This is a genomic window from Streptomyces ardesiacus (assembly GCF_003112575.1).
Lineage (GTDB): Bacteria > Actinomycetota > Actinomycetes > Streptomycetales > Streptomycetaceae > Streptomyces > Streptomyces ardesiacus.
The window spans coordinates 801,446-856,524 of sequence record NZ_BEWC01000001.1 but is presented as its reverse complement, the minus strand read 5'-3'; the positions used below and the strand labels follow the sequence as shown (position 1 = coordinate 856,524).

Sequence of the window (55,079 nt, the reverse complement as noted above, 5' to 3'; positions counted from 1 at the left end):
CCTCGCTGAACGGACTGTTCCAGCAGGACCTGAACACCCACGGCTCGCAACTCACCTGGATCACCGCCGCGTTCATGATCGCGGTGGTGTGTTTCGAGTTCACCTTCGGTGTCCTCGGCGACCTGTTCGGACGCCGCAGGCTCGTCGTCGCGGGCACCGCTCTGGTGGCCGCCGGCAGTACCGTCGCCGCGCTCGCCCCGACCGTCCAGGTGCTCTGGCTCGGCGCCGCCCTGAATGGACTGGGCGCCGGGGCCATGTTCCCCGGTTCGCTCACCGCACTCACCGCGGTCACCCGCGACGTACGGCAGCGGGCGCACGCCGTAGCCGTCTGGAGCGGCTTCCTGTCCGCCGGCGCCGCCGTGTCCCCCCTGCTCGGGGGCATGTTCGCCAGAATCGGGACGTGGCGTGGCTCCTTCTGGGTGCTCGTCGGACTCGCCTTGATCAGCATGGTGCTCACCATGGCGCTGGCGACGGAGTCGAAAGCACCCGAGGGTCGCAAGTTCGACGTAGCCGGTCAGGTCACCTTCGCGCCCGGTCTCATCCTGGTGTTGTACGGCGCCGTCGAGGGCCCCGAGTCAGGCTGGACGACCCTGCCCGTCATTCTCTCGCTCGCCCTTGGCGCGATGTTCCTCGCGGCATTCGTCGTCGTGGAGCTGGGGGCGGAATCCCCCATCTTCGACCTGCGACTGTTCCGCAATCGAGCCTTCACCGTGTCGTCCGCCGCCGCCGTCATCGGCATGCTCGCCTTCCTCGGCGCCTGCTTCGCGACGAGCATGTGGTTGGGTCCGGTGCAGCACCAGGACCCGATCCGGGTGGCGCTTCCCTTCCTGCTCCTGCAGGGGCCGGCCTTCCTGCTCATCCCCGTCGTCTCATGGCTGCTGCACCGAGTCTCCCCGTCCCGGCTACTGACCTCGGGGTTCGTCCTGATGGCGGTCGGCTGCCTGCTGTGCGCCCGGCTGGACGTCACCGACCCGCGGCTCGGCGCGTTCGTGGCGCCCGCCCTGCTGATCGGCGTCGGATTCGCCCTGACCGTCAGCTCCGTCACGGCCGTGGCACTGGGCAGCGTGCCCCCGCACCTGGCAGGCATGGCCAGCGCCACCACCAACATGCTGCGCGACCTGGGGTTCGCCCTCGGTCCGGTCGTCGTCGGCGCGGTCGCCCTCAGCGGGGCGGGCTCGGCGTTCGCGACGAATCTCTCCGGCACCGTCCTGCCGGCCGCCGAGACCGCGGCAGCACGGGAGATCGCCGCGGCAGGCGGCCCCATCGCCGTGAACGGCCTGCCCCCGGGCGCTCCGGGATCCGCGGCCCACAGCCTGGCCTTGGACGCCCTGGGCAGCGGCTTCAGCACCGCGTTCCTGGTGTGCGCCGCGGCAGCCGCCGTCGCCGCGGCACTCACCGCCTTCGGCATGTGCGCATCCGCGGCCGCTCCCGCAGACGCATCTCCATCGCCGCGCTGACCTGCTACAAGCCCGGCCAGAGATCGCGACTGATCTACCGGCCCCGCCGCGACGACGGCAACCGCCACGGACGCAAGAGCTTCTCCTGGCGCGACTACCGCGACCTGCTTATCGCCGCCCACACCCAGCTCGGCGGACCGGCCGTCCTCGTCCGGGACAACCTCAACGTCCACAAGGCAGCAGGACTGCGGGAGTTCGCCGCGACCCGGGACTGGCTGACCATCTACTACCTGCCGCCCTACGCACCCGACCCAATTCGTTGCTCCGTGGCGAACCTCTCACCGGCGCAAGGGGCAGTGGCGTTACTCCGGCGCGTACTGGTCGTCCTGCAAAGTGTGGGATGCGCCGCCGCCCGCAGAACTGGAGAACATTCGCTTCCTGGCTGGACACCGACGCCCGTGGCTGTTCGAGGCCGGTCCGGAGGTATCCGGCCATGGGCCTGGAGCCTTCCCACCGGCGACATGGCCCACCCGCCCCGCGCCGGCGCCAGTCTCTTCGGGTCACCGGTCCTGGAACGTGTCCAGGGCCACGGCCTGGGCGACGGCCAGGCGGGGGTCCGGCCCGGGGATGAGGATGTCGACCACGTAACGGTCCCGCAGCCCCCACTTCCTGTCCACCTTCAGCACCTGCTTGCCCCCCGTCTCGAAGTCGAAGTGGTACGGCCACAGGAACGGCACCAGGTCCAGCGGCAGGAAGTCCCAGACGCGGCGGAGCACAGCCACGAACCGGTTACGCTCCCGGCCGACGGCGGCCGGGAATCCGGGCTGGTCCAGCACCCAGGTCGAACGCACCAGAGAGGCGACGTCCTTCTCCTCGAAACCGCCGACAAGGCCGCCCTCCGCGTCCCACACGTCGTAGCCATCACCGGCGCCGCGAAGGGCGCGCTCCTCGATGGTGAACAGCACGCGGGTCCCGGACGGGCCGGCGTGGAAGGTGATCTTCTCCTTGAGCGAGAATCGCTTCACCTCGGCGCAGGCCAGGACCTCGCCCTCCGAGCCGTCCGGCATCAGCTCGCTCACGGTGTAACGGCCGGCCTTGAGACGGTTCTCCTGCCGGACGGTGAAACGTCTGCCGGTCCACTGTCCCGCACTGTCCACTGTTCCGCTCCCGAAGCCGTCGTTCCCTGTGCCGCCGCTGAGTGCGTCCGGCGGAGCCATCGTCACCGGACCGCCCGTCCTGCGGCAGTCTCCATAAGTCGTCACCCGTAACGACCAAAGAGGGCAGGAATCCCAGGAACCGAGGCCCCCCGACCCCCCTTCGTCGCGCGCGACCGCACCGAAGGAAGGATGCGGGCGTCAGAGGGCAGCCGTCTATCGTCTGCACGTGGATGCTGCAGAAACTCCCCGTACCGGACCGTCGTTCCGCTTCCGTCTCGCCGCCGCCTCCCCCTGGCCCCGGCGGCGGATCGTCGGCGAGGCCGCGCTCACGCCAGTGCTCTCCGGGATCGCAGGCATCCTTCGCACGGCGGAGACCGGCTCCCTGGTACAGGGCGGGGCACTGGCCCTGGTCGTCGCCGTACTGTCCCTGGCGCGTCGTGCCCTGCCCGCGTCGGTACTGCTGGCCGCGTCAGCCCTGGCCGGCACCTTTCCCGGTGCGTTCGTCCTGCTGGTCTGCGCCGGCTGGTCCGCCGGCAGCCGCATCGAGCGCCCGGCGCGGGCACTGGCCGCGTTCACGGCCGGTTTCGTGCTCCACCTTGTCGCCGGCGTGGCCACCGCACCGGATGAAGACCTCGGACTGTCGGTGCTGGTGACCGTCGCACTTACCGGGGGTCCGTTCCTGGTGCTGGCGGTGGTGCCCGGGTTCGCCGCCCGGTACCGTGCCCAGCGGCACGCCCTGCTGGACGCCCTGCGGCGGCACAACGCCCAACTGGTGCGCGAACGGGCGATGGTGGCGCGCCAGGCCCGGCTGCTGGAGCGGCAGCACATCGCCCAGGACATGCACGACAGCCTTGGCCACCAACTTGCCCTGATAGCCGTGCACACCGGGGCACTGGAGGTGGACCCGGAGCTCAACGGCCGCCAGCGGGAAGGTGTGGGCGTCCTCCGGGAGGCCTCCAGATCGGCGATGCGGGAGCTGCGCGAAGCCGTGGGCATCCTGCGCAATGACGCGGAGATGTCCGGGCCCGGTCCGCAGGGAGCCGGGCCCTCCTCGGACCGTGCCGCGGTTTCCGTCGAAGGGCTGGTCGCGTCGTCGCGGGCGGCGGGCGCGACAGTGGAACTGCACCGCTCCGGCACCGAGCGACCTCTCACCCCCGCTGTCGACCGGGCGGCGTACCGCATCGCTCAGGAGGGACTGACCAATGCACACAAGCACGCGCCAGGCGCCCCGATCACGGTCGCGCTGCGTTACGAACCGGACAGCCTCGTAGTCGAGGTGGCGAACGGCCCAGTACCGGCCGGGGTTCCGGCCGCACTCCCCGCGATCAGCGGTCAACAGGGGCTGACGGGCCTGCGGGAGCGGGCCCGGCTGGTCGGCGGCATGGTGCACACCGGCCCCACCCCCGACGGGGGCTTCCGCCTCGCCGGTGTGCTGCCGTACGCCGGTGGCGAGCGGCAGTCCCCTCCGGGCGACGCGACTTCGGTGGCTGCGGACGACGACTTCCGAGGGCAGATCGGCGGGGCCTCGGCGGGACATGGTGGTGGCGTCCTCGAACGCTCCGTACAGCAAAAGGAGTTCGCCACCATCATGAGCAGCAAGAAGAACGCCGCCCTGGGATGCGCTGCCACCGCCGTGGTCCTCGTCGTGGGCGTCGGCGCCCTTCTGGTGTGGGGGGTGTCGAAAGGGATCGACGAGTTGGAGAAGGGGGCCATACCGGCGAGCGTGTACGAGTCGGCACGAGTCGGCGAGGCCGAGGCGGACCTGCGCGGGAAGTTGCCGGAAGGCGGCTCGTTGCTCACCGACGGCGTGGAGAAGCAGGGGCCTGCGCTGCCCGATGACGCGGCCTGCGAACACTTCGTGGACGACGAGAAGGACATCGTCTACCGGTTCTGCTTCCGCGACGGGAAGCTCGCCTCCAAAGTGTCCTACGCATGGAGCCCCTGACCCGAGGTCTGTGACCGCGCTCCCGGCCGGATCGGGCATGATGAGCCGGCCTGTTGTCCGCCTGTCACACCGATCCCGCGCAGGAGACCGCATGATCCGGGTTCTCGTCGCCGACGACGAGCCGCTCATCAGAGCAGGCATCAGAATGATCCTCAACTCCGCCGGGGACATCGAGGAGCACCCGCGCTCCAGGGGTGGGCCACTCCCGCGCCGGCCGCCGCCGAACAGTTCAACCGCCCCACTTGCGAAGCACTCGCCGGAAGCACCTTCGGTCAAAGTCCAGTGACAATCGATCAAAATCGTTTGTCAGAGGTGCACGCTGACCCCCGACAAAGGATCTTGGCCGTTTGCCAGGCGATCTTGACGACGGGTAGTTCTCTGCCACCTGATCTTGACCAACGAGGTCTCCTATCCCCGCTGCTCGCTGGTAACGTCTCAACACATGCGTGAGCTGATCTACTTATCCGAGCGCAAGCTCGCCCAGTTCCGTGAAGACGAAAGCCCTCGCCGCCGCCGATGGGGGCGACGCATCAGCGGACTAGGCGCTACGGCTCCCCTTGGGCTCGGGGAACTGCAGTTCGCGCTGGCCGATGCCCCACAGGGGCATCCGAACCTGGAACGAGTGCTTCGGCACCTTGAATCCTTGTCCCCGAAGCCTGCCGATTATCACGTGGCATCACCTGATGCCGGCCAGTGGGTGAAGTTCAAGACGCGCATGAACTATCAGCTTGTACGGCCTACGACCGACGATTGGGGCGACAACGGCGAACCCGTCGAGCATCCGACTGGACCGGCGGCTGTGGTGTTCTGGGAGCCTCACTCGCGGTATGAACCCTGGTCCGGTGCCAAGCCGCGACTCGTACTTCATGGTTCCCCTGAGCATCTTCTGGGCCTAGCGGCCTCGCCTCCCGAACCCACGGACCTGTCTGTGTCCCGCAGCTATCCCCCCGGCTTCGTGGATCTGCTGTACGGCAATAGGCCCCGCAACGGTGAAGATCCGGGTGGGGCGCTCGGCGTCCTGCTGCACCAGCTTGATCATGAACGTCTCCCACCTCATGCTGCTGGTCTTTTCGCCGGCTACGCGAGAGTGACATTTGGGCTGCAAGTGCCATTCTCCGTAGGTGGGCGTTCGGCAATGGTGCGGGCTTTGGTGGCCAGCCCTCTTTACGTTGAACATGTAGCCGCCTGATCTGAGGGTGACGACAGAGACAGAGGTATCGGGGCGCTCAGATGGGACCTTTTATGCCCCCCATCTTTTACGTGTTCCGGGTCAGCCAAGCCTCGGGCAATGTGACCGTGGCAGGAACAGGAGTACCGACGGAGGCGAGAAGCCCTTCAGGAGCCTGACCCGTCGTGTCGTCGAAGGACACCCTGCTGCCGGAGAACGTCGCGCCGCCGAAGTCCATAGGGCCTTCGATGATGACGCCGGTGAGGTCGAGGTCGCAGCCCTGCCAGGAGCGGCGGGTTCCCTGGGGGCGGCGGTGGTGGTCGCCGATGAGGCGCAGGATCGTGTGCCTGACCTTGCGCAGGGCGAGGTAGCGGTGGTGCTCCTCCTCGTAGGCGGGGGCGTCGCCTGGGTCGGGGGTGAAGGGGAGCTGGTGGTAGGCGCACAGGACGTCGATGCAGGTCTGGCGCAGGTCTTGCGTGGGAGCGTCGTCGGCCGGGGCGTGGACGCCGCCGAGCCGGACGGCCGGGGAGTCCGAGCCGAGTTGCTCGCCGGCCTGGGAGAAGCGTTCGGTGTGCAGCCGGGTGGCCTCGCGGTGGCGCCGGCCTCGTCGACGCGCCGGCGGCGGTAGGCGACGACCAGGGCGACGAGCGTGCCGGCCCCGGCGACCACGCCGAAGGAGAGTTTCACCAGGTCGAAGAGTGTCTTGGCGTCGAGCTTCGCGGTGGTGTCGATCTCCTGGAAGTCCAGCAGGTACGCCAGGCCGTAGAAGATGCCGCCGGCCACCAGGCCCGCAGTGGCGAAGGTGACGGCCAGGCCGTGTTTGGGAAGTAGCTCGTCGTATGCGGAGCGCGCCGTCGCCCTCATCGTGCGATGGACTCCTGAAGAGAGGATCATGGATGGGTTCTGAGTAGCTCGATCAAGCGAGGAGCCATCCCATGGCACATCCCACCCAGTCCCTTTCGCGAGCTCTCGTACTCGGCGGGGGAGGTGTGACAGGCATCGCCTGGGAAGTCGGCGTCCTTGCAGGACTCAGCTCCCGGGGCATCGACTGGAGCAGAGCCGCCTCGGTGATCGGAACCTCGGCGGGTTCGTTCGTTGGAACCGCCATCGCCAGCGGCTACGACCTGGAGCGCCTCTTCGCCTCCCAGCTGGTCCCGGACGAGAACGAGGTGGACGTCAAGGCGTCAGAGGCCACGATGGCCGCCTGGTGGGCGGCCCTCGCCGAGGGCGGCGACGACCCGCGCAAGGTCGGCGCGGCGATGGGACGCATCTCCAAGGCGAACCCCGAGCCCGTGTCCTCAGCCACCAGACGGCAAGTCGTCACCTCACGTCTGGTCACCACCAACTGGCCCGCCAGCTTGAAGGTCACCGCGATCGACGCCGACACCGGCGAGCTGCATCTGTTCGACGAACACGCGGGCGTCTCGCTGACCGACGCTGTCTCCGCCAGCGGTGCGGTCCCCGGCGTCTGGCCTCTCGAACACTTCTTGGGCCGTGCCTGGGTGGACGGCGGTATGGTCTCCACCACTAACGCACGCCTGGCCGCCGGCCACGACAAGATCGTCATCTTGGCGCCGATGCCGGACGGCTACGGACAGATTCCCGGTGCTGCCGCGGATGCCGAAGCCTTGGCCAAGCAGGCCGAGGTATGTCTCGTCGCGCCGGACGAACAGAGCGTCGAAGCCATCGGCCCCAACCCCTACGATCCCCAGCGCCGCAAGGCCGCAGCACAAGCCGGCCGAGCCCAGGCCGAGTCCCTGGCCGACAGGGTCGCGCTGCTGTGGTGAGAAGCCGCGCCACCCGCAGAGGGAACGGCGCGGCCGTGAGCTGGGCGCGGTCGTCGACGCGGAGCACGCCGATGGCACCCGCGTGTGAGGCAGGCTTCAGTACCACGGGGTAGCCGATCCGGTCGGCGCCGGCTTCGGCCTCCTGGTGGGTACGCACGTTCACCGATGCGGCCGAGGGCACGCCGTGGCGGGCGAACAGCGAGCGAGCGGTGGCCTTGTTGCGGCACCCCTGCATCACTTCGGGTGCGGTGGTGGGCAAGCCGAGCTGGCGGGCGAGGCGGGCGGTCGGGACCACGCTCCACTCGTCCCAGGTCATGGCACCGGCGAGGTCGTGGCGTCCGGCCAGGGCCCGGTCCGCTGCCAGCAGGGCGGCAGGATCGCTCAGGTCCACGACGGCGTGATTCGGTGATGTGCGGCTTCTCCCACGAGGGTTCGGTGCCGGTGAGCAACACGACGTCGTAGGCGTCGGCGACCTGCTCGAGGCAGTAGCCGCGGTAGTTCGCATCTCCGGGAGCAGCGACAAGTACAACGGCCCCATAGCGGGCACCGGCCTGGCCCTCGACATCCCTACAAGCCCCTGACCAGCCAGAGTCGCATAATGCTGTGCAGTCCGCCGGATGACAGGAGATGCTGATGCAGTGAACCAGGTTCAGGAGATCGTGAGGCTGGTCGACGGTGTGCTCGGCCACGATGTCATCGGCATCTACCTCCACGGCTCCTCCGTGCTCGGCGGGCTTAGGCCGGCCAGCGACGTGGACGTGCTGGTCGTCTCCCGGCGGCGAATGAACGAGCAGGATCGACGGACACTCCTCAGGGGGCTGCTCCAGATCTCAGGCTCCGGAAACAAGGTCCGCCCGGTCGAGCTCACCGTGGTCGTCCAATCCGAGATCCGGCCGTGGCGGTACCCACCGACCGGCGACTTCCTCTACGGCGAGTGGCTGCGTCCCGAGTACGAGGCCGGGGAGATCCCCCCGCCGGAGCCGATGCCCGATCTGGCCCTGCTGATCACTATGGCGCTGATCGGCGACCACCCCCTCACCGGCCCGCGCCCGGCGCAGATCCTCGACCCAGTCCCGCAGACCGACCTGGTCCGGGCGAGCGTGGCGGGTATCCCCGGCCTGCTCGACGACCTGGACAGCGACACCCGCAATGTCCTGCTGACCTTCGCCCGCATCTGGACCACACTCGCCACGGGCGAGATCAAGTCGAAAGACACCGCCGCCGACTGGGCCCTCGCTCAACTCCCGCCCGAGCACCGCCCCGCCCTCGAGCACGCCAGGCAGCTCTATCTCAACTGCCCCTACTCCGAGGAGAGATGGAGTAATGCATTGCAGGCGCAGGTGCGTCCGCATGTGGACCGCGTGCTCGCTGAGATCGATCGGCTGCTCACCCGAACCCCGCGGGTGTAAGTGCCGCTGTCTGAAGACCAGGTGTCAAACCTGACGTGGTGGTCTACATGCGTCCTGCCACGCACTCGCAGGGAGTGATCAGCTCGGCGGCAGTGAGGCCGCACACCGCACGCGCCCAGGATGGTCCAGTAACCATCGCAAGGCACACCTCGACCGGGCAGAGGGGATTGAACGCCGCGCCGGCGGCGTCTCCCTGTGCCCACCATTGTCACCCTGAAGTGCCAAACTCAGTAAGGGGCCCGTGCAGTGAACTGCTCGCCGTACAGACCCCATCCGGGCGTGATCCGTCATGCTGGTGCCGGTACCGATCTCGGGAGGTGGAGGGGTGGAGCGGGGCGCTCTCATCGCGGACAGGTACGAACTGACGCGGCTGCTCGGCCGGGGCGGCATGGGCGAGGTGTGGGCCGCACGTGACCGGCGCCTGCACCGCGGTGTCGCCGTCAAGCTCCTGCGTCACGACGACCTCGCATCGCGCGAGCTGGTCCGGCGCTTTGCACGCGAGGCCGTTGCCGCGGCCCAGATCAACCACCCGAACGTCGTGGCCCTCCACGACAGCGGGGTCCATGAGGACGTGCACTTCCTGGTCATGGAGCACATCGAAGGCACCAGCCTCGCCGAGCATCTGCACCGGCAGGGCCCTCTGCCCCTCGCGCGCGCCCTGGCGATCGCCGAGGAGATCTGCGCCGCCCTCGTGGCCGCGCACGCCGTCAACGTCGTGCACTACGACATCAAGCCGTCCAATGTCATGCTCACCGCCGGCGGCTCCATCAAGGTAGTGGACTTCGGTATCGCAGGCTTCACCCACGCCCACACGTTCACGGTCGCGCCGACCAGCGTGCTCTCGCCGGTAGGCACCGCCCAATACGGGGCGCCGGAGCAGTTCCTGGACCAGCGCGGTGACGAACGTTCCGATCTCTACGCCCTCGGCAGCGTCCTGTTCGCCCTGCTCACCGGGGAGCCGCCGTTCGGCGACGGCTCCCCGCTGGCGGTGGTCCGCCGCAAACTCGACGAAGAGCCCCGGCCGGTGACCGCGCTGCGGGCCGACGTCCCGGCGTCGCTGGCCCGGTTGCTGACGGACCTCCTCCAGCGCGATCCGGACGACCGTCCCCGCACGGCGGCGACGGTGGGCGAGCGCCTCGCCCGGCTGCGCGCGGACACCGACCAGACCGCGCCGCTCCCGCCGGCCACGCCTACGCGCGCCCTTTCCAGCGGCGGAGACGACAAGGAGGACGCCGAGCCGCTCAAAGCCGCGGTGCCTGACCGGCCTTGGCGCGGCCGCAGAGGCGTCGCGTCCCTGACGGCCCTCTCGGCGGTCCTCCTCGTGGCGGCCGCCGTGACCTACTACGTCACATCCGCGCACCGCGACGACCGCGCCGACGGCACCGACGGCACCGGATCGGCCATGAGCCCAAGCCCGACGGCGACGGCCCAGTTCCGGCGGATGCCAGACGTGTGCGGCTACCTGGACCGCAACGAGCTCCGCGGCTTCAGCCAATTGGCGGGCTGGGAGCTTCCCCAGACCGACAACGACAGCAAGAACGCGAACTGCGGATGGAAGGCGAACGGCAACTTCCCCTTCAAACTGACCATCGAGGCACGGCTCCTCGACAGCGAAGCGGACGCGCACAAGGAGATGGCGTCGTTCACGCCGGGCCCCAACCCCTTCGACCGCACCATCAACACCAGCAAGGTGCCGGAGTCCGACCTGCCGGCCGAAGAGGCGCTTCAGTCCGTGCAGGACGAGTCGAGCGACAAGTCCGGCAAGAAGGACGGGACCTCCGTTCACTTCCGGCAGGACAACCTCTTCATCACGGTGTCGTACAGGGAGTCCGAGATCCCGGCGGACGAGACGGGCCGACAGGAGTTCTGCACGAGCAGAGCGGTCCAGATCGCACGCATCCTCGACGGGTTCCTGACCGACGAGCCGGAGAACCGCGAGAAACCCGTCTGGAACTGACCGGCGCCCGCCTCCGCGGCTACTGCAAGTCACACGGAGAAGGCCTCGCACCTCGGCCCAGGCGAGACCGTACCCAGTCCCAAAGTCAGCATCAGGTCAGCAAACGTCCTGCCGAAGCCGCCCGCAGACAGCCACACCGTGGAATCGTTCGCCACCCGAAAACCACTCCCGGCACCCGCATTGCCGCACGCCCTCCAGCGATCCAGAGAGGGAAACAGAGCCCGACCGTCTCCCGCTCGCCAACCGCGCGGCTTCAGGCATTCCCGCAGGTCAGCGCCTCCTTCCCCGCGGTTTCAACGGCACCGGCGGCAGCTCCGGCGCGGGCAGCGGAGCCCCGTCGTACCCCTTGACCTCCCCGAAACGTGTCCCTTCCATCCAGTCCCGGCGCGCCTGTTCGATCTCCTCCTGCGACCGTCCGATCCAGTTCCAGAACATGATCAGCTCCTCCTCGAACGGCTCGCCGCCCAGGAGCATCAGGCCCGCGTCCGAGTCGGCCCGCAGGGGCAGTTCGTCGCGGCCGCAGCCGAGGTAGAGCATCGAGCCCGGCACCAGGGGGATGCCGTCGACGTGGGCCTCGCCGCTCATGGCCAGGACGGCGTACTCGAAGTCCCGTTCCAGGGGCAGGCGTACGTCCGTGCCGGCGGCCAGGGTCAGATCGGCGCCGACCAGAGGGGTGTACGTCGTGCCCGGTGAGGTGGCCGTGTCGAGGGTGCCCAGGAGGACGGTGGCCGTCAGGCCCGGGGCGGTGACCCGGGGCAGTTCGGCGTGGAACTCGAAGCGCGGGTCGGTGTGGCGGTGGGCGTCCGGGAGGGCCACCCAGAGCTGGGCGCCGTGCAGGAGGCGGGCGTGTTCGCGCGGGCTCTCCTCCGAGTGGCTGATCGCCCGGCCGGAGGTCATCAGGCCGAGCTGACGCGGGCGGATGGTCTGCAGGCTGCCGGTGGAGTCGCGGTGCAGGACCTCGCCCTCGTGCAGCCAGCTCACGGTCTGCAGGCCCATGTGCGGGTGCGGCGGCACCTGCATGCCGGGTTCGTCGGCGATGTCGTCGGGGCCGTAGTGGTCGACGAAGCACCAGGCTCCCACCATGCGCCGGCCCAGGTTGGGCAGCAGGCGGCGGACCTCGGTGGACTCACCGAGCTTGACGTTGCGGGGGCTGAGGAGTTCGCGCACGGGCTCCGTCACCACGAAGCCTCGGCCGCCGCACAGGCTGGGAACCGCATCCCGGTCAAGGTTGCTCATGGCGCCCAACGTAGCCCCCGGCGGGCCCGCCGCGCAGGGCGGTCAGGGTGGCGTCACCGTGGCGGGCGACGGCAGGCATCAGTAGTGGAATGTTCAACCGTACGGTGTGGTTGCAGTGGACCGAAGGAGGTCTCTGGTGGACACGACGTACTACGACCACGGAACGCCGGCGGAGCGCTGGGAGCGCGCACGGCTGTTCTTCGACGCCAAGGACTACGCCGCCGCGGCGCGCGTCCTGGACGGGCTGGTCGCCGAGGTGCCCGAGCAGACCGGCCCGCGGCTGCTGCTGGCCCGTTCCTACTACCACTCGGCCCAGTTGCGGCGGGCGGAGGCCGAGCTGCGGATCGTCGTCGAGCGCGATCCGGTCGAGCACTACGCCCGGCTGATGCTGGGCCGCACCCTCGAACGGCAGGGGCGGCAGGAGGAGGCGGACGCCCAGTTGCGGATCGCCTCCGCCCTCGCCGGCGACTTCGCCGACCTCTGACCGCCGTCGGGCCGTAGGACTGCGCCCTCGGGCCGCAGGACTGCGGACACGGGCGTAGGACTGCGGCCATGGACCGGCGGGCCCGCGCGTACTGAGGCGGCGGGCCCGCCGGTCCGTGGCATGCTGGCGCGATGGGAACTCCGAGTGATCGTGCGCCGCTTGCCGAACGGGTGGAGGAACTGCTCGCCGCCGGCGGCCCGTTGCCGATCGTCGCGGCCGGGGACCCGGTGCTGCGGCGCGTGGCCGAGCCGTACGACGGGCAGTTGGCGCCCGCGCTCCTGGCGCGGTTCGTCGAGGCGCTGCGGCTGACCATGCACGCGGCGCCAGGGGTGGGCCTGGCGGCGCCGCAGGTCGGGGTGGGGCTGCGGATCGCGGTGATCGAGGATCCGGCGCCGGTGCCGGAGGAGGTGCGGGTGGCGCGGGGGCGGGTGCCGCAGCCGTTCCGGGTGCTGGTCAATCCGTCGTACGAGCCGGCCGGCGCCGGACGGGCCGCGTTCTTCGAGGGTTGTCTGAGCGTGCCGGGCTGGCAGGCGGTGGTGACCCGCCACGCCGAGGTGCGGCTGCGGGGGCTGGACGAGCGCGGACGGGCGGTGGACGAGGTGGTCGCGGGCTGGCCGGCCCGGATCGTCCAGCACGAGACGGACCATCTCGACGGCACCCTGTATCTCGACAGGGCCGAGGTGCGTTCACTGGCCTCGAACGCGGCGATGGCGGACCTGTGGTCCCAGCCGACGCCGGAGCGGGCGGCGTCGGCCCTGGGGTTCGAGCTGCCGTGAGCCGGGCCGTCCCGCCGGGTGCCGGGCTCACGCGGAGGACGCGCCCCGTCAGTTGTCCCGGTACGCCTCCAGCAGCCTCAGCCACACCTCGCTGATCGTCGGGTACGACGGGACCGCGTGCCACAGGCGGCTGACCGGGACGCGGCCGGCGACGGCGACGGTCGCGGAGTGGATCAGCTCGCCGACGCCGGGGCCGACGAAGGTGACGCCGCGCACGATCTCGTCCTCCAGGTCGACCACCATGCGGGCGCGGCCCTTGTAGCCGTCGCCGTACAGGCTGGAGCCCGCCACCGCGATGGGGACGTCGACGGCGCGGACTCGGTGCCCCGCCCGTTCCGCCTCGGCCAGGGTCGGGCCGACGGACGCGGCCTCGGGGTCGGTGAACACCACCTGGGGCACGGCGTCGTGGTCGGCCGTGGCGGCGTGCGCGCCCCATGGGTCGGACTCCAGGATCGGCACGCCGGAGGCGCGGGCGGCGATGGCGGCGCCCGCGATGCGTGCCTGGTACTTGCCCTGGTGGGTGAGGAGGGCGCGGTGGTTGACGTCGCCGACGGCGTAGAGCCAGTCGTGGCCCGTCACGCGGAGGCTGTCGTCGACCTCCAGCCAGGAGCCGGGCTCCAGTCCCACGGTCTCCAGGCCGATGTCGGCGGTGCGGGGCTCGCGGCCGGTGGCGAAGAGGATCTCGTCGGCCTCCAGGCGGTCCCCGGCGTCGGTGACGGCGACGACGGTGCCGTTCTCGCGGGTGACGGACTCGACGGAGACGCCGGTGCGGATGTCCACGCCGGCCTCGGTGAGCGCCTCGGCGACCAGTTCCCCGGCGAAGGGCTCCATGCGGGCGAGCAGGCCGCCGTCGCCGCGCACCAGCATCGTCACCCGGGAACCGAGGGCCTGCCAGGCGGTGGCCATCTCGACGGCGACGACTCCGCCGCCGACGACGAGGAGGCGGCCCGGCGCGCTCTTGGCGCTGGTGGCCTCGCGGCTGGTCCAGGGGCGCGCCTCGGCGAGTCCGGGCAGCGGGGGCAGGGCGGCGGCGCTGCCGGTGCAGACGGCGACGGCGTGCCGGGCGGTCAGGGTGCGGCGGGTGCCGTCGGGGCCGGTCACTTCGACGGTGCGCGCTCCGGCGAGCCGCCCCTGTCCGCGGTACAGGTCGGCGCCGATGCCCTCGACCCACTGGACCTGGCCGTCGTCCTTCCAGTGCGAGGTGAACTCGTCGCGGCGGGAGAGGACGGACGCGGCGTCGAGCGGTTCCTGGACCGATCGGGCGAGGCCGGGGAGGCGGCGGGCGTCCGCGCGGGCGATCACCGGGCGCAGGAGGGCCTTGCTGGGCATGCAGGCCCAGTAGGAGCACTCGCCGCCGACCAGTTCGCTCTCGACGATCGCGGTGGACAGTCCGGCCGCGCGGGTGCGGTCGGCGACGTTCTCCCCGACGGGGCCCGCGCCGATCACGACGACGTCGTACGTGAGGGAATCCGATTGCGTCATGGGGTCAGTCTGGTGGGTGGTGTGCGACGGGGCCACATGGGTACGTGCGCGGAATACCCACCTTGTCGGCAGTGTTGTGCCGACGGCTACTCCCCCGAAACCAGGAAGAGGGAATACCTCATGACCAGCACCGTGGAACTCACCAAGGAGAACTTCGACCAGACGGTCACGGACAACGAGTTCGTGCTGATCGACTTCTGGGCGTCGTGGTGCGGTCCGTGCCGTCAGTTCGCGCCTGTGTACGAGAAGGCCGCGGAGGCCAACCCGGACCTGGTGTTCGGCAAGGTGGACACCGAGGCGCAGCCCGAGCTGGCGCAGGCCTTCGGCATCAGTTCCATCCCGACGCTGATGATCGTGCGGGACCAGGTGGCCGTGTTCGCCCAGCCGGGCGCGCTGCCGGAGGCGGCGCTGACCGACGTGATCGGCCAGGCCCGGAAGCTGGACATGGACGAGGTGCGCAAGGCGGTCGCCGAGCAGCAGGCCCAGGCCGGGCAGAACGGCGAGGGCGGCCAGTAGCGGGCCCAGCGGCCGCCGGTCAGCTCGACTCCCGGTGCACCACCGTCGCGCCCAGCACCTTGTGGCGCTCGGGCGGGGCTCCGGGATCGTGCACCACGCGGTCGACGAGTGCGGCCAGGTCGCGGCCGGCCGGCAGTTCCAGGTGGACGGTGCTGAGCCGGGGCCGCAGCAGTCGGCCGAGCATCAGGTCGTCGGCGCCGATGACGGCCGCGTCGGCGGGGACGGCGAGGCCCTCGTCCTGGAGGGCCCGCATCAGCAGCATCGCGTACTCGTCGTTGTAGGTGAACACCGCGTCGAGTCCGAGGGGGCGCCAGCGTGCCGCGAGGCGGGCGGCGTCCCGTTCGTCGTGGGCGAGGGGGAGTGCGGTGACGGTGGCGCCGGTGCCGGCCACCGCCTCGCGGGCGCCCGCGAGGCGCGGTGCCGAGAAGACGTCGAGACCCGGTTCCGCGGGCACGACGACGCCGATCCGGCGGCGTCCGCGGTCGTAGAGGTGGCGGGCCGCGCTGCGGCCGACGCCCTCCTGGTCGGTGAGCAGGGCGTGTGCCCCGTCGACGGCCTCGGGCCCGAGGGTGAGGACCGCCCGGGCGCCGGAGCGTTTGAGGATCTCCACTCCCCGCGGACCGAGGTCGGAGCCGGGTGCGAGGACGGCGACCGGGCGCAGTTCGGCCCAGGCGCGGGCGGCCTCCTCGCCGTGCACGCCGACGGTGCCGTACTGGACGACGGTGTAGTCCAGGCGGCCCAGGGCGCCCTGGAGTTCGCTGAGGAAGCGGCTGTAGAGCGGGCCTGCGGGGAAGGACGGCGCGGGCATCAGGACCATGCGGCTGTGGCCGGCGCGCAGGGAGCGGGCCGCGGCGTGCGGCACGTAGCCGAGTTCACGGGCGGCCTCGCGGACGCGGCGGCGGGTGGGTTCGCTGATCCGTACGGCGTCGGCGTTGTTGAGGACGTAGGAGACGGTCGCGCGCGAGACGCCGGCCAGGCGGGCCACATCGGCGCTCGTGGGGGCGGAGCGCGGTGCGGAGGGCTCGGGGCCGGGCTGATTCGGTATCTGCACCATGACGTACGGCATCCTGGCAGAAGCCGGACGCGGGGCGGCGGGCGGGGCAACGCCGTTCACCGCGGGCCGAGTTCAGCCCGCGGCCGGTCCCGCGCCCGGGGACTCGGTCCCGGGTGCCGGGGGTTCGGTGCGGGTGACCCGTGCGACCAGGTCCAGCCAGCCCGCCCGCACCCGGTCGGCGGGCAGTCCCCGCTGCTGGGTGAGGTGGTGGATCAGGGCGGCGTCGAGGTAGGCCATGAGGGTGTGCGCAAGCAGCTCGCTGTCGCCGTCCGGCACGGCCTCGCGCAGCAGCAGCGCCACGTGCTGGTGCAGGAAGCGGCGCGGGGGGAAGGTGTGACGCCGCTCGGCGCTGGGCTCACCGGCCAGGAGCAGGTCGAGTTTGTCGACGGAGCGGCCCAGCAGCGCGCAGCCGAAGGCCCGCAGCCGCTCGACGGGGGGTGCGCCGGGACCCAGCGGGGGCGGGCCGCTCAGCAGCGCGGCCTGGAACTTGCGCTCGGAGTGGTCGAGGAGTGCCGCGAGCAGCCCGGTGCGGTCGCCGAAACGGCGGAAGACCGTGCCCTTGCCCACGCAGGCCGCGGTGGCCACCGCCTCCATCGTGAGGGCGCCCGCGCCGTGCTCGGCGACCAGGCGCTCGGCGGCCTCCAGGAGCCGGGCACGGTTGCGCGCGGCGTCGGCGCGCAGGCAGGGCTCGTCCTCGTCGATCCCGATGCCCAGGTGCAGCAGCTCGGGTGGACCGGCGTTCTCCTGAGGTCGGGGGAAGGGCGGCAGGGCGGCGGACATGAAGCCAGCGTAAAGCATCGGGAAGAAAACTGGACCGCGGTCCGTTTGGGATGTTAGAAATTAAACGGACCCCGGTCCGGATCGTAAACGCCGTGTTTCGGCCCGCCCGTCAGTATCTGTTCCAGCAGTGGGAGTACTCATGTCAGTCCGCATCCTTGCGCTCGTCGGCAGCCTTCGCGCCGGTTCGCACAACCGTCAGCTCGCCGAGGCCGCCGTCAAGTTCGCGCCCGAGGGCGCCGAGGTGCACCTGTTCGAAGGGCTCGCCGAGATCCCCTTCTACAACGAGGACATCGACGTCGAGGGCAGCGTCCCGGCCGCCGCCGCGAAGCTGCGCGAGGCCGCCCAGGGTGCGCAGGCCTTCCTGCTCTTCTCGCCCGAGTACAACGGCACCATCCCGGCCGTGCTGAAGAACGCGATCGACTGGCTCTCCCGCCCGTTCGGCGCCGGCGCCTTCACCGGCAAGCCGGTCGCCGTGGTCGGCACCGCCTTCGGCCAGTACGGCGGCGTGTGGGCGCAGGACGAGGCCCGCAAGGCCGTCGGCATCGCCGGCGGCAAGGTGATCGAGGACATCAAGCTGGCCATCCCCGGCTCGGTGACCCGCTTCGCCGAGACCCACCCGGCGGACGACGCCGAGGTCGCCGCGCAGCTCACCGAGGTCGTCGCCCGGCTGCACGGCCACGCGGACGAGACCCTCGCCGCCTGACCGGCGCACACGCACACGGCGGGACCGGAGCTCGGCCGAGCTCCGGTCCCGCCGTGTGTCAGGCGACCGCCTCGGCGGCCAGAACGCGCAGTTCCTCCAGCGCGGCCGCGACCGCCGCCCGGCGGTGGCCGCCGCTGCGCGTGCAGGTCAGCAACGTGCGGTGGGGCCGGCCGGCGCAGGGCACCCGCACGACCGGCAGATCGGGGGTCAGCCGGGCGAGCCTGGGCACCAGGGCGACGCCGAGTCCGTGGGCGACCAGGTGGGCGGTGACGTTCCAGTCCACCGCGTGATGGACCACGTCGGGGGTGAACCCGGCGGCACCGCACGCCGACATGATGTGCGTCCGGCAGGGACTCTGCGGCAACGGCGCGATCCACGCCTCGTGCGCCACGTCGCCGAGGTCCGCCCCGTCCCGTCCGGCCAGCGGATGGTCCGCGGGGACGACCAGGTCGAACGGCTCCTCCAGGAGCGGCCGCTGCTCGAAGCGCGCGTCCGCCGGCGGCGGGCCGGCCGGCGTCGCCTCCACCACCGCCAGATCGCTCTCCCCCTCGAAGAGCAGGTCGAAGCTCTCCACCACCTCGACCTCCCGGATCCGCACCGACAGCCGGGGGTGCCGCCGCCTCAGCCGCGCCGCCATCGGGGCCAGCAGGACGGCGACGGCCACGGGGAAACCGGTGACCCGCAGCGGCCCGGCGGGCGCCCCCTCCCCCGCCCGCAGGTCCTGTTCGGCCTCGTCCCAACGGGCCTCGATCGCGTCCGCGTGGTGGAGGAGGCTCTCGGCGGCCGGGGTGAGCCGTACCCCGCGCCCCTGCGGCTCCAGCAGGACGACGTCCAGCTCCCGGGCGAGCTGCCGGATCTGCTGCGAGGCGGCCGAGGGGGTGAAGTGCAGGGCACGCGCCGCCGCGGTGACGGTGCCGTAGTGGGCGACGGCCCTCAGCACGTGCAGCCTGCGCAGATCAATCATGAAGCGCACGCTTCACGGTGGCGTCCGTAAAGTCAACCTGGACGTGAACGGATCCGGGGCCGCACCCTGGTCGGTGACGCCACGGTGGGACCGGACGCCCCACCGGCCTTCCGACGCACCACTGACGCACGAGGAGTCGCCATGCCCAGCTCGACCGGTGTCGCCTGCCCGCACTGCGGGTGGCCCGACGGTGCCGAGCCCTTCCAGGTGCTGTCCGCCCACTCCACCGCGGCCGGCGGCACCCTGTGGACCCGCTGCGCCTGCGGTTCCCTCCAGGCCCGCGTCGTCGACGGGCACGGCACCCGGGTGGTCTCCCGCGGCAGGCCCACCCCGGCGGGCTGCTGACGTACGGGGCCCGGCGCCCTCGGCCACCGGGCGTCAGGCCCGCTCCTGCCGCCCGGTGGCCCACAGGCTCGTCGCCGTGGTGACCGCGAGGACCAGCACGATGAACCCCAGCGAGAAGGCGATGCCGATCTCGGGCACGGGCACCCCGGACTCGTGCAGGGCGTGCAGCAGCAGCTTGACGCCGATGAAGCCGAGGATGACCGACAGGCCGTAGGAGAGGTGGACGAGCCTCTTCAGCAGACCGCCGATGAGGAAGTAGAGCTGGCGCAGGCCCATCAGGGCGAAGGCGTTGGCCGTGAACACGATGTACGGGTCCTGGGTCAGCCCGTAGATCGCGGGGATGGAGTCCAGGGCGAACAGGATGTCGGTGAACCCGATGGCGAGCATCACGACCAGCATCGGGGTCATGACCCGCCTGCCGTTCTCCTCGACCCACAGTCGGGTGCCGTGGTACCGGTCGGCGACGCCGAAGCGGCGCTCGACCGACTTCAGCAGCCTGTTCTCCTGGTACTCCTCCTGCTCGTGCCCGCCCTTGCGGGCGTCCTGGACCAGTTTCCAGGCGGTCCAGATCAGGAAGGCGCCGAAGAGGTAGAAGACCCAGGAGAAGGCGGAGATGATCGCCGCGCCGGCCGCGATGAACGCGGCGCGCAGCACCAGGGCCACCAGGACGCCGATCATCAGCACCCGCTGCTGGTACCGCGGGGGCACCGCGAACTTCGCCATGATCAGGACGAAGACGAAGAGGTTGTCGACGCTGAGCGACTTCTCGGTGAGGTAGCCGGCGAAGAACTCGCCGCCCGGCCCGCCGCCGCCCCACACGGTCAGCCCCGCCCCGAACAGACAGGCCAGCGCCACCCACACGCCCGTCCAGATCCCGGCCTCCCGCAGGGACACCTCGTGCGGCTTGCGGCCGATGAAGAAGTCGGCGGCGACGAGGACGCACAGGCCCGCGACGGTCAGCAGCCAGACGCTGGTGGAGACGTTCACCGGTGTTCCTCCCGCGGAACGGCGGTCACGGCCGGTCCTTCGTGATCAGGGTGTTTCCGCGAGGCCCGGCAGGCAACCCGGCACCCTGCGCGGCACACCGTGCGCCGGGACCGGCGCGCGCCGGCCGACCTCGACGTGACGGGAGTTCCGGATGACTCTTCCGCCCTCGCATCCGTCCCCCGCCCGCCGGGGCCCGCGCATCGGCGTGCTCGGCTCCTACGGCGGCTTCAACACCGGTGACGAGGCGATCCTCACCTGCGTCCTGAGCTGTCTGCGCGCCCTGCGCCCCGGCGCGCACCTCGTCGTCCTGAGCCGCGACGCGGAGCACACCCGCGCGCACCACCCCGGCGCCGACGAGGTGGTGCCCTGGGAGGGGGTCAGCCGCAACCACGTCCTGGACGTGCTGCCCGGCCTCGACCTCCTCGTGCTGGGCGGCGGCGGGATCCTCTACGACGGTGAGGCGCGGCGCTACCTGCGGCTGGTGCGCGCCGCGCAGACCCGGGGCGTGCCCACGTTCGCCTACGCCGTCGGCGCCGGGCCGCTCACGGACGCCGAGGACCGGGACGCGGTGCGCACGGTGCTGGCGGAGATGGACGACGTCGTGGTGCGGGACGAGGAGTCGCGGCTGGTGCTCGAGGAGGTCGGCCTGGAGCGCGAGGTCACGGTCACCGCCGACCCGGCGCTGCTGCTGGCCCCGGAGCCGTTCACCGGGGCGATGATGCGCGAAGAGGGCATCCCGTCCGGCACACGGCTGGTGGGGATGTCGGTGCGCGAGCCGGGGCGGGCCGCCGAGAAGCTCGACGAGGGCGACTACCACGCCCTGCTCGCCGACGTGGCGGACTTCCTGGTCCACCGGCTGGACGCGCGCGTGGTGTTCCTGCCGATGGAACGCCACGACGTGCGGCACGCGCACGCCGTGCTGTCCCACATGACCGCCCCGGACCAGGGCCGCATCCTGCACGGCGACTACAGCCCCGGCCAGGTCCTCGGCTTCATGCGCCACCTCGACGTGGCCGTCGGCATGCGGCTGCACTTCGTGATCTTCGCCGCGCTCACCGGTGTGCCGGTGCTGCCGCTGCCGTACTCCGGCAAGGTCTTCGACTTCGCGCGCCGGCTGGGCGCCCCGGCGCTGGTGGGGGTGGCGCGGGAGCAGGCCGGGCTGCTGCTGGCGGAGGTGGACCGGCTCTGGGACGAGTATCCGCAGCGCCGGGACGACCTCGGGGCGCGGATGGCGGAGCTGTCCGCGTCGGCCCGGGAGACCTGTGAGCGGTGCGGGTCCGTGCTCGACGCGATCGGCGCCGCGCAGGGCTCGGACGGCGCCCCGGCGGCGGATGCCGGGCCGGTGGCCGGGGGGCCGCCGGGTGAGGAGCCGGCCGCCGACGGGGCGCGGGACGGCAGGCCGACCGGGACGGAACCGATGGCATGCGAGCCGCCCGGAACGGAACCGATGGCATGCGAGCCGCCCGGGACGGAACAGGCGGACAACGAGCCGGCCGGGACAGGCCCCCTCGGCAGCGAGCCGACCGGGACGGCACCCGCAGGCACCAAGCCCACCGGGACGGGGCCCGTGGGCAGCGAGTCGGCCGGGGGCGGGTCCTGCCATGCCGAGCCGCGGCCGCTGTCCGCCTGACCGCCTGACCGGAGGTGAGCGATGCCGATCCTGGAAGAGCCCGCCGAGCCCCGCACCGTCACGCTGCCGCCCCGGCCCGCGCGGCACGGCGGCCGCTGCGACGTCCTGGTCGTGGGCGGCGGCCCCGCCGGGTTCGCGGCCGCGGTCGGCGCGGCCGACGCCGGGGCCGACACCGTACTGGTGGAGCGGTACGGGTTCCTCGGCGGCAACGCCACCGTGGCGCTGGTGATGCCGCTGATGTCGTTCCACAACGAGCACAAGCAGGCCGCGTTCACCGAGGCCGGGGACACCTCGCGGCTGCTGCCCACCGACCACGGCGAGGGCGAGCCGGTGGTCGCGGGCGTCCTGTGGCAGTTGCTCGACCGGCTCATGGGCCGCGGCGGCTGCCTGCCGCCCTCCCCGAAGACCGGGTACACGGTCCCCTTCGACCCGGAGCTGTTCAAGTTCTCCCTGCTGGAGATGATGGACGAGTCCGGGGTGCGGATGCTGTTCCACTCCTTCGCCTCCGGCGCGCTGCCGCTGGAGGACGGCTCGGGCTGGCGGGTGGTGTTCGAGACCAAGTCGGGACCGGTGGTGATCGACGCCGGGGTGGTCGTGGACGGCACGGGCGACGGCGACGTGGCGACGGCCTGCGGCGCGCCGTACGAGATCGGGCGGCCCGAGGACGGGCTGGTGCAGCCCATGACGCTGATGTTCCGCGTGGCCGACTTCGCCCGGCCGGACTTCGCCGCCTACGCGCGCGAGCACCCGGACCAGTGGCGGGGCGTGCACGGGCTGTGGGACCTGATCGAGGAGGCCCGGGCGGCCGGCGAACTGCGGCTGCCGCGCGAGGACATCCTGTTCTTCGCGACCCCGCACCCGCACGAGGTCGCCGTCAACAGCACCCGCGTGACCCGGGTCCTCGGCAGCAGTGTCTGGGACCTCACCCGCGCCGAGTACACGGCCCGTCGCCAACTGGCCGAGATCGACCGCTTCCTGCGCACCCGCGTGCCCGGCTTCGAGGAGTCGTACGTGGTGCAGAGCGGCACGCACGTCGGGGTGCGGGAGAGCCGGCGGGTGCTCGGCGACTACCAGCTCACCGGTCACGACATCCTGACCGCGCGCACCTTCCCGGACGTGATCGCGCACGGCGCCTATCCGGTCGACATCCACAACCCGCGCGGCTCCGGCACCGTCCTCAAGCGGGTGCCGCGGGGCAGTTTCTACGACATCCCGCTGCGCTGCCTGCTGCCCCGGGGCACCGAGCGCCTGCTGGTCGCGGGGCGCTGCATCTCCGGGACGCACGTGGCGCACTCGTCGTACCGGGTGATGCCCATCGCCATGGCGACCGGTCACGCGGCCGGGGTGTGCGCGGCGCTGACCGTCCGGCACGGGCGCGGGCCACGCGGGTTGCCCTACCGGCTGGTCCAGCGCGAACTGCTGCGCCAGGGGGCCCGGTTGCGGACCGAGCCGACCGGCTGACCCCCGGGCCCGCCCACGCCCCGGGGCCGGTCAGCTCGCCCAGTCGAGGAGGCGTTCGCGCTGCTCGGGGGCGCGCAGGTGGGCGAGGGAGGCCTTCTCCAGCTGGCGGACGCGTTCGCGGGTGAGGCCCACGTGCCGGGCGACCTGCTGCAGGGTGCGGGGGCGGCCGTCGTGCAGTCCGTAGCGCAGGCTGAGGATCAGCGACTCGCGGGGGGCGAGGGTGCCGACGGCCTCCCGCAGTTCGGCCGCGAGCGCCTGGAACTCGGCGACCTCGGGGGCCCGCAGCACCTCGGTGTCGGGGATGAGGTCGCCGACGACGGTGTCGCCGGTCTCGTCCACGGGGGTGTCGAGGCTGACCGCGTCCCGACCGACCCGGCGCAGCCGGCCGACCCGGTCCGCGTCGATGCCGCTCTCGGCGGCGACCTCCTCGGTGGTCGGCTCGCGGTCGAGGCCGGCGCGGAGCTTGCGTTCGACCTTGGCGAGCTTCTGCAACTGCTCGACGACGTGGACCGGGAGCCGGACGGTGCGGGCGTGGGTGGCCAGGCCCCGTTCGATGGCCTGCCGGATCCACCAGGTGGCGTACGTGGAGAACTTGAAGCCCTTGGTGTGGTCGAACTTCTCCACGGCGCGGATCAGTCCGAGGTTGCCCTCCTGGATGACGTCGAGGAGGGGCAGTCCGCGGTGGGCGTGGCGCTTGGCCATCGACACCACGAGGCGCAGGTTGGCCCGCACCATGTGGTCCTTGGCCTCCCGGCCGTCGTGGACCGTCTCCTCCAGCTCCCGGCGCCGTCCGGGCGCGGGGGCGGGCCCGGAGGTGCCGGCCGCCTCCAGTTCCGCCCCGGCCCGCACGCCGGCCTCGATGCGGGTGGCGAGCCGGACCTCCTCCTCGGCGGTCAGCAGGGGTGTGGCCCCGATCTGGGCCAGGTACTGGCCGAGCAGGTCGGGTTCCTCGTCGGGTTCGGGGATCCGGCTGCGCAGCCGCGCGGTGCGGGCGGTGGCACGGCGGTCGTCCCGGGTGCGTGCCGTGGGGGCCATGGCGTTTCCTCCGTCTCCCTCCCCCGCTCGGGTCCTGTGGGGGTCAGCGCGGTGCGGGGGTGCCGCGTTCGGCGCGCAGCCGGCGGACCACCACCAGCAGGTCCGCCGCGGCGAGGAGGGCGAACGCCGCGCAGACCACGGCGACGACCACGAGCATGCCGCGGCCCGGGCTGTCGCCGGGGCCGGTGCCGGCGGCCCACTGGCCGAAGTAGGCGGCCCCCGCGAGGAACAGCGGCAGGAAGAGCGCCGACAGCAGCAGTCTCAGTCGCAGCGCGCTGTGTGCGTGGAGCGGTTCGCTCATGCCGTTCCTCCCCGCCGGTGGGGGTGTCAGTGGCCGGGTGCGGCCCGGCTGATGTCCGCGAGCGCGGAGTCCGGGTCGTCGGTGGCGGCGAGGTCGCCGAGGGTGACCACGCCGACGGGGACACCGCCGTGCTCGACGACCGGGAGCCGGCGCACGGCGTGGCGGCGCATCAGCTCGGCGGCGCGGTCGGTGGTGTCGTCGGGTCCGAGGGTGACCACCGGCGGGGGTGTGCACACCGCGCCGACGGTCGTGGCCTCCGGGTCCCGGCCGTCGGCGACGCCGCGCAGCACGATGTCGCGGTCGGTGAGCACGCCGAACAGATCGCAGTCGTAGGTCACCAGGACGTCGCCGACGTCCTCCTCGCGCATCAGCCGGGCCGCCCGCGCCACCGTCGTCATGGGCTCGACGGCCACCGTCGCCGGTGACATCACGTCTCGGATGCGCCGTGTCATCACGCGCCTCCCGGGGTCTCGGTACGGGGTTGGCCTGCGGGCCGCGTAGCCCGCACCCGGGCCGGTAAACCGCCCCGCGGCGCCCGGTTCAGCCCAGGTCGATCAGGGCCAGGCCGAGGTGGGGACGGTGGGTCTTGGCCAGTTCGGCCGGGCTGTCCCGCACCACGACCTCCAGCGTCGGCCAGACCCGGCCGGACAGCAGGTGGCCGCCGCGGGTGGAGCCGTCGGACAGGCCCAGTACGGCGTGCAGGTGCGGGGCCGGTCCGTCGTCGGCGACGGCGATGTCCCCGATGAGGGACAGCACCTCGCACTGCTCCTCCACCGGGAGGGGCCGGTAGTCCTTGGCCTGCCGGTCGAACCACCCGACGACCGCCTCGGAGAAGGCGCCCACGGCGCTCACCTGGGAGGCCCCGAGCGAGCGGTCGCGGGCGAAGGCGGTGAGTTCGGCGACCGCGTCCTCGCCGGGGTCGAGCACCACCACGTACACCGCGGACGGGCCCTCCTGCACCTGCTGCCACTTCATGGCCCGACGGGTACCCGCGGCGGCCCCGGACAACCCCGGTCGGCGCCCTGGCGCGGGGCGGCCCGGGCCGGGCCCCGCGGCGAGGTCCGCCTCCAGTGCCCGTGCGGCCGCTTCGAGCGTCGCGACCAGGGAGTCACCGGCCCGCTGCCCGGGCTGACCGCCTGCCTCACCGGCCGGACGCGCCCCCTCACCACGCGCCGCGGCGCACCCGTGCGTCTGCCGGACCGGGCTGGGACGCCGTGCTCACCGCGTACGAAGCGGTCCCGTCGGGCACTGCCGCCGGTGCATTCCACCGGCCTTCGCCCGGGGCGAGCTGTGGCACCTGGACGGCGACCAGCGGCTGCGGCGCAACGCGGTCGTGCGGGAGCGGGACGCCCACGACTACGGCTTCACCGACTGGATGTGCGGCCCGACCGCGCTGAGCCCGACGAGGAACCCGCGAGGTTCACGCCGGTCCCGCCGGCCTCGGCGCGCCTGTGACGAGGCCGGGCCGCGAGGCCGTCACGCCTCCAGTGCCCGGCGGATCGCCGCGAGCCATCCGTCGACCGGTCCGAAGGTGAGCAGTCCGCTGCCCGCGCCCGCGATCTCGCCGGCCGCGGGCAGCAGTCGGTCGTACGTGCGCCGCAGGGCCGGGCGGTCGCCGAGCGCGAGGGCGAGGGCGGCCTCGGCGCAGCACAGGGCCTCGTAGAGCAGGTCGGGCGGCGGTTCGGGCAGGGCCCGCAGGGCGCCGCGGGCCTCGGTGTCGCGGCCCTCGGCCAGCAGGGCGAACGGCTCGGCCCAGGGCCGGTAGGGTCCCCAGTCCGCCTCCGGGTCCACCTGTGCGGGCCGGCCGTGGGCCAGGCGCAGACCGAGCAGGGCCAGGGGCAGGAGCCCTTGTTCGAGGCCCGGCATCCCGGCGCCGTCGAGCCGTGCGGCGGCCGACCGGTAGGCGGCCTCGGCACGGTCGGGGGAGCCGGCGGACGAGCCGGCGCGGACCGCCTCGCGCAGGGCCAGGTACCAGGCGGTGAACACGCCCACGAGGGGCCGTTCGTGCCGTTCGGCGAGGCGGTCCACGGCTCTCGCGTGTGCGTCGGCGGCGGTGAGGTCGGCGAGGGCCGCGCGGGCCTGGAGCCGGATCAGGTGGCCGAGCACCTCGTGGTTGACCAGGCCGTGCCGGACACCCAGGGCGACGAGTTCGGCGCCGATCGCGTCGCGGCGCGGCGCCAGTCCGGCGCGGGTGCAGGACTGCATGAAGACGCCGTTGAGGGCGAAGGCGAGGAGCGCGGGGTCGTCCAGACGTCGGGCGAGCTCCTCGGCCTCGGCGGCCGCCAGCGGCCCGCGCGGGGACCGCACGCCCCGCGACTCCAGGGCGACGGTGGCCAGCAGGCGGCAGCGTGCCGCGTCGGCGGCGGCGTCCCCGGGCAGGGCGGCGAGGGTGCGCTCGGCCGCCGCGACGATCCGCCGGGCCAGTTCGGGGTCGTCGCTGCGGGTCCAGTTGGCGGGGACGTCGTAGGCGCCGATCACCCGGGCCGTCAGCTCCGCGTCGCCCGTCTCCTCGGCCGCCTGGATCGCCGCCGTCCGGTGCTCCCGGGCGGCTTCCAGGCCACCGCCGCCGGTGACCGCGAGGCTGCGCAGCAGGCCGACGGTGGATTCCAGCCGGGCCCGGGCACCGGCGGCGACGGTGCGGTCGTAGGCCTCGGTGGCGCGGGCCCACAGCCGGGCCGCCGGGTCCGGGGGTTCGCCGGGCGGGTCCAGGTCCGGGTCCTGGGCGAGGATGCCGGCCTCCAGGCGGCGCAGCCGGGGGCCGGGGTCGAGGCCGAGCCGTCCCGCGAGCAGGGCGCGGGCCCGGCGCAGCACGGCGAGGGCGTCGGCCTGCCGTCCGGTCCGGTACAGGGCGAGCGCGAGCAGGCGCCAGGACTCCTCGCGCCAGGGGTGCTCGGTGAGGTGGGCGTCGAGGTCGGGGACCGCCTCGGCGGCGCGGCCGAGTTCCACCAGCAGCTCCGCGCGGCGTTCGACGGCACGCAGCCGCAGTTCGGTGAGCCGGGAGCGTTCGCCCCGGGCCCAGTCCTCCGTGCCGAACTCCGCGTAGGCGGGCCCCCGCCACTCCCCCAGGGCCGCCCGCAGCCGGTCGGGCGCCTGTGCGGCGGGCAGCAGGTCGGCCTCGGCGACGGCGGCCTCGAAACGCCAGGCGTCCACGGCGTCCGGCGCGGCGCGCAGGGCGTAGCCGGGGCCCTCGGTGACCAGCAGCGTCGCCGGGGCACGCGGCGGGCGGTCGGGTTCCAGGGCGCGGCGCAGGTCCGCGACGAAGGTGCGCACCGCTCCCACGGCCCGCGGCGGCGGCGTCTCCCACAGGTCCTCGACCAGGCGGGCGACCGGGACGACCCGTCGCCGCGCCAGGACCAGCCGGGCGAGCACGGCGCGGTGCCGGGGGCCCTTGAGGGCGACCGGGTGGGGGCCTCGCCGGGCGGTGACCGCGCCGAGCACACCGAACGTGACCGCGTCCATGTTCCGTGTTCCGTCCGCTCCGATCCGCCGGCCTGTGTGCGCCCACCACGGTACGCGTGCGGGGCGGTCCCCGGCCGGTCGCCGCCCGCCTGCTGATCGGTTGCTGATTCGCGCGCGGCAGGCTCGAGAGCGTCACCAGGACGGGTGACACGAGCAGGAAGAAAGAGGCACCGACCCCCATGGAACCGACCATCCCGGGCTTCACCCAAGACCGTGTGACCGTCACCGACGGCGTCACCCTGAACGTGGCCGTCGGCGGCACCGGCAGCCCCGTCGTGCTGCTGCACGGCTTTCCCCAGACCCACCTGATGTGGCGGCACGTCGCCGCCGACCTGGCGGCCGACCACACGGTGATCTGCCCCGACCTGCGCGGCTACGGCGCCAGCGACAAGCCCGCCGACCCGGACGGCACCGCGTACGCCAAACGGGCCATGGCCGCCGACGTGGTCGCCCTGGCCCGCGAGCTGGGGCACGAGCGGTTCGCGCTGGCCGGGCACGACCGGGGCGCGCTGGTCGCGGTGCGCGCCGGGCTCGACCACCCCGACGCTGTGACGCACCTGGCCGCGCTCGACGTACTGCCCACACTGGACATGTGGGACGTCCTGCACGGCACGACGGCGGCCGTGGGCTTCCACCTGTACCTGATGGCCCAGCCGCCCGGGCTGCCGGAGCAGTTGATCGGCGCCGCGCCGGACGCGTTCTTCGGCCACTTCCTGGACCTGTGGACCCGGGACCCGGACGCCCTGCCCGCCGACGTCCGCGCCTCCTACCTGAGGGCGTGCCGCGAGGCGGTGCCCTCCATCGTGGCCGACTACCGGGCCTCGGCCGGCATCGACGTGGAGCACGACCGGGCGGACCTGGAGCGGGGCAACCGGCTGCGGATGCCGGTGACCGTCCTCCAGCAGGACTGGGGCGCCGCTCTCGGTTACGACGCCGCCGCGCTGTGGGGGGCGTGGGCGCCGGACCTGCGGCACCGGACCGTGGGGTGCGGGCACTTCATGGCGGAGGAGGCGCCGGACGAGGTGACGGCGGCGCTGCGCGAGCTGCTGACCCGGTAGGCCCACCGACGGGGCTCGTGCCCAACGATCGGTTGTACCTGCCGCCCGGCCGGTTGTTTGATCCCGCCGCCCCCGGCTCGCTTGGATGTCGGGCGTGAGCAAGTCGGATGCGGTCGAGTCGGACGTGGTGGGCGGCGGGTCGTTGGGACGGGGGTTCGGGTGGCTGTGGGCCGCGTACGCGGTCAGCACGTTCGGCACACGGCTCGCGTTCGACGCCTTTCCGTTGATCGCGGTCGTGGTGCTGGACGCCGGTCCGGGGCGGGTGGCGGCGCTCGCGGCGGCGGGTCTGGCGGTGGGCGCGGTGGTGGCGGTGCCGCTGGGGCCGTGGGTGGAGTTCCGGCGCAAGCGGCCGGTGATGGTCGCGACGGACCTTCTCCGGTGCGCGGTGCTGCTGAGCGTGCCGCTCGCGTACGCCTTCGGGCGGCTCGGCTTCGCCCAGTTGCTGGTCGTGTCGGTCGTGGTCGCCGCGGCCGACATCACGTTCCGGGCCGCCGCCGGTTCCTGTCTCAAGGCGCTGGTGCCCCCGTCCGGCCTGCTCGCCGCGAACGGCCGGTTCGAGGCGACGACCTGGACCGCGACCATGCTCGGGCCGCCGGTGGGCGGGGCCGCGATCGGGCTGTTCGGCCCGGTGGTGACGGTCGCGGTCGACGCCGTGAGCTACCTCCTGTCGGCGCTGGGCATCCGTGCGATCGGCGGCGGGGAACCGCGCCCGCGGCGCCCGCGGGCGGACCGGCTGCGGGCCGGTGACCTGCTGGACGGCTGGCGGTACGTGCTCGACTCGCCGGTGCTGCGCCCGCTGTTCCTCAACACCGTCCTGGTCAACGGGCTGATCATGGCGACCGCTCCGCTGCTCGCCGTGCTCATGCTGGGCGAACTGGGCTTCGCCCCCTGGCAGTACGGTCTCGCCTTCGCGGTGCCGTGCGTCGGCGGGCTGGTCGGCTCGCGGCTGGCCCGTCCGCTCGTGGCGCGCTTCGGTGAGCACCGGGTGCTGGTCGTCAGCGGCGTGCTGCGCGTGTGCTGGCCCGTCGGGCTGGCCTTCGTCGGGCCGGGGACGGCGGGCCTGGTGCTGGTGATGGTCGTGGAGTTCGGGCTGATCACCTCGGTGGGCGTGTACAACCCGGTGTTCGCGACCCGTCGGCTGGAGCTGACGCCCGCGGACAGGGTGGCGCGGACCCTGTCCGCCTGGACGATCAGCGGGAAGCTGACGACCGCGGCCCTGACCGCGGTGTGGGGCCTGCTGGCGGGCCTGACCGGAACGCGTACGGCGGTCGCGCTCGCCGGCGCGGTGATGCTGGCGACGCCGCTGCTGCTGCCGCGGCGCGACCACGTGCCCGGGCCGGCCCCGCTGGAGCCCGCCGGCGACGGGTGAGGGCCCGTCACCGGCGGACGTCCGTCAGCGGGCCCCGGGCACGTCCTCGGTGACGCCGTTCAGCGGCGAGGCCGGGTCGCTGCCGTAGGGGCGGGTGAAGGCCTCCATGCCGTGCCCGGACGGGTCGGTGAAGTACACGCCCCGGCCGCCGTCGTTGCGGTTGATCCGGCGCGGGTGCCGGCCGTGCGGGTCGGCCTGGAGGGGCGTGCCGCCCTCGACGAGCCGGGCGAGGATGCCGTCGAAGTCGTCCTCGGAGACGAGGAACGCGTAGTGCTGCACGGGGATCTCGATGTCGACGGTGGCGAAATCGAGGGTGACGCCGTTGGCGGTCGTCACGGGCAGGAACATTCCGGCCGGTGCGCCGACCTCGAGACCGAGGATTCCGGCGAGGAAGCGGGCGGACTTCTCCCGGTCGCGGGAGAGAACGATGGTGTGGTTGAACTCGACTGACAAGGTCAATGCCTCCACGGGCATCTCCGCGGCGCCTCCATGCCTCACCCGGACGGTGACCGACACGCGATGCCGCGCGGCGATCATACGTCCGTGCCCGCCTCCTTGCCCGGGCGTTTCAGCCGGCCTGGTCGCTGTCCTTCATCGATCCCCAGCCGTGCCAGCGCTCCACCTCGACGAAGGCGCTGACCCGGGGACGCTCCCGGTTGGGGTACGGGTTGCCCGTGTAGAGCCGGGAGAGCCGGTCGATGCCGGAGAGGTCCTCGTCGTCGTGCATCTCGGCGACGCGGCCGATCAGGGTGACGTGCGTGTACCAGTCGTCGCCCGACAGGACGGTGAGGGTGACGCGCGGGTCGCGGCGCAGGTGTCCCAGGCGTACCCGGCCCGCGTCGAGGTTGATCAGCACGCGGCCGTCGTCGTCCCAGGCGTACCAGGTGGGCGTGGAGACGGGGGCGCCGTCCGAGCGGAGGGTGGCCATGACGCAGGGGTTGGGGCGGCGCAGCAGTTCGACGGCCTCGGGCGGCAGCGGCGGCTTGGACATGCGGTCTCCTCGGGATTCGACGCGGTCCGGCACCGGGTCCGGTGCCGGTGTGGGGTTGTCTCGTGCACCCGGTACCCCGGGCGGGTTCAGTCGGTCGCCTTCTCCTCGAAACTGGCGAAGTAGGCCGCCGCCATGTCCTCGTCCCCGTGCCCCTGGGCGGCGGCGCGGGCGAACCGGCGCGCACCGGCCGCGGCGAGGTCCAGCCGGACGCCGTTGGCCTCGCCGGCCTCGACGATCAGGCGGGCGTCCTTCTCGGCGGTGGCGACGGCGAACTGCGCCGGGGTCAGCGCGCCGTCGCGGATCAGGCCGGCCTTGGCGCGCAGGTAGCCCATGTCGAGCGGTCCGTCTGCGATCGCGTCGAAGAAGGCGTCCGCGTCCACGCCCAGGGCCTTGGCGAGGGCGAGGGTCTCGCCCCCGGCGTTGGTGACGGCGAGGACCCAGCTGTTGGCGACCAGTTTCAGCCGGGTCGCGCTGCCGGCCGCGCCGTCCTCGCCGGTCCACACGGTGCGGGAGCCGACGGCGTCGAACACGGGCGCCACCGTCTCCCGTGCCTCGGCGGGCCCCGCGGCCAGCACCAGCAGCCGGCCGCTCTCGGCGGGCTGCCGGGTGCCCAGGACGGGGGCGTCGAGGAAGACGAGGCCGTGCTGGTGGGCGAAGGCGGCCAGGTCGGCGACCGCGTCGACGCCGGCGGTGGTGGACTGCGCCCACACGGTGCCGGTGCGCAGGCCCGGCGCGGCCTGCCGCATGACGTCGAGGGCGGTGGGGCCGTCGTAGAGCATCGTGAGGACGACGTCGGCGCCGCTCACGGCCTCCTCCGGGCTGCCGGCGACGTGCGCGCCGGCGGCGGCCAGTGGCTCGGCCTTGTCCCGGGTGCGGTTCCAGACACGGACGGCGTGTCCGGCGCGGGCGAGGTTGCGGGCCATCGCGGCACCCATGATGCCGGTGCCCAGGACGCTGACGGTGAGCTGGTCGGTCATGACGTCGCCTTCTGCCTCGAATCTGACTCGTGCCGGTTCCTGCCGGCCCGTCCGGCTCGTGCGGCCGGCGGCCGGGCCCCTTGCGGAGCCGGGGCCCGGGGCCAGCCTGCCACTCGCCACGGGTCCCCGCGCGTCCGCACGGGCACGTCCCGTACGGTACGGCCGTGAGCGCCTTCACCAACGACATCGACAGCAACGGCGAGACCGTCCCCGGACGTTACGGTCCCACCGCCACCACCGAGGCCGACCCGCGGGAGGTGGGGCGGGTGCGGACCGAGTACTCCCCCGCGCACGACGGCGACCCCGATCCCGGCGAGATCGTCTGGACGTGGGTGCCCTTCGAGGAGGCCGACGGCCGGGGCAAGGACCGGCCCGTCCTCGTGGTCGCCCGGGAGGCGGCCGGGACCGTGCTGGCCGTGCAGCTCTCCAGCAAGCGGCACGACGGGGACCGGGAGTGGGTGCCGATCGGGAGCGGCCCCTGGGACCGCTCCGGGCGCGACTCCTGGGTCGACGTGGACCGCGTGCTGCGCCTGCACGACGCGGGGATGCGCCGCGAGGCGTGCGCCCTGGACCGGATGCGCTTCGACCTCGTGCGACAGCGGTTGCGCGAGCGCTACGGCTGGAGCTGACCGGCGCGGGCCGCGCCCTCGGGGAAGGCCCGGTCGAACGCGGCCCGGACGGTGGCACCCGGGGTGCGGTCCAGGATGCCGAACGCCACCCGTTCGAAGGCTCCGGTGAACCGCCCGCCGGGCCCGAGCAGCGTCCGGAACGCGCCCGCCACCTGGTCCGGGTCGTTGCGGAAGACCCCGCAGCCCCAGGCGCCCAGCACCAGCCGCCGGTACCCGTGGGCCACGGCGGTCTCCAGCACCCGTTCGGCGCGTACGGCGAGCGCGCCGGGTAGTTCCGCGGCGCGCTCCGGGGCCGTGCGCAGCACCACGCCGGCGTTGGGCGCGGCGGAGGTGAGGAATCCGGCCCGGTACGGCTCGTCCAGCAGGCGGCCGCGGTCGTCGCGGAAGACGGGCACGCCCGGCGAGTGGACGACGCGGTCGGTGTAGAACGGGTCGCGGTGGGCGCGGTGGTGGTCGTAGAACTCGCGCGCCCGCAGCAGGCAGGTGTACAGGGCGGAGGCCCGGCACAGGGCCTCCTCCTGGGCCTGGGCGCCGTTGAGGTAGCCGCCGCCCGGGTTGCGGGCCGAGGCGAAGTTGAGGACGGCGACCTCGCCGCCCAGGCGCCGGGCGGCCTCCAGGCTGCTCTCGCCGGTGACCTCGAGGACCGTGCGCACCGGGGCGGGCGGTTCGGCCGCCACGGGGCCCGGCCCGTGCACGCGCGTGCCCGCCCGGGCCGCCTCGGCCGCCTCGGCGACGGACACCTCGCGGCCGTCGGACGCGCGGTAGGACCCGGCCGCGACGATCTGCTCCGTCCGCTGTGCGATGCCCCGCAGGCGCGCGCTCACGGCGCCACCCCCGTGGACGCCGTGACCGCGTGCCGCGCGGTCTCCCCCGTCGTGCTCATGCGGGAATCCTGGGTGATGCTGGGGCGGAGGTGCAACGGAGTTTCCCGGCCCGGCCGACGACGGGTAAAGCCCCCGCAAACGGGCGGATCGCGGAGACTCCCGAGCGGGAACGTCCCGAAATGCATCCTTGTGCGGAGCCGCACGAGGGTCTTGGCTGGGACGGGTGTGCCGGCCCGGCCCACCACAGAAGGGCCGGCGGCACGGTGGACTCTCAGGAGGATCCCGACATGTCCGATCCGGTTGGTGGCTGTGTCCGGCCACGTACCGCCGTCAGTGAGGCGGAGGTCGAGGCACTGGTCCACGGCATCTGCTTCAAGACCGGTCCGCCCAGGCTCCTGGGCGTCGAGGTGGAGTGGCTCGTCCACGACCTGCGGGCGCCCCGGCTCCCGGTGTCACCCGAACGGCTCGACGCGCTGTACACCGCGCTGCGGGGCGTGCCCCTGAGGTCGGCGCTGACCGTCGAGCCCGGCGGCCAGCTGGAGCTGAGTTCGCTCCCCGCCGCCTCCCTGACGGAGTGCGTCCGCTCGGTCTCCGCCGATCTCGACGCCGTCCGCGCCGTACTGCGCGAGGACGGCCTCGTCCTCGTCGGTCTCGGTCACGATCCCTGGCAGGCGCCGCGCCGCTACCTGCGGCAGCCGCGCTACGACGCCATGGAGGCCTGTCTGGACCGCGCCGGTCCCGGCGGCCGCTTCATGATGTGCGCCTCCGCCTCCGTGCAGGTGTGCGTGGACGCGGGGCACGAGGAGCCGGGGCCGCTGGGGCACGTGCGCCGGTGGTGGCTGGCCCATCACCTGGGCGCCGTCCTGCTGGCCGCGTTCGCCAACTCCCCGCTGTCCGGCGGCCGGCCCACCGGCTGGCGGTCCACCCGGCAGCTGCGGTGGGCGCAGATCGGCGCCGGCCGGGCGGGCGGCCCTCCGCTGGACTCCGACCCGCGCGGCACCTGGACCCGGCACGTCCTGGACGCCCCGGTGATGTGCGTACGCCGCGACGGCGGTCCGTGGGACGTGCCCCAGGGGCTGACCCTGCGGGAGTGGACCCGCGAGCTGGTGCCCCGGCCGCCGACCCGGGAGGACCTGGAGTACCACCTCACCACGCTCTTCCCGCCGGTGAGGCCGCGCGGCCATCTGGAGCTGCGCATGATCGACGCGCAGCCCGGGGACGACGGCTGGATCGTGCCGCTGGCCGTGACCGCCGCGCTGTTCGACGAGCCGGAGGCCACCGAGACCGCCTACCGCGCGGTCAAGCCCCTGGCCGAGCGCACCCTCGGCCTGCCCGCGCCGCACAACCCGCTGTACGAGGCCGCGGCCCGGGACGCGCTGACCGATCCGGAATTGCGCGAGGCGGCCGTCACCTGCTTCGGGGCGGCGCTCGCCGCTCTGCCCCGGCTCGGCGCGACGGCCGAGGTGACGGACGCCGTCGCCGGGTACCTGGAGCGCTACGTCCTCAGGGGCCGCTGCCCCGCCGACGATCTGCTGGACATGCCGGGCGGCGCGGACCGTGGCCCGCACGGGAAGGAGACCCGCTGATGACCGACCCCACCGACGCGCCCGCGACCGACGCCGCCGAGTCCCTGCGGGAGCGGGCCCTGACCACGCTCGTCACCGCGCGGGAGCGCACGACGCTGCTGACGAGCTGTGTGGAGGGCCCCGACCTGACCGCCCAGGTGTCGCCGCTGATGTCCCCGCTGGTGTGGGACCTGGCGCACATAGGCAACCAGGAGGAGCAGTGGCTGCTGCGCGCGGTCGCCGGGCAGGAGGCGATACGCCCGGAGATCGACAGCCTGTACGACGCCTTCGAGCACCCCCGCTCCGAGCGGCCGAGCCTGCCGCTGCTGTCGCCCGCCGAGGCCCGCCGGTACGCGGCGGACGTGCGCGGACGGGCCCTGGACGTGCTGGAGCGCACCGCGTTCGACGGGACGCGGCTCACCGAGGCGGGCTTCGCCTTCGGCATGATCGCCCAGCACGAGCAGCAGCACGACGAGACCATGCTGATCACGCACCAGTTGCGCAGGGGGCCGCAGGCCCTGACCGCGCCCGACCCGGACCCGGTGCCGCTGTTCACCGGACCGGCCGAGGTCCTGGTGCCGGGCGGCCCGTTCACGATGGGCACCTCGACCGAGCCGTGGGCGCTGGACAACGAGCGCCCCGCGCACCGGCGCGAGGTGGCGCCGTTCCACATCGACACGACCCCGGTGACCAACGGCGCCTACCAGGCGTTCATCGACGACGGCGGCTACGACGACCCGCGCTGGTGGGCCCCCGAGGGCTGGGACCACGTCCGCCGGCACTCCCTCGCCGCCCCGCTGTTCTGGCGCCGGGACGGCGGTCAGTGGCTGCGGCGCCGCTTCGGGGTCACCGAGCCGGTGCCGGCCGACGAGCCGGTGGTGCACGTGTGCTGGTACGAGGCCGACGCGTACGCCCGCTGGGCGGGGCGCCGGCTGCCCACCGAGGCCGAGTGGGAGAAGGCCGCCCGCCACGACCCGGCGGGCGACCGCGCCATGCGCTACCCGTGGGGCGACGCCGACCCGGGGCCCGAGCACGCCAACCTCGGGCAGCGCCACCTGCGTCCGGCGCCGGCGGGCAGCTACCCGGCCGGCGAGTCCCCGCTGGGCGTGCGGCAGTTGATCGGCGACGTGTGGGAGTGGACGTCGAGCGACTTCGCCCCGTACCCGGGATTCAGGGCGTTCCCGTACCGGGAGTACTCGGAGGTGTTCTTCGGCCCCGACTACAAGGTGCTGCGCGGTGGTTCCTTCGCCGTGGACGCGGTGGCCTGCCGGGGCACGTTCCGCAACTGGGACTATCCGGTCCGGCGGCAGATCTTCTCCGGTTTCCGCACCGCCCGGACGGCGGAGGGCGCCTGATGTGCCGTCACCTGGCGTACGTGGGGCCGGACGAGCCGCTGGGTGCGCTCCTCGTGGCGCCGCCGCACGGGCTGTACCGCCAGTCCTGGGCGCCGAGGCACCAGCGGTACGGCACGGTGAACGCCGACGGGTTCGGCGTGGGCTGGTACGCGCAGGAGGACCCGGTGCCCGCCCGGTACCGCCGGGCCGGGCCGATCTGGGCGGACCAGTCCTTCGCCGACCTGGCACGCGTCGTGCGCACCGGCGCGCTGCTCGCGGCCGTGCGGGACGCGACGCTCTCGGGCGCCGACGCGGAGGCCGCGGCGGCGCCGTTCGCCGCGGGGGCCTGGCTGTTCAGCCACAACGGCGCCGTGGCGGGCTGGCCCGCCTCGTTGGCGCCGGTTGCCGCGACGCTGCCGGCCGGGGAGCTGCTGTCGCTGGAGGCGCGCAGCGACTCGGCGCTGGTGTGGGCGCTGGTCCTGGCCAGGCTGCGGGCCGGGGACGACGAGGGCCGGGCGCTGACCGAGACGGTGGTGGAGGTCGCCGCGGCGGCCCCCGGCTCGCGGCTCAACCTGCTCCTGACCGACGGCTCCACCGTCGCCGCCACCACCTGGGGCGACACCCTGTGGTACCTGTCCCGTCCGGGCGGCGGCACGGTCGTCGCCTCGGAGCCCTACGACGACGACCCGGCCTGGCGAGAGGTCCCCGACCGCACGCTGCTGACGGCGAGCCGCACGGATGTGCGCCTGACCCCCCTCAAGGACCCCGGCGAGACCGCCCCCGCAGACGCTTTCGTCTCTTCGAAGGAGCCCCGCACGTGAGCCAGTTCCGACTGACCCGGACGCTGCCCGAGGACGCCACGGACGCCGCGTTGCGCGCCGACGTCCGGGCGGGCCTGACGAGCACGCCCAAGTGGCTGCCGCCGAAGTGGTTCTACGACGCGCGGGGCAGCGAGCTGTTCGAGGCGATCACCGCGCTGCCGGAGTACTACCCGACCCGCGCCGAGCGGGAGATCCTCGTCGACCGGGCCGGGGAGATCGCGGCGGCCACCGGCGCCCTCACCCTGGTGGAGCTGGGTTCGGGCTCCTCGGAGAAGACGCGGGTGCTGCTCGACGCGCTGACGGAGCGCAACGGGCTGCGCGGCTACGTGCCGGTCGACGTGAGCGGGAGCGCCCTCACCCGGGCCGGGGAGGCGCTCGTCGCCGAGCGTCCGGGCCTCCAGGTGCACGCGCTGATCGCCGACTTCACCGGCGGGCTGACCCTGCCCACGATGCCCGGTCCCCGGCTGGTGGCCTTCCTCGGCGGGACCGTCGGCAACCTGCTGCCCGGGGAACGCGCCGCGTTCCTGGCCTCGGTGCGCGCCCTGCTCTCCCCGGGCGACTCCCTGCTGCTGGGCACGGACCTGGTCAAGGACGAGGAGGTGCTGGTCCGCGCGTACGACGACGCGGCCGGGGTGACGGCCGAGTTCAACAAGAACGTGCTGTCCGTGATGAACCGCGAGCTGGAGGCCGACTTCGAGCCCGCCGGCTTCCAGCACGTGGCGTTGTGGAACGCGGAACGGGAGTGGATCGAGATGCGGCTGCGCTCGCGCACCGCGCAGACCGTCAAGATCCAGGCGCTCGACCTGGCCGTGGACTTCGCGGCCGGGGAGGAGGTGCGCACCGAGGTGTCCGCGAAGTTCCGGCGGGAGGGTGTGCGGGCCGAGCTGGAGGCGGCCGGATTCGGTCCGGCCCACTGGTGGACCGACGCGGAGGGGCGTTTCGCCCTGTCGCTGAGCGTGGCGCGCTGAGGCGCGGCGGGGCGGGACCGGCGTGCGGCCCCGCCCCGCCCGTCCCGCCCCGCCCGGCACCGCCTCGGTCAGCGGGCGTTGGCGTCCAGCAGCTCGGTGATGCGGTCGGAGGCCTTGCGCGCCTCCGGCTTGGCGTCCGCGCCCTTGAGCACCTTCGTCATGTACTCCTTGATCGGGTTGTCGCCCTCGACGGCCCCCCACTGGGGCGTGCCGGGGGTCGCCCGGCCCTGTGCGGCGCCGGCCGCCATGGCCTCCGCCCCCTCCTCGCCGGAGACGGCCTTGGCGAGCGTCTTCTTGTTGGGGACGTAGTTCATCGTGCGGGCCAGGTCGGTGTTCCACTTCTCGCCCGCGAGCGCCTCGACCACGGCGAGGGCGCCGTCCTCCTGGTCGGTGTTCTTCGGGACGACGAGGTCGGAGCCGCCGGTGAAGACGGCACCGGGCTTGTCGGCGCTCTTGCCGGGCACGGGGAAGAAGCCGATCTTGCCCTTGAGTCCGGGGTTCTCGCGCAGGATGGACTGGGCCTGGCCCGGCACCGCGATGATCTGCGCGACCTCGCCCTTGGCGAAGACCCCGGCCTGCGGCGGGTGTTCCTCGTCGGCGTCGGCCGGACCGTCGCCCAGGGCCTGCAGTTCGCGGTAGAAGTCCATGCCGCGCAGGGCCGCCTCGGAGTCCAGGGCGCCCGTCCAGACACCGCCCTCGCCGTCCTGGGTGGCCAGCTCGCCGCCCTCGTCCCAGATGAAGCCGGAGAGGGTGTACCAGTCCTGGCCGGCCAGGTAGATGCCCTGCTCCGCGTTCTTGTCGAGCTTCTCGGTGGCCGCGAGCCACTCCTCGCGGGTGCGGGGCGGCTCCTTGATGCCGGCCTGCTCGAAGAGGTCCTTGCGGTAGATGACCACGCGGTTGGCGGCGTACCAGGGGACGCCGAACTGCTGGGACATCCACTGCCCGGGCTCGGCGAGGCCCGGCAGCCAGTCGCGGATGCCCCAGTCCCGCATGGACTCCAGGGTCAGGTCGTGCAGCCTGCCGCCCTCCGCGTACTGCGGGACCTGGGTGTTGCCGACCTCGATGACGTCGGGGCCGTCCGAGCCGTCGCCCTTCAGCGCGCTCTGCACCTTGTCGCCGATCCCGGTCCACTCCTGGATGCGGATGTCCAGGTCGAGGTCGGGGTGGTCGGCCTCGAAGCCCTTGGTGAACCGCTCCAGGAAGTCCTCCGAGGCGCTGCCCTTCATCAGCCACACGGTCACGGTGCGCCGATCGCCCCCGCCGTCCTGCGAGATCAGGCCGCAGCCGCTGAGTACGGAGGCGGACACACAGACAAGGGCGAGGAGGCGACGTCTCACGAGGGGTCCTTCTGACTGACGAACAGAGGGCGGGGGCAGGTGCGTCCTGCACACGCGAAGGGAGACCCGACGTGGGGGACGAGCCCGAGGCTCGAACGGGTGTCTGGGATTTTGGTATGGACCATTACAAACGTCAAGGGGAGGTAGCGGAGGGTTTCCACCCCCAAGGCCGATGCCTCGCGCTCCGTCCCGACTTGGGGCACGGTGGAGTGACGCAGCACACACCGCTGCCCCGCGGAAGGGAGCACCGGCATGTCGAACCACACCTACCGGGTCACCGAGGTCGTCGGCACCTCGCCCGACGGCGTCGACCAGGCCGTCCGCAACGCCATCACCCGCGCCTCGCAGACCCTGCGCAAACTGGACTGGTTCGAGGTGACTCAGGTGCGCGGCCAGATCGAGGACGGGCAGGTCGCGCACTGGCAGGTCGGTCTCAAGCTCGGCTTCCGCCTGGAGGAGTCGGACTGACACCGGCGGAGCACCGGCACCCCGGAGCCCGCCCGGCCGGTGCCGTCCCTCAGGTGCGGCCCTCGCGCTCCTGCGCCGCGCGCAGCTCGGCCGACCGCGCCGCCCAGCGCGCCCGGAGCACGGGGAATCCGGCCCGTTCGGCGTCGTCGCAGACCAGTTCGTCGTCGTCCACCAGGATCCGGACCTCACGGGTGCGCGCGAGGTGCCGCAGGATCTCCAGCTTGGTGCGCCGGGCGGGCCTGCGGTCGGCGTTGCCGCGCATGTGCACGGTGCCCTCGGGCAGGCCGTGGGCGGCCAGCCAGTCGAGGGTGTCGCGGCGGCAGCGCTCGGGCCGTCCGGTCAGGTAGACGACCTCGCACTCCCGCGCGCTCTCCCGCACCAGCGCGATGCCCTCCGCGAGCGGCGGATCGTGCGGCGCGGCGGCGAAGAACGCGTCCCAGTCGCGCGGCCTGCGTTCCAGGAACCGCTGCCGGTGCGCGGTGTCGGCGAGAGTGTTGTCCAGGTCGAACACGGCCACCGGGGGCCTGCTGCTGTCGCTCACCCGGCCACCCTAGAACGCCCGGACCGCGCGGCCGGGAACGGATGCCGGATGCCGCCGGGCATCCGTACCGCGCACCGGGTCCGGGAATCTGTGCGGCGCGCGGGTGTTGAACCTCGTGTGACCTCAGCACTCGCCGCCACCCGCTTCTCCGTCCTCGACCGCTCCCGCGTCCGGGCGGGCCACAGCGCCGGGGAGGCGCTGCGCGACACGGTGGAGCTGGCACGGGAGGCGGAGCGGCTCGGCTACCACCGGTTCTGGGTGGCGGAGCACCACGGCGTGCCCGGCGTGGCCGGGTCGGCGCCGACCGTCCTCGCCGCCGCCGTGGCCGGGGCCACGCACCGCATCCGCGTGGGCACCGGGGGCGTGATGCTGCCCAACCACCGGCCGCTGGTCGTCGCCGAGCAGTTCGGCGTCCTGGAGTCGCTCTTCCCCGGCCGGATCGACATGGGGCTCGGCCGCTCGGTGGGCTTCACCGACGGCGTGCGCCGGGCGCTGGGCCGGGACAAGGACGACGCGGAGGACTTCGACGCGCAACTGGCCGAGCTGCTCGGCTGGTTCCGGGGCACCTCGCCCACGGGCGTGCACGCGCGTCCCGCGGAGGGGCTGACCGTGCCGCCGTTCGTGCTGGCCATGGGCGAGGGAGCGGCCGTCGCCGCCCGTGCCGGCCTGCCGATGGTCATCGGGGACCTGCGCGACCGGGACCGGATGCGCCGCGGCATCGACCGCTACCGCGCCGGGTTCCGCCCCTCCGAGTGGAGCCGGGAGCCCTACGTCGTCGTCTCCGGCACCGTCGCGGTGGCCGCGACCCCCGGGGCGGCCCGGCGGCTCCTGGTCCCGGAGGCGTGGTCCATGGCCCACGCCCGCACCCGCGGCTCCTTCCCGCCGCTGCCCCGGGCCGAGGAGGTCGAGGCCCGGACGATGACCGGGAAGGAACGCGACCTGTACGACGCGGGACTCGCGGGCCACATCGCCGGCACCGAGGAGCAGGTCGCCGACGAGCTGGAGACGCTGGTGAAGGAGACCGGCGCGCAGGAGGTCCTGGTCACCACCAGCACCTACGACCGCGGGGCGCTGCTGGGCTCCTACCGGCGGCTCGCCCGGGTCACCGGCACGGCACCGCCAGGCACCCCGGCGTAGAATCGCGGAGTTTGTCCCCCTCCCACCGTACGGAGTTCCCCGCGATGCACAGCCCCCACGACCCGTACGTCCGCGTGCGCGACGCCCGTGAGCACAATCTCCAGGGCGTCGACGTGGACGTCCCCCGTGACGTGGTGGCGGTCTTCACCGGTGTCTCCGGCTCGGGGAAGTCCTCGCTGGCCTTCGGCACGGTCTACGCCGAGGCGCAGCGGCGCTACTTCGAGTCGGTCGCGCCGTACGCCCGGCGGCTGATCCACCAGGTGGGCGCGCCGAAGGTGGGCGGGATCACCGGGCTGCCGCCCGCGGTGTCGCTGCAGCAGCGGCGGTCGGCGCCGACGTCCCGCTCCTCGGTGGGGACGGTCACCAACCTCTCCAACTCCCTGCGGATGCTCTTCTCCCGCGCGGGCGACTACCCGCCGGGCGCCGAACGGCTGGACTCCGACGCCTTCTCGCCCAACACGGCGGCCGGGGCCTGCCCCGAGTGTCACGGGCTCGGCCGGGTGCACCGCACCACCGAGGAACTGCTGGTCCCGGACCCGTCGCTGTCGGTCCGCGACGGTGCGATCGCGGCCTGGCCGGGTGCCTGGCAGGGCAAGAACCTGCGGGACGTCCTCGACGCGCTCGGCCACGACGTGGACCGGCCCTGGCGCGAACTGCCCGCCGAGCAGCGGGAGTGGATCCTGTTCACCGACGAGCAGCCGGTGGTCACGGTGCATCCGGTGCGCGAGGCGGGCCGCATCCAGCGGCCGTACCAGGGCACGTACATGAGCGCCCGGCGCTACGTGATGAAGACGTTCGCGGACTCCAGGAGCGCGACGCTGCGGGCGAAGGCGGAGCGTTTCCTGACCAGCGCGCCCTGCCCGGTGTGCGGCGGCGGCCGGCTGCGGGCCGAGTCCCTCGCGGTGACCGTCGGCGGCCGCACCGTGGCCGAGCTGGCCGCGCTGCCGCTCACCGAACTGGCCGCGCTGCTGCCGACCGAGGGCGAGACGGCCAGGGTGCTGACCGAGGACCTCCTCTCCCGGATCGCGCCCGTCGTCGAGCTGGGGCTCGGTTACCTGAGCCTCGACCGTCCCACCCCGACCCTGTCGGCGGGCGAGCTGCAGCGGCTGCGGCTGGCCACCCAGTTGCGCTCCGGGCTGTTCGGGGTGGTGTACGTCCTCGACGAGCCCTCGGCGGGCCTGCACCCGGCGGACACCGAGGCGCTCCTGACGGTGCTGGAGCGGCTGAAGGCGGCCGGGAACTCGGTGTTCGTGGTGGAGCACCACCTCGGTGTGATGCGCCGTGCCGACTGGATCGTGGACGTCGGTCCCGGGGCCGGCGAGCACGGCGGGCGGGTGCTGTACAGCGGCCCGGTGGACGGGCTGGCCGAGGTCGCGGAGTCCGCCACCGCCCGTCACCTCTTCGGCCGCTCCCCCGCGCCCGTCCGCGAGGTGCGCGTCCCGCGGGGCACGCTGACGGTCGGTCCGGTGACCCGGCACAACCTGCGCGGGGTGACCGCGCGGATCCCGCTCGGGGTGCTGACCGCGGTCACCGGCGTGTCCGGCTCGGGGAAGTCGACCCTGGTCGGCGAGATCACCGAGGACCTGGCGGGCGTGGACCGGCTGGTCTCCGTGGACCAGCGGCCGATCGGCCGCACCCCGCGCTCCAACCTGGCCACGTACACGGGCCTGTTCGACGTGGTGCGCAAGGTCTTCGCCGCCACCGGCCCGGCACGGCAGCGGGGGTACGGCGCGGGCCGGTTCTCGTTCAACGTGGCGGGAGGGCGCTGCGAGACCTGCCAGGGCGAGGGTTTCGTCAGCGTCGAGCTGCTCTTCCTGCCGAGCACGTACGCACCGTGCCCCGACTGCGGCGGGGCGCGCTACAACCCCGAGACGCTCGAAGTGACGTACCGGGGGCGGAACATCGCCGAGGTGCTGGACCTGACGGTGGAGGGCGCGGCGGAGTTCTTCGCGGACACGCCCGCGGCGGCCCGCAGTCTGGCCGCGCTGCTGGACGTCGGCCTCGGCTATCTGCGGCTCGGCCAGCCGGCCACGGAGCTGTCCGGCGGGGAGGCGCAGCGCATCAAGCTGGCGAGCGAGCTGCAGCGGGGACGCCGCGGGCACACCCTGTACCTCCTCGACGAGCCGACGACCGGTCTGCACCCGGCCGATGTCGAGGTGCTGATGCGCCAGTTGCACGGCCTCGTGGACGCCGGGCACACGGTGGTCGTCGTCGAGCACGACATGGGTGTGGTGGCGGGCGCCGACCACGTGATCGACCTGGGGCCGGGCGGCGGCGACGCCGGGGGCCGGATCGTGGCGGCGGGGACGCCCGGCGAGGTGGCGCGGGCTGCGGGGAGCGCCACGGCGCCCTATCTGGCGCGGGCCCTGGACGGCGGGGAGCGCCGGTGAACCCGGTTCACCGGCGCACGGTCCCGCGCTGACGTCGGGCGACGGTCACTCGCGGCCCCGCCGCATGTCGCCCCGCCCCCTCTCGTCCTCGGTGAAGGTCTCGGTCTCGGCCTCGATGCGCTCCTTGCGGACCTGGCCGCGCACCGTCTCGTTCTCGGTGAGTTCCTCCGTGGTCATCCGGACCCGCTCCACCGGCACCGTCTCCGTCTCCACGACGGGGCGTTCCGCGTGCAGCGTGACCTCGTGCTCGGCCTCGCTGATCTCGGGTCCGGCCATGGCCTCGTCGCGGTTGGCGTCCGTGATGGGCTCGCGCACGACGCGGACCTCCTCGTGGGTCAGCGGAACGGTCTGCTGGACCTCTTCCGTGACCACGTACTTGTGCAGCCGGGCCCGGCCCGACTCGTGGCGTTCGACGCCGACGCGCATCTGCTCCTCGGAGCGGGTCATGGCCTCGTCGCCGCGCATGCCCTCGCGTCCCGCGGCGTCCTCGCGGCCCGTCGTGCCGCCCGCCGTTCCGGCCAGCCCCGCGGCACCCGCCGCGCCCGCGGTCCCGGCGGCTCCGGCGGTCCCGGCGGCTCCGGCCGCGCCCGCCGTGCCCGGCCCGGCGGCGAAGCGGCCGTCGTCGGTGCGCTCGGCCTCGGACAGCACGCTGTCCCAGTTGATGCCGTAGTAGTCGTAGAGCCGGTGCTCCTCGGTCTCCGACAGATGGCCGCCCGCGTCGACGTCGACAGAGGGCGCGCCCTTGACCTGGTCCTTGCCGTAGGGAACCTCGAGGTGGTCCTGTACCAGCGCGGCGTCACGGATGGGCACGAAGGACTCGGCGGAGCCGAACATGCCCGTCTTGACACTCACCCACTCGGGGCGCCCGGTCATGTCGTCGAAGAAGACATGCTTCGCGTCGCCGATCTTGTTGCCGTCCCCGTCGTAGACCGGCTGGTCCAGGACGTTGGCGATCTCTTCACGGGTGATCATCTGCCATCACCCTCCTTTCGGGTGCCTGCTTTCCGACTGTCCGTATCCAGCCGTGAGGAAACGGCACAAACATCACAAAGCGCACATACTTTTCGAATGTGCTTTCCCGGGGTGACCGTCGTCCCGGCCGTGCACCGCGCGCTCGGCGGCCGCGGCGAGGCGGCGGCGGTCGCGGTGCCGGCCGGACGGCACGGCGGGGCACACCTCCACCTCGGCGGTCAGGCCCCGCGCCGACGCCACCCGCCAGACGGAGGCGAGCAGCGTGTCCGGGCCGACGAACGCGGGCGTCGTGCTCACCGCCCGCGTCCCGGCGCGATAGCTGATCCGCACCGGCTGGACCGGCACGCCGGCGTCTAGGGCGGCCTGGAAAACGGCCCGCGTGAAGGACCCCCGGCTGCGTCCGCACCAGGTGCTGCCCTCGGGAAAGGCGGCCACCGCGGCGCCCGCGCGCAGGGCCCCGGCGATCGCGCGGACCGTGTCCGGCAGCGCCCGCAGCCGGTCCCGGTCGATGAACAGCACCCCGGCGCGTGCGGCCGGCCCGCCCGCCACCGGCCAGTGCCGGATCTCGGTCTTGGCGAGCATCCTGGCCGGGCGTACGGCGGCCAGCAGCGGGATGTCGAGCCAGGAGACGTGGTGGGCGACGAGGAGCAGCCCGCCCTCGGGGGCGGCGGCGCCCGTGACGCGGACCTTGACGCCCGCGGCCCGCACCACCCACCGGCACCAGCCCCGCACCAGGGCCGCGGGCAGCCGGCGCCGCAGACCGGACGGCGCGAGTACGGCGGCGAACCCGGCGAGGAGCAGCGCGGCGACCGCCGTGAGCCGCAGTACGGCGCGCGGCACGGCCACCGCGTCGCGGGGAGCCTCCACGCACAGGGCGGGGGTGCAGGGCGCGACGGGCAGCCAGCCGCTCATCGGGCCGGTACCAGCGAGAGGAAGTGCCGCAGGTAGCGCGGGTCGACGCGGTCCATCGGCAGCAGCACGTACAGATCGGCGACGCCGAAGTCCGCGTCGTGGGCGGGTTCCCCGCACACCCAGGCGCCGAGCCGGAGGTAGCCGCGCAGCAGCGCCGGCAGCTCGGTGCGGGCGCGGGGCGGCGCGGCGGGGGACGCCGGGCGCGGGACCCACGGCAGCAGCGGGCGTACCCGGTACTCCTCGGGAGCCAGGTGCTTGGTACGCACCCGCTCCCAGGTGCCGGCGGCGAGCATTCCGCCGTCGGCGAGCGGGAGGGAGCAGCAGCCCGCCAGCCACGCGTGGCCCCGGTCGGTCATGTAGCGGGCGATCCCGGCCCAGATGAGGCCGATGACGGCGCCGTCGCGGTGGTCGGGGTGCACGCAGGAACGGCCCACCTCGACCAGTCCGGGGCGGATCGCGTCCAGCGGCGCGAGGTCGAACTCGTTCTCGGCGTACAGCCGTCCGGCGACCGCGGCGCGCTCCGGCGGCAGCAGCCGGTAGGTCCCGACGACCTGCCCGGTCGTCTCCTCGCGCACGAGCAGGTGGTCGCAGTACGCGTCGAAGGGGTCGACGTCGTGCCCGGGCCGGGGGCTCGCCAGCAGCGCGCCCATCTCTCCGGCGAAGACGTCGTGGCGCAGCCGTTGCGCGGCCCGCACGTCCTCCTCGTCGCGGGCGAGGGCGACCGTGTAGCGGCGGGGCGCGGCGGGCTTGTGGGGGCGGTCAGCGGTCAGTACGCCGGTCATGGGTGCTCCTGGGCCGGGGGACGGGTCCGCCCCAGTTCTTCCGACGCCGGCTGTACTGCGCATGACGACTGCCGGGAGAGCGGATGTGCGCTTCCTGAATCCCGGGCGCGCACGCGAGACGGGGCCGGGGGGAGCACCTCCCCCGGCCCCGCCCGTCCGCACCTTGTCGGCGAACGTTCACACAACGCGCCCCGAAGGGCGCGGGGGCGCTACCGCCGCGCCTTCCGCGCGGCCCGCAGCCATTCCTTGTTCATGCTGGTGATGGAGACCAGCGGGATCCCCTTCGGGCAGGCCGTCGCGCACTCGCCCGCGAGCGTGCAGCCGCCGAAGCCCTCCGCGTCCATCTGCCCCACCATGTCGAGCACCCGGGTCTCGCGCTCGGGCGCGCCCTGCGGGAGGACGTTCAGGTGGTTCACCTTCGCGGACGTGAACAGCATCGCCGCCCCGTTCGGGCAGGCCGCCACGCAGGCGCCGCAGCCGATGCACTCCGCGTGCTCGAAGGCGAGGTCGGCGTCCGGCTTGGGCACCGGCGTGGCGTGCGCCTCCGGCGCGGCGCCGGTGGGCGCGGTGATGTAGCCGCCGGCCTGGATGATCCGGTCGAAGGCGGAACGGTCGACGACCAGGTCCTTGACGACCGGGAAGGCGGCGGCCCGCCACGGCTCGACGTCGATGGTGTCGCCGTCCTTGAAGGACCGCATGTGCAACTGGCAGGTGGTGGTGCGCTCGGGGCCGTGGGCGTCGCCGTTGATGACGAGCGAGCAGGCGCCGCAGATGCCCTCGCGGCAGTCGTGGTCGAAGGCGACCGGGTCCTCGCCCTTGAGGATGAGCTCCTCGTTGAGGGTGTCGAGCATCTCCAGGAAGGACATGTCGCTGGAGATTCCGTCCACCTCGTACGTGGACATGTGGCCTTCGGCGTCGGCGTTCTGCTGCCGCCAGACGCGCAGGGTGAGCTTCATGCGTAGCTCCGCTGGGTGGGGTGGACGTACTCGAAGACCAGGTCTTCCTTGTGCAGGGTGGGGGCCTCGCCGGTGCCGGTGAACTCCCAGGCCGCGGCGTAGCCGAACTCGTCGTCCTTGCGGGCCGCCTCGCCGTCCGGGGTCTGGGACTCCTCGCGGAAGTGGCCCCCGCAGGACTCGGAGCGGTGCAGCGCGTCGAGACACATCAGCTCGGCGAGTTCCAGGTAGTCGACGATGCGGTTGGCCTTCTCCAGGGACTGGTTGAACTCCTCGCCGGTGCCCGGGACCTTGATGCGCCGCCAGAACTCCTCGCGGATCTGCGGGATGCGCTCCAGGGCCTTGCGCAGCCCGGAGTCGGTGCGGGCCATGCCGCAGAACTCCCACATCAGCTCGCCCAGTTCCCGGTGGAAGGAGTCCGGGGTGCGGTCGCCGTCGACGGACAGGAGCAGGTTCAGCCGGTCCTCGGTCTCGGCCAGCACCTCCTGCACCACCGGGTGGCCGTCGTCCAGGCCGTCCAGGTGGGGGGTGCGGGCGAGGTAGTCGTTGATGGTGGCCGGCAGTACGAAGTAGCCGTCCGCCAGGCCCTGCATCAGCGCGGAGGCGCCGAGCCGGTTGGCTCCGTGGTCGGAGAAGTTCGCCTCGCCGATCGCGAACAGGCCCGGGACCGTGGTCTGGAGGTCGTAGTCGACCCACAGGCCGCCCATCGTGTAGTGCACGGCGGGGTAGATCCGCATCGGCACCCGGTAGGGGTCCTCGTCGGTGATCCGCTGGTACATGTCGAAGAGGTTGCCGTACTTGGCCTCGACCGCCTTGCGCCCCATGCGCGCGATGGCGTCGGCGAAGTCCAGGTAGACGCCCTGGCCGCCGGGGCCCACGCCCCTGCCCTCGTCGCAGACGTTCTTCGCGGCGCGGGAGGCGATGTCGCGCGGGACGAGGTTGCCGAAGGACGGGTAGATGCGCTCCAGGTAGTAGTCGCGCTCGTCCTCGGGGATCTCGTTGGCGGGCCGGTCGTCGCCCTTGGCCTTCGGCACCCAGATCCGGCCGTCGTTGCGCAGCGACTCGCTCATCAGCGTCAGCTTCGACTGGTGGTCGCCGGTGCGCGGGATGCAGGTCGGGTGGATCTGCGTGAAGCAGGGGTTGGCGAAGTACGCGCCGCGCCGGTGCGCCCGCCAGATCGCGGTCGCGTTGGAGTTCATGGCGTTGGTCGAGAGGTAGAAGACGTTGCCGTAGCCGCCGCTGGCCAGGACGACGGCGTCGGCGTAGTAGGTGTCGATCTTCCCGGTGATCAGGTCCCGGGCGACGATGCCGCGGGCCCGGCCGTCCACGACGATCAGGTCCAGCATCTCGGTGCGCGGGTGCATCTCGACGTTGCCGGCCGCGATCTGCCGGCTGAGCGCCTGGTAGGCGCCGAGCAGCAGTTGCTGTCCCGTCTGGCCGCGGGCGTAGAAGGTGCGGGAGACCTGGACGCCGCCGAAGGAGCGGGTGTCGAGCAGTCCGCCGTACTCGCGGGCGAAGGGCACGCCCTGCGCCACGCACTGGTCGATGATCTCGACGGAGATCTGCGCGAGCCGGTGCACGTTGGACTCGCGGGAGCGGAAGTCGCCGCCCTTGACGGTGTCGTAGAACAGGCGGTGGACGGAGTCGCCGTCGTTGCGGTAGTTCTTCGCGGCGTTGATCCCGCCCTGCGCGGCGATGGAGTGGGCGCGGCGCGGGGAGTCCTGGTAGCAGAACTGGACGACGTGGTAGCCCTGTTCGGCGAGGGTGGCACCGGCGGAGCCGCCCGCGAGGCCGGTGCCGACGACGATGACGGTCTTGCCGCGCCGGTTGGCGGGGTTGACCAGCTTCGCCTCGAAACGGCGCGTGTCCCAGCGCTCGTTGACGGGTCCGGCGGGGGCCTTGGTGTCGGCGACCGGCTCTCCGGTCGTGTAGTCGGCGTAGGTTGTCATGTCAGCTCACCACTCCGGTCATGACGCCCACGGGTACGGCGACGAAGCCGATCGTGAGCAGCAGCGCGAGGACGTTCGCGGTCGTCTTCAGGGCGCGGTCGCGGGTACGGCTGCCGGCGCCGAGGGTCTGGGCGGCGCTCCAGAAGCCGTGCCTGATGTGCAGGCCGAGGGCGAGCATCGCGACGATGTAGATGACGTTGCCGTACCAGGTGGAGAAGGTGTCCACGACGTTCTGGTAGGGCTTGCCGGACTCGAAGCCGCCGGAGTGCACGGTCCCGGTGGTCAGGTCGAGGACGTGCCAGACGATGAAGAGGCCGAGGATGATCCCGCCCCAGCGCATGGTGCGGGTCGCATAGCTGGAACGGGCCTTCTTGTGCACGTACTTGCTGGGCCGCGCCTTGATGTCGCGGCGGCTGAGCTGGTACGCGGAGACGGCGTGGGCGACGACGGCGACCACCAGGACGACGCGGATCAGCCAGAGCGTCCACTCGTAGTGCATGAACGGTTCACCGACCGTGCGCAGCCAGTGGGCGTAGTGGTTGAACTCCTCGGTCCCGAAGAAGATCTTCAGGTTCCCGATCATGTGGGCGACCAGGTAGAGCAGCATGACGAGACCGCTGACCGCCATCACTGTCTTCTTGCCGACGGTCGAGTCCCACACGGTGCGCGCCATGGACGGCCGTCGGTCCGTCCGCGTTGCCAGAGCCATGTCACAGGACGTTACGGGGGAGGCACCCCATCGGTCCAAGACATGGAACGCCTTGTTTCCATAGGGAGTGTCTATCGACCGCGTATGCTCGCGGTATGCAGTTGCAACAGCTCCAGTACTTCGTGGCCGTCGCCGAGACCCGGCACTTCACCCGGGCCGCCGAGGTGGTCCACGTGGCGCAGCCCTCGCTGTCGCAGCAGATCAAGGCCCTGGAGCGCGAGCTGGGCGCGGACCTGTTCCTGCGGGCGCGCGGGAACATCACCCTCACCGACGCCGGCGAGGCGCTGCTGCCGCTGGCCCGGCGCATCCTGGCGGACGCGGACACCGCACGGCACGAGGTGCTGGAGCTGGCACAGTTGCGCCGCGGGCGGGTCAGGCTGGGCGCCACCCCGAGCCTGTGCACCGGTCTCCTCCCGGACGTGCTGCGCGCGTTCCACGACCGCTATCCCGGCATCCGGCTGCTGATCGAGGAGAGCGGCTCGCACGACCTGGTGCGGGAGCTGGCGCGCGGCGCGCTGGACCTCGCGCTGGTGGTGCTGCCGCTGCCCACCGCGTCACCGGCGCTGACCACGGTGGAGCTGCTGCGGGAGGATCTGGTGGTGGTGTCGTCCCCGGAGTCGCCCCGGCCGGGCGGCGGGCGCCGCGCCGTGCGCATCACCGACCTGGAGGGCGAGCGCCTGGTGATGTTCCGGCACGGCTACGACCTGCGGGAGCTGACCGTGGCCGCGTGCCGCTCGGCCGGGTTCGAGCCGGATTTCGCCGTGGAGGGCGGGGAGATGGACGCGGTGCTGGGCTTCGTGCGGGCCGGGCTCGGCATGGCGGTCGTGCCGCGGATGGTGGCCGCCCGCTCGGGGCGCGGACTGCGGGTGACCCCGCTGGCCCGGCCCGGCCTGTACCGCACCATCGCCCTGGCCCACCGCAGCGACGTGGCTCCGCCGAGGGCCGCACGGGAGCTGCAGCGGATGCTGCTGGAGCGGTGAGGCGGTCCGGGGGTCAGAGCACGGCGGGCCTGAGGACCTCCTCGCACCAGCGGCGGAAGCCGGTGGGCGCGGTGTCGGGGGTGCTGGGCTCGGCCGCGCCGTAGAAGCCCTGGGCGCTCATCGCGGCGGCCATGTCGGCCAGCCCCTGGGCGCCCGCCGCGCCGGCCCCGAACCGCAGGGCGGACGCCCGGTACGCCTCCGGGGTGGTCTCCCGTACCCGGACCGGACGGCCCAGCACCTCGGACAGGATCTCCGCCATGCCCGCGGGGGTCAGGGCGTCGGGGCCGACCAGCGGGACGTCGGCGCGGCCGGTCCAGGAGTCGTCCAGCAGCAGACGGGCGGCCGTGGCGGCGATGTCCGCGGTGGCACAGGTCCGCAGGACCCGGTCCGCGGGGTACGCCACGCGGAACTCGCCGGTCTCGCGCAGGGCGGCCGCCTGCCCGAGCAGGTTCTCCATCAGGAAGGGCGGGCACAGGGCGCGGTAGTGCACGCCGGTGGCCGCGATCCGGTCGTCCATGGCGAGCGAGGCGGAGATCGGTCCGGCGTCCTTGGCCACGCCGCGCCCCAGGCTGGAGACGGCGACGACCCGGGTGACGCCCTGCCGCGCGATCACGTCGCACAGCGGCAGCGTGAAGTCGCGGAAGTGGCCCTCGACGCTGTCGGCGCCGGGCGCGGGCGGCACCAGCCAGAACACCTGGCCGGCCCCCTCGCAGGCCGCGCCCAGGACCGCGGGGTCGGCGTGCGAGCCCTGGAACACCTCGGCCCGTGCGCGGGCCCGGGCGCCGAGCCGGCCGGGGTCGCGGGCGACGACGCGCAGGGCGGTCCCGTCGTCGCGGGTGTCGAGGGCGTCCAGGACGCGGTCGAGGACCTGCCGGCCGATGCCGCCGGTCGGGGTGGTGATGACGATCACGAGCACAACTCCGGTTCAGGGAAGGGCAGGAGAGGAGGTGTGCGCCGGGGCGGGAAGCCCGTTCCGTCCACTTCCCGGCGCTCTCCCATCCTGTGCGCGGGCCGGGCGGAACTGAAGGATCGATCGGGTCCGGGTTGTTACCCTCAAGGCAATACCGGGCCGTGTCCGAGGCCGGAGGGAGACGGAGCATGGAGTCGCGTCCCCTGCGCTACTTCGTGGCGGTCGCCGAGGAGCTGAACTTCGCGCGCGCCGCCGAGCGGCTGGGCATCTCCCCGCCGCCCCTGTCCAGGGCGATCCGCCGCCTGGAGGCCGAGCTGGGTGTCACGCTGTTCGAGCGGACCACCCACAGTGTCACCCGGACCCCGGCCGGGGACGTCCTGCTCGCCGAGGCCCGCGTCGCACTGGACGCCCTGGAGGCCGCCGGGCGGCGGGCCAGGCGGGCGGCGGAGGAGCCGAAGCTGGTGCTGGCCGTGAAGGCCGACGGGGACGCGGGGCTGCTGGAGCCGATCCTGGCGCGCTACGTGGGTGAGCCCGGGTCCGTACCGGTCGCCGTCCGGCTGTGCGGGTGGCAGGAGCAGCCGGGGCTGCTGCGCGGCGGCGAGGCGGACGTCGCCCTGGTCCACGCGCCGTTCGACGGGACCGGCCTGGACACGGAGACACTGGCCGCAGAACCGCGCGTCGCCGTCCTCCCCGCGGACCATCCGCTCGCCGCCCGCGACCGGCTGGAGCTGGCCGACCTCGGCCTGGACGCCGGCAGCGTGGAGCGGCACATCGACGAGGCCCGGCGCGGCCACGGCGACCTGGCCCAGGTCCTCACGGCCGTCTCCCTGGGGAAGGCCGTCACCCTGCTCCCCGCCTCGGTGACCGCCCGCTACCCCCGACCGGGCATCGCCTACCGCCCGGTCCTGGACGCCCCGCCGGTCGTCCTCTCCCTGGCCTGGCCCCGGCACTCCCGCTCGACGGCCACCGCGGCCCTGGTCCGCGCGGCGACGGAGGCCGCCGAGGCCGCCCGTACCGGAGCATGAGCAGAACACACCCGTACCCGGTCGCGAACCCGAACCACGCGCCCCGTACCCGGTCGCGAACCCGAACCACGCGCCCCGTACCCGGTCGCGAACCCGGACCACGCGCCCCGGGAACGTGAGCCGAACACCGGCCCAGCTCACCCCGCCCGGCCGTGAAGTCCGCTGCCGCAAGCCGCACCCGCACCCGGGCCGGACCACCACCCGTCGCCGACGCTCCCCCGGCCGGCACCCCCGCCCGACGGCCACCACAGCCAGCCTTCGTCCGCGCGGGGACGGAGGCCGCCGCGGGATCCCCTTCCCGGGCACGGGCCCGAGCCGCGGCGGCAAGGCGTGTGCCGAGTCGGCCGTAGGGGCCCCGGGCGGGGCGGCGGGTCCGGTTCAGCCCGTGGCGTCCACCAGGGCCAGTTCGTGCAGGCGCTCCGGCGGGCCCGGGCGGGCGTAGTACCAGCCCTGGGCCGTGTCGCAGCCCAGTATGCGCAGTTGCTCGGCCTGCGCCCCGGTCTCCACGCCCTCCACGGTGACCGCGAGGTCGAGGCTGTGGGCCAGGGCGACGATGCCCTCGACGATCTTCAGGTCGACGGGGTCCGCCGGGAACTGCTGCATGCTCTGCGTGAACGAGCGGTCCAGCTTGAGGACGCTCACCGGCAGCCGGCGCAGGTTGGCGAGGTTGGAGTAGCCGGTGCCGAAGTCGTCCAGGGCGATGTCCACACCCATCTCGGCCAGCCGGCGCAGCGGTTTGAGCAGGTCGTCGTCGGCCCCGATCAGCGCCGACTCGGTCACCTCCAGGCACAGCGCGTCGGGCGCGACCCCGGCCCGCTCCAGGATGTCCACGGTGTCCTGGACCAGGCCGGGATGGGTGAGCTGGCAGGGCGAGAGATTGACGTTGATGCGCAGCGGTCCCGCGGCGCCGCCCTCGCCGTACCGCTCGCGCCACAGGCGGGCCTGGCGTACGGACTGTTCCAGGACCCAGCGGCCCAACGGCACGATCAGGCCGGTGTGTTCGGCCAGCGGGATGAACCGGTCGGGGCCGAGCACCCCGTGCTGCGGGTGCAGCCAGCGCACCAGCGCCTCGGCGCCGCGCACACTGCCGTCGCCGAGGTGGACCAGCGGCTGGTACTCGATGAAGAACTCACCGCGTTCCAGGGCCGCGGGCAACGCCGTGGTCAGCCCGTGCCGGGTGATGACACGGGCGTCGGCCTCGGGGTCGGCCAGCTCGAAGCGGTTGCCGCCCGCCGACTTGGCCCGGTACATGGTGATGTCGGCGCTGCGCAGCACCTCGGCCGGGCTGCGCTCGCCCGCCGGGCCCTCGACGACGCCGATGCTGCCGCGCACGGTCAGTTCACGCCCGTCGACGCTGACCGGGGCGAGCAGCGCGTTCATGATGCGCGCGGCCAGTTCGTCGACCCCGTGCCGGGTGTCGGGGCCGGTGGTCAGCGCCACGAACT

General features: G+C 73.2%; 51 protein-coding genes and 4 pseudogenes (2 of these 55 running past the window's edge). 27 read left to right on the top strand and 28 right to left on the bottom strand.

Annotated features, from left to right (window positions below):
• On the top strand, positions 1–1,457 hold the 3' portion of the coding sequence (locus Sdi02f_RS03505; RefSeq protein WP_108932664.1) for an MFS transporter. 133 nt of this gene lie to the left of the window's left edge; only the last 1,457 of its 1,590 coding nucleotides appear in the window; its start codon lies beyond the left edge, outside the window; it ends in the stop codon at positions 1,455–1,457.
• Positions 1,409–1,771: pseudogene (locus Sdi02f_RS03500) on the top strand (transposase); the annotation flags it as partial. The gene Sdi02f_RS03505 and the pseudogene Sdi02f_RS03500, both read left to right, overlap by 49 nt.
• A 186-nt stretch (positions 1,772–1,957) precedes the next feature.
• On the opposite strand, the gene Sdi02f_RS03490 reads toward Sdi02f_RS03500, so the two are convergent.
• Positions 1,958–2,554, bottom strand: coding sequence for an LURP-one-related family protein (locus Sdi02f_RS03490; RefSeq protein WP_108932663.1), 597 nt, complete (start codon positions 2,552–2,554; stop codon positions 1,958–1,960).
• A 226-nt stretch (positions 2,555–2,780) separates the two neighbouring features.
• Between Sdi02f_RS03490 and Sdi02f_RS03485 the strand changes: the two genes are divergently transcribed.
• The 3 genes and pseudogenes from Sdi02f_RS03485 (at position 2,781) to Sdi02f_RS35545 (ending at position 5,688) form a co-directional block, all read left to right on the top strand.
• Positions 2,781–4,499, top strand: coding sequence for a sensor histidine kinase (locus tag Sdi02f_RS03485; protein ID WP_053638722.1), 1,719 nt, complete (start codon positions 2,781–2,783; stop codon positions 4,497–4,499).
• A gap of 91 nt (positions 4,500–4,590) precedes the next feature.
• A pseudogene (locus Sdi02f_RS36220) lies at positions 4,591–4,674 on the top strand (DNA-binding response regulator); the annotation flags it as partial.
• A 267-nt stretch (positions 4,675–4,941) separates the two neighbouring features.
• Complete coding sequence (locus Sdi02f_RS35545; RefSeq protein WP_159107629.1) at positions 4,942–5,688, top strand: SAVMC3_10250 family protein; 747 nt, start codon at positions 4,942–4,944, stop codon at positions 5,686–5,688.
• 160 nt (positions 5,689–5,848) lie between these two features.
• Here Sdi02f_RS35545 and Sdi02f_RS36950 read toward each other — a convergent pair.
• Positions 5,849–6,531: pseudogene (locus tag Sdi02f_RS36950) on the bottom strand (pentapeptide repeat-containing protein); the annotation flags it as partial.
• A gap of 71 nt (positions 6,532–6,602) precedes the next feature.
• On the opposite strand from Sdi02f_RS36950, the pseudogene Sdi02f_RS03470 reads away from it, so the two are divergent.
• Positions 6,603–7,199 (top strand): annotated as a pseudogene (locus Sdi02f_RS03470) (patatin-like phospholipase family protein); the annotation flags it as partial.
• Positions 7,200–7,230: 31 nt separating this feature from the next.
• Here the strand turns inward: Sdi02f_RS03470 and Sdi02f_RS36945 are convergent.
• Positions 7,231–7,959, bottom strand: coding sequence for an ATP-grasp domain-containing protein (locus tag Sdi02f_RS36945; protein WP_438363738.1), 729 nt, complete (start codon positions 7,957–7,959; stop codon positions 7,231–7,233).
• A 133-nt stretch (positions 7,960–8,092) separates the two neighbouring features.
• On the opposite strand from Sdi02f_RS36945, the gene Sdi02f_RS03460 reads away from it, so the two are divergent.
• Positions 8,093–8,863, top strand: coding sequence for an aminoglycoside adenylyltransferase family protein (locus Sdi02f_RS03460; RefSeq protein ID WP_174843299.1), 771 nt, complete (start codon positions 8,093–8,095; stop codon positions 8,861–8,863).
• A 325-nt stretch (positions 8,864–9,188) separates the two neighbouring features.
• Positions 9,189–10,820 (top strand): serine/threonine-protein kinase, encoded by a 1,632-nt coding sequence (locus tag Sdi02f_RS03455; protein ID WP_159107628.1) that lies wholly within the window; start codon positions 9,189–9,191, stop codon positions 10,818–10,820.
• Between the two features lie 270 nt (positions 10,821–11,090).
• Here the strand turns inward: Sdi02f_RS03455 and Sdi02f_RS03450 are convergent, their stop codons facing one another.
• On the bottom strand, positions 11,091–12,056 hold the full coding sequence (locus Sdi02f_RS03450) for a pirin family protein (RefSeq protein ID WP_108932659.1): 966 nt from the start codon (positions 12,054–12,056) through the stop codon (positions 11,091–11,093).
• Positions 12,057–12,192: 136 nt separating this feature from the next.
• On the opposite strand from Sdi02f_RS03450, the gene Sdi02f_RS03445 reads away from it, so the two are divergent.
• Positions 12,193–12,540, top strand: a complete 348-nt coding sequence (locus Sdi02f_RS03445; RefSeq protein WP_030399459.1) for a tetratricopeptide repeat protein — start codon at positions 12,193–12,195, stop codon at positions 12,538–12,540.
• A 131-nt stretch (positions 12,541–12,671) separates the two neighbouring features.
• Complete coding sequence (locus Sdi02f_RS03440) at positions 12,672–13,316, top strand: peptide deformylase (RefSeq protein ID WP_053638717.1); 645 nt, start codon at positions 12,672–12,674, stop codon at positions 13,314–13,316.
• A gap of 48 nt (positions 13,317–13,364) precedes the next feature.
• Here the strand turns inward: Sdi02f_RS03440 and Sdi02f_RS03435 are convergent, their stop codons facing one another.
• Positions 13,365–14,798 (bottom strand): dihydrolipoyl dehydrogenase family protein, encoded by a 1,434-nt coding sequence (locus Sdi02f_RS03435; protein ID WP_031085944.1) that lies wholly within the window; start codon positions 14,796–14,798, stop codon positions 13,365–13,367.
• Positions 14,799–14,918: 120 nt separating this feature from the next.
• Between Sdi02f_RS03435 and trxA the strand changes: the two genes are divergently transcribed.
• A complete protein-coding gene (gene trxA / locus Sdi02f_RS03430) occupies positions 14,919–15,314 on the top strand; it encodes a thioredoxin (RefSeq protein WP_030399456.1) in 396 nt (131 codons plus the stop codon).
• A 19-nt stretch (positions 15,315–15,333) separates the two neighbouring features.
• Here the strand turns inward: trxA and Sdi02f_RS03425 are convergent, their stop codons facing one another.
• Positions 15,334–16,368 (bottom strand): LacI family DNA-binding transcriptional regulator, encoded by a 1,035-nt coding sequence (locus Sdi02f_RS03425; protein WP_078869227.1) that lies wholly within the window; start codon positions 16,366–16,368, stop codon positions 15,334–15,336.
• Positions 16,369–16,440: 72 nt separating this feature from the next.
• Positions 16,441–17,148, bottom strand: coding sequence for a TetR/AcrR family transcriptional regulator (locus tag Sdi02f_RS03420; RefSeq protein ID WP_108932918.1), 708 nt, complete (start codon positions 17,146–17,148; stop codon positions 16,441–16,443).
• Between the two features lie 139 nt (positions 17,149–17,287).
• Between Sdi02f_RS03420 and Sdi02f_RS03415 the strand changes: the two genes are divergently transcribed.
• Entirely contained in the window at positions 17,288–17,851 is a 564-nt protein-coding gene (locus tag Sdi02f_RS03415) for an NAD(P)H-dependent oxidoreductase (protein WP_030399453.1), read from the top strand.
• A 58-nt stretch (positions 17,852–17,909) separates the two neighbouring features.
• Here the strand turns inward: Sdi02f_RS03415 and Sdi02f_RS03410 are convergent, their stop codons facing one another.
• On the bottom strand, positions 17,910–18,815 hold the full coding sequence (locus Sdi02f_RS03410) for a LysR family transcriptional regulator (protein ID WP_108932917.1): 906 nt from the start codon (positions 18,813–18,815) through the stop codon (positions 17,910–17,912).
• Positions 18,816–18,956: 141 nt separating this feature from the next.
• On the opposite strand from Sdi02f_RS03410, the gene Sdi02f_RS03405 reads away from it, so the two are divergent.
• Positions 18,957–19,160, top strand: coding sequence for a hypothetical protein (locus tag Sdi02f_RS03405; protein ID WP_030399451.1), 204 nt, complete (start codon positions 18,957–18,959; stop codon positions 19,158–19,160).
• 33 nt (positions 19,161–19,193) lie between these two features.
• Here the strand turns inward: Sdi02f_RS03405 and Sdi02f_RS03400 are convergent, their stop codons facing one another.
• Positions 19,194–20,147, bottom strand: coding sequence for a TerC family protein (locus Sdi02f_RS03400; protein ID WP_108932658.1), 954 nt, complete (start codon positions 20,145–20,147; stop codon positions 19,194–19,196).
• A gap of 151 nt (positions 20,148–20,298) precedes the next feature.
• Here Sdi02f_RS03400 and Sdi02f_RS03395 point away from each other — a divergent pair, with 151 nt between their 5' ends.
• Complete coding sequence (locus tag Sdi02f_RS03395; RefSeq protein WP_382213508.1) at positions 20,299–21,777, top strand: polysaccharide pyruvyl transferase family protein; 1,479 nt, start codon at positions 20,299–20,301, stop codon at positions 21,775–21,777.
• A gap of 21 nt (positions 21,778–21,798) precedes the next feature.
• Positions 21,799–23,238 (top strand): FAD-dependent oxidoreductase, encoded by a 1,440-nt coding sequence (locus Sdi02f_RS03390; RefSeq protein ID WP_031085951.1) that lies wholly within the window; start codon positions 21,799–21,801, stop codon positions 23,236–23,238.
• A gap of 30 nt (positions 23,239–23,268) precedes the next feature.
• On the opposite strand, the gene Sdi02f_RS03385 is transcribed toward Sdi02f_RS03390, so the two are convergent.
• From Sdi02f_RS03385 to Sdi02f_RS03365, 5 genes are all read right to left on the bottom strand, one after another.
• Positions 23,269–24,273 (bottom strand): sigma-70 family RNA polymerase sigma factor, encoded by a 1,005-nt coding sequence (locus tag Sdi02f_RS03385; protein ID WP_030399447.1) that lies wholly within the window; start codon positions 24,271–24,273, stop codon positions 23,269–23,271.
• 43 nt (positions 24,274–24,316) lie between these two features.
• Complete coding sequence (locus Sdi02f_RS03380; RefSeq protein ID WP_030399446.1) at positions 24,317–24,574, bottom strand: hypothetical protein; 258 nt, start codon at positions 24,572–24,574, stop codon at positions 24,317–24,319.
• A 26-nt stretch (positions 24,575–24,600) separates the two neighbouring features.
• The gene (locus Sdi02f_RS03375) at positions 24,601–25,026 is read right to left on the bottom strand and encodes a CBS domain-containing protein (protein WP_031085955.1); all 426 of its coding nucleotides are present in this window, start codon (positions 25,024–25,026) and stop codon (positions 24,601–24,603) included.
• 88 nt (positions 25,027–25,114) lie between these two features.
• The gene (locus Sdi02f_RS03370; RefSeq protein ID WP_167458109.1) at positions 25,115–25,549 is read right to left on the bottom strand and encodes a PPC domain-containing DNA-binding protein; all 435 of its coding nucleotides are present in this window, start codon (positions 25,547–25,549) and stop codon (positions 25,115–25,117) included.
• Positions 25,550–26,050: 501 nt separating this feature from the next.
• Positions 26,051–28,033 (bottom strand): AfsR/SARP family transcriptional regulator, encoded by a 1,983-nt coding sequence (locus Sdi02f_RS03365; RefSeq protein ID WP_053638714.1) that lies wholly within the window; start codon positions 28,031–28,033, stop codon positions 26,051–26,053.
• A 179-nt stretch (positions 28,034–28,212) separates the two neighbouring features.
• Between Sdi02f_RS03365 and Sdi02f_RS03360 the strand changes: the two genes are divergently transcribed.
• On the top strand, positions 28,213–29,091 hold the full coding sequence (locus Sdi02f_RS03360) for an alpha/beta fold hydrolase (RefSeq protein ID WP_108932656.1): 879 nt from the start codon (positions 28,213–28,215) through the stop codon (positions 29,089–29,091).
• Between the two features lie 85 nt (positions 29,092–29,176).
• Entirely contained in the window at positions 29,177–30,460 is a 1,284-nt protein-coding gene (locus Sdi02f_RS03355) for an MFS transporter (RefSeq protein WP_030399441.1), read from the top strand.
• Between the two features lie 24 nt (positions 30,461–30,484).
• On the opposite strand, the gene Sdi02f_RS03350 is transcribed toward Sdi02f_RS03355, so the two are convergent.
• From Sdi02f_RS03350 to Sdi02f_RS03340, 3 genes are all read right to left on the bottom strand, one after another.
• Positions 30,485–30,913 carry a VOC family protein gene (locus Sdi02f_RS03350; RefSeq protein ID WP_053663544.1) on the bottom strand — a complete coding sequence of 143 codons (429 nt, stop codon included), beginning with the start codon at positions 30,911–30,913 and terminating at the stop codon, positions 30,485–30,487.
• Between the two features lie 115 nt (positions 30,914–31,028).
• The gene (locus tag Sdi02f_RS03345; RefSeq protein WP_030399439.1) at positions 31,029–31,451 is read right to left on the bottom strand and encodes a PPOX class F420-dependent oxidoreductase; all 423 of its coding nucleotides are present in this window, start codon (positions 31,449–31,451) and stop codon (positions 31,029–31,031) included.
• Positions 31,452–31,537: 86 nt separating this feature from the next.
• A complete protein-coding gene (locus tag Sdi02f_RS03340; RefSeq protein WP_030399438.1) occupies positions 31,538–32,428 on the bottom strand; it encodes an NAD(P)-dependent oxidoreductase in 891 nt (296 codons plus the stop codon).
• A 164-nt stretch (positions 32,429–32,592) separates the two neighbouring features.
• Here Sdi02f_RS03340 and Sdi02f_RS03335 point away from each other — a divergent pair, with 164 nt between their 5' ends.
• Positions 32,593–33,057, top strand: a complete 465-nt coding sequence (locus tag Sdi02f_RS03335; RefSeq protein WP_030399437.1) for a type II toxin-antitoxin system PemK/MazF family toxin — start codon at positions 32,593–32,595, stop codon at positions 33,055–33,057.
• Here the strand turns inward: Sdi02f_RS03335 and Sdi02f_RS03330 are convergent.
• Positions 33,042–33,881, bottom strand: coding sequence for a TIGR02452 family protein (locus tag Sdi02f_RS03330; RefSeq protein ID WP_030399436.1), 840 nt, complete (start codon positions 33,879–33,881; stop codon positions 33,042–33,044). The two genes, Sdi02f_RS03335 and Sdi02f_RS03330, sit on opposite strands and share 16 nt — an antisense overlap.
• Positions 33,882–34,168: 287 nt before the next feature.
• Here Sdi02f_RS03330 and egtA point away from each other — a divergent pair, with 287 nt between their 5' ends.
• Genes egtA through egtD form a run of 4 tightly spaced genes read left to right on the top strand, consistent with a single transcriptional unit; the run spans position 34,169 to position 38,569 of the window.
• Positions 34,169–35,467 (top strand): ergothioneine biosynthesis glutamate--cysteine ligase EgtA, encoded by a 1,299-nt coding sequence (gene egtA / locus Sdi02f_RS03325; protein ID WP_030399435.1) that lies wholly within the window; start codon positions 34,169–34,171, stop codon positions 35,465–35,467.
• The gene (gene egtB / locus Sdi02f_RS03320; RefSeq protein WP_108932655.1) at positions 35,467–36,801 is read left to right on the top strand and encodes an ergothioneine biosynthesis protein EgtB; all 1,335 of its coding nucleotides are present in this window, start codon (positions 35,467–35,469) and stop codon (positions 36,799–36,801) included. Before egtA ends, egtB begins: the two co-directional genes overlap by 1 nt.
• Complete coding sequence (gene egtC / locus Sdi02f_RS03315) at positions 36,801–37,601, top strand: ergothioneine biosynthesis protein EgtC (RefSeq protein WP_031085964.1); 801 nt, start codon at positions 36,801–36,803, stop codon at positions 37,599–37,601. Before egtB ends, egtC begins: the two co-directional genes overlap by 1 nt.
• Positions 37,598–38,569: an L-histidine N(alpha)-methyltransferase gene (egtD, locus tag Sdi02f_RS03310; protein WP_030399433.1), complete on the top strand. Its 972-nt coding sequence runs from the start codon at positions 37,598–37,600 to the stop codon at positions 38,567–38,569. The genes egtC and egtD overlap by 4 nt, the downstream gene beginning before the upstream one ends.
• A 68-nt stretch (positions 38,570–38,637) precedes the next feature.
• Here the strand turns inward: egtD and Sdi02f_RS03305 are convergent, their stop codons facing one another.
• Complete coding sequence (locus Sdi02f_RS03305) at positions 38,638–39,906, bottom strand: extracellular solute-binding protein (protein ID WP_030399432.1); 1,269 nt, start codon at positions 39,904–39,906, stop codon at positions 38,638–38,640.
• 252 nt (positions 39,907–40,158) lie between these two features.
• On the opposite strand from Sdi02f_RS03305, the gene Sdi02f_RS03300 reads away from it, so the two are divergent.
• Positions 40,159–40,374 (top strand): dodecin, encoded by a 216-nt coding sequence (locus Sdi02f_RS03300; RefSeq protein ID WP_030399431.1) that lies wholly within the window; start codon positions 40,159–40,161, stop codon positions 40,372–40,374.
• 49 nt (positions 40,375–40,423) lie between these two features.
• On the opposite strand, the gene Sdi02f_RS03295 is transcribed toward Sdi02f_RS03300, so the two are convergent.
• Positions 40,424–40,915: a phosphatase domain-containing protein gene (locus Sdi02f_RS03295; protein WP_031085967.1), complete on the bottom strand. Its 492-nt coding sequence runs from the start codon at positions 40,913–40,915 to the stop codon at positions 40,424–40,426.
• Positions 40,916–41,032: 117 nt separating this feature from the next.
• On the opposite strand from Sdi02f_RS03295, the gene Sdi02f_RS03290 reads away from it, so the two are divergent.
• Positions 41,033–42,052 carry an LLM class flavin-dependent oxidoreductase gene (locus Sdi02f_RS03290; protein WP_031184893.1) on the top strand — a complete coding sequence of 340 codons (1,020 nt, stop codon included), beginning with the start codon at positions 41,033–41,035 and terminating at the stop codon, positions 42,050–42,052.
• Positions 42,053–42,096: 44 nt separating this feature from the next.
• Entirely contained in the window at positions 42,097–44,442 is a 2,346-nt protein-coding gene (locus Sdi02f_RS03285) for an ATP-binding cassette domain-containing protein (protein ID WP_031085971.1), read from the top strand.
• 45 nt (positions 44,443–44,487) lie between these two features.
• On the opposite strand, the gene Sdi02f_RS03280 is transcribed toward Sdi02f_RS03285, so the two are convergent.
• From Sdi02f_RS03280 to Sdi02f_RS03255, 6 genes are all read right to left on the bottom strand, one after another.
• Positions 44,488–45,414: a DUF2382 domain-containing protein gene (locus Sdi02f_RS03280; RefSeq protein WP_031085973.1), complete on the bottom strand. Its 927-nt coding sequence runs from the start codon at positions 45,412–45,414 to the stop codon at positions 44,488–44,490.
• 72 nt (positions 45,415–45,486) lie between these two features.
• Positions 45,487–46,326, bottom strand: coding sequence for a lysophospholipid acyltransferase family protein (locus Sdi02f_RS03275; RefSeq protein WP_108932654.1), 840 nt, complete (start codon positions 46,324–46,326; stop codon positions 45,487–45,489).
• On the bottom strand, positions 46,323–47,108 hold the full coding sequence (locus Sdi02f_RS03270; protein WP_030399425.1) for a GNAT family N-acetyltransferase: 786 nt from the start codon (positions 47,106–47,108) through the stop codon (positions 46,323–46,325). The genes Sdi02f_RS03275 and Sdi02f_RS03270 overlap by 4 nt, the downstream gene beginning before the upstream one ends.
• 209 nt (positions 47,109–47,317) lie before the next feature.
• Positions 47,318–48,064, bottom strand: coding sequence for a succinate dehydrogenase/fumarate reductase iron-sulfur subunit (locus Sdi02f_RS03265; RefSeq protein WP_031085980.1), 747 nt, complete (start codon positions 48,062–48,064; stop codon positions 47,318–47,320).
• The gene (locus Sdi02f_RS03260) at positions 48,061–50,010 is read right to left on the bottom strand and encodes a fumarate reductase/succinate dehydrogenase flavoprotein subunit (RefSeq protein WP_031085982.1); all 1,950 of its coding nucleotides are present in this window, start codon (positions 50,008–50,010) and stop codon (positions 48,061–48,063) included. Before Sdi02f_RS03260 ends, Sdi02f_RS03265 begins: the two co-directional genes overlap by 4 nt.
• Position 50,011: 1 nt before the next feature.
• On the bottom strand, positions 50,012–50,683 hold the full coding sequence (locus Sdi02f_RS03255) for a succinate dehydrogenase (protein WP_031085984.1): 672 nt from the start codon (positions 50,681–50,683) through the stop codon (positions 50,012–50,014).
• Positions 50,684–50,814: 131 nt separating this feature from the next.
• On the opposite strand from Sdi02f_RS03255, the gene Sdi02f_RS03250 reads away from it, so the two are divergent.
• The gene (locus Sdi02f_RS03250) at positions 50,815–51,699 is read left to right on the top strand and encodes a LysR family transcriptional regulator (RefSeq protein ID WP_030399421.1); all 885 of its coding nucleotides are present in this window, start codon (positions 50,815–50,817) and stop codon (positions 51,697–51,699) included.
• Between the two features lie 13 nt (positions 51,700–51,712).
• Here Sdi02f_RS03250 and Sdi02f_RS03245 read toward each other — a convergent pair whose 3' ends face one another.
• Positions 51,713–52,609: an NAD(P)H-binding protein gene (locus tag Sdi02f_RS03245; protein ID WP_030399420.1), complete on the bottom strand. Its 897-nt coding sequence runs from the start codon at positions 52,607–52,609 to the stop codon at positions 51,713–51,715.
• A gap of 188 nt (positions 52,610–52,797) precedes the next feature.
• Here Sdi02f_RS03245 and Sdi02f_RS03240 point away from each other — a divergent pair, with 188 nt between their 5' ends.
• Positions 52,798–53,634, top strand: a complete 837-nt coding sequence (locus Sdi02f_RS03240; RefSeq protein ID WP_053638710.1) for a LysR family transcriptional regulator — start codon at positions 52,798–52,800, stop codon at positions 53,632–53,634.
• A gap of 378 nt (positions 53,635–54,012) precedes the next feature.
• Here Sdi02f_RS03240 and rmdA read toward each other — a convergent pair whose 3' ends face one another.
• Positions 54,013–55,079 carry the final stretch of a cyclic Di-GMP phosphodiesterase RmdA gene (gene rmdA, locus Sdi02f_RS03235; protein ID WP_053638709.1) on the bottom strand. Its footprint extends 1,078 nt past the window's final position, so 1,067 of the gene's 2,145 nt are visible here — the last part of the coding sequence; its start codon lies off the right edge, out of view — the gene reads right to left on this strand; the stop codon is at positions 54,013–54,015.

Bases quoted from the DNA above. Each gene is read 5' to 3' on its own strand.
- Sdi02f_RS03370 (WP_167458109.1), bottom strand. From the start codon at position 25,549: ATGAAGTGGCAGCAGGTGCAGGAGGGCCCGTCCGCGGTGTACGTGGTG.
- Sdi02f_RS03355 (WP_030399441.1), top strand. From the start codon at position 29,177: ATGTCGGGCGTGAGCAAGTCGGATGCGGTCGAGTCGGACGTGGTGGGC.
- Sdi02f_RS03395 (WP_382213508.1), top strand. From the start codon at position 20,299: ATGACTCTTCCGCCCTCGCATCCGTCCCCCGCCCGCCGGGGCCCGCGC.
- Sdi02f_RS03385 (WP_030399447.1), bottom strand. From the start codon at position 24,273: ATGGCCCCCACGGCACGCACCCGGGACGACCGCCGTGCCACCGCCCGC.
- Sdi02f_RS03415 (WP_030399453.1), top strand. From the start codon at position 17,288: ATGTCAGTCCGCATCCTTGCGCTCGTCGGCAGCCTTCGCGCCGGTTCG.
- Sdi02f_RS03380 (WP_030399446.1), bottom strand. From the start codon at position 24,574: ATGAGCGAACCGCTCCACGCACACAGCGCGCTGCGACTGAGACTGCTG.
- Sdi02f_RS03390 (WP_031085951.1), top strand. From the start codon at position 21,799: ATGCCGATCCTGGAAGAGCCCGCCGAGCCCCGCACCGTCACGCTGCCG.
- Sdi02f_RS03280 (WP_031085973.1), bottom strand. From the start codon at position 45,414: ATGATCACCCGTGAAGAGATCGCCAACGTCCTGGACCAGCCGGTCTAC.
- Sdi02f_RS03270 (WP_030399425.1), bottom strand. From the start codon at position 47,108: ATGACCGGCGTACTGACCGCTGACCGCCCCCACAAGCCCGCCGCGCCC.
- Sdi02f_RS03265 (WP_031085980.1), bottom strand. From the start codon at position 48,064: ATGAAGCTCACCCTGCGCGTCTGGCGGCAGCAGAACGCCGACGCCGAA.
- trxA (WP_030399456.1), top strand. From the start codon at position 14,919: ATGACCAGCACCGTGGAACTCACCAAGGAGAACTTCGACCAGACGGTC.
- Sdi02f_RS35545 (WP_159107629.1), top strand. From the start codon at position 4,942: ATGCGTGAGCTGATCTACTTATCCGAGCGCAAGCTCGCCCAGTTCCGT.
- Sdi02f_RS03340 (WP_030399438.1), bottom strand. From the start codon at position 32,428: ATGACCGACCAGCTCACCGTCAGCGTCCTGGGCACCGGCATCATGGGT.
- Sdi02f_RS03420 (WP_108932918.1), bottom strand. From the start codon at position 17,148: ATGTCCGCCGCCCTGCCGCCCTTCCCCCGACCTCAGGAGAACGCCGGT.
- Sdi02f_RS03360 (WP_108932656.1), top strand. From the start codon at position 28,213: ATGGAACCGACCATCCCGGGCTTCACCCAAGACCGTGTGACCGTCACC.
- Sdi02f_RS03250 (WP_030399421.1), top strand. From the start codon at position 50,815: ATGCAGTTGCAACAGCTCCAGTACTTCGTGGCCGTCGCCGAGACCCGG.
- Sdi02f_RS03275 (WP_108932654.1), bottom strand. From the start codon at position 46,326: ATGAGCGGCTGGCTGCCCGTCGCGCCCTGCACCCCCGCCCTGTGCGTG.
- Sdi02f_RS03285 (WP_031085971.1), top strand. From the start codon at position 42,097: ATGCACAGCCCCCACGACCCGTACGTCCGCGTGCGCGACGCCCGTGAG.
- Sdi02f_RS03345 (WP_030399439.1), bottom strand. From the start codon at position 31,451: ATGTCCAAGCCGCCGCTGCCGCCCGAGGCCGTCGAACTGCTGCGCCGC.
- Sdi02f_RS03440 (WP_053638717.1), top strand. From the start codon at position 12,672: ATGGGAACTCCGAGTGATCGTGCGCCGCTTGCCGAACGGGTGGAGGAA.
- Sdi02f_RS03375 (WP_031085955.1), bottom strand. From the start codon at position 25,026: ATGACACGGCGCATCCGAGACGTGATGTCACCGGCGACGGTGGCCGTC.
- Sdi02f_RS03410 (WP_108932917.1), bottom strand. From the start codon at position 18,815: ATGATTGATCTGCGCAGGCTGCACGTGCTGAGGGCCGTCGCCCACTAC.
- Sdi02f_RS03365 (WP_053638714.1), bottom strand. From the start codon at position 28,033: ATGGACGCGGTCACGTTCGGTGTGCTCGGCGCGGTCACCGCCCGGCGA.
- Sdi02f_RS03425 (WP_078869227.1), bottom strand. From the start codon at position 16,368: ATGGTGCAGATACCGAATCAGCCCGGCCCCGAGCCCTCCGCACCGCGC.
- Sdi02f_RS03255 (WP_031085984.1), bottom strand. From the start codon at position 50,683: ATGGCGCGCACCGTGTGGGACTCGACCGTCGGCAAGAAGACAGTGATG.
- egtB (WP_108932655.1), top strand. From the start codon at position 35,467: ATGACCGACCCCACCGACGCGCCCGCGACCGACGCCGCCGAGTCCCTG.
- Sdi02f_RS36945 (WP_438363738.1), bottom strand. From the start codon at position 7,959: ATGCGAACTACCGCGGCTACTGCCTCGAGCAGGTCGCCGACGCCTACG.
- Sdi02f_RS03435 (WP_031085944.1), bottom strand. From the start codon at position 14,798: ATGACGCAATCGGATTCCCTCACGTACGACGTCGTCGTGATCGGCGCG.
- Sdi02f_RS03260 (WP_031085982.1), bottom strand. From the start codon at position 50,010: ATGACAACCTACGCCGACTACACGACCGGAGAGCCGGTCGCCGACACC.
- Sdi02f_RS03300 (WP_030399431.1), top strand. From the start codon at position 40,159: ATGTCGAACCACACCTACCGGGTCACCGAGGTCGTCGGCACCTCGCCC.
- egtC (WP_031085964.1), top strand. From the start codon at position 36,801: ATGTGCCGTCACCTGGCGTACGTGGGGCCGGACGAGCCGCTGGGTGCG.
- egtA (WP_030399435.1), top strand. From the start codon at position 34,169: ATGTCCGATCCGGTTGGTGGCTGTGTCCGGCCACGTACCGCCGTCAGT.
- Sdi02f_RS03405 (WP_030399451.1), top strand. From the start codon at position 18,957: ATGCCCAGCTCGACCGGTGTCGCCTGCCCGCACTGCGGGTGGCCCGAC.
- Sdi02f_RS03450 (WP_108932659.1), bottom strand. From the start codon at position 12,056: ATGAGCAACCTTGACCGGGATGCGGTTCCCAGCCTGTGCGGCGGCCGA.
- Sdi02f_RS03240 (WP_053638710.1), top strand. From the start codon at position 52,798: ATGGAGTCGCGTCCCCTGCGCTACTTCGTGGCGGTCGCCGAGGAGCTG.